The organism is Halorubrum amylolyticum (assembly GCF_004114995.1).
In the GTDB taxonomy this organism is placed as follows: Archaea; Halobacteriota; Halobacteria; order Halobacteriales; family Haloferacaceae; genus Halorubrum; species Halorubrum amylolyticum.
On record NZ_SDJP01000020.1, the window covers coordinates 1 to 54,597 of the forward strand.

The window sequence follows — 54,597 nt, forward strand, 5'->3', positions numbered from 1 at the left end:
CTCATCGGGGCAGTCGGGGTGAGCCGCAACTGTCTCTGTTCCACAGGAATCGCACTGGTAGTAGTGGCGGTTGTACCGGGTGATTTCTGGGGGCTGCGGATCAGGAATCTCCTCGACGAGTCGGGGGCTGACGCCCACCGACTCGTCGAAGTGGTCGCCACACTCAGGACAACAGTCACAGGTGACTTCGATTTCTTCGTCGGGATCAGCTGTAGAACGCCACTCCGGATCGTGACCGTCCTTTCGACCAGGAGTACCGCCATCAGTTCGGACATCGTCGTCTTCGTCGTCCTGCGAGGTCGGGGACTCATCGGTCCCCGACCGTCGCTTGCTGGGTGGAGTGTGCGGATTCTCGTATTTGCGAAGACGTGTTTCGAGTTCTTCGACCCGCTCGTCTTTCTCTTGCAACTTCTCTCGGAGCTGTGTGTTCTCTTGTTCAAGCTCTTCGACTCGTTGTTCAAGTTGCAAAAACCGGGAGAGCAACTCGTCCTTGGTGAGATCATCTCCGTTCACAGATCCCACCTTCCAGTACAGACAGCGGAGGCAACGGGATGGGCTCCGCGACGGAGCCCATCCCTGTGGATCATCACGAACCTCCGCTGCCAGCTCATACAGCCCGATTTGTGCGCCTCCTATGAGATGGTGGCGAAATCAGCTCGGGCTAAACACATACGGATTTACGAACAGGGTGTCGACTCGGGTACTGAGGCAGATGCCACCGCTGCCGCTGAAGATGTGATAAACGATGCCTACGCGACCGTCGAACGGTCTATCTACAATTCGTTTAACATCCGTCTTCAGCGCGCTGAGGCTGTTCAGCAAATGCTCGGTGGGCAGCCGTGGGGCGGTGGTCTTCAGGGCGCTGAACTCTGGAATGCTAAGACTGATGCCCAAACTGATACGTCTCTGACTGCGATGGTAGTCGGGACGGATGATTACGCAGATAAAACGGTGACTCTGCTTGATGGTGAGTCTCTGAGCTACCGAGCTGCTGGATACGATGCTCAAAATGACTATAATTGCCGAATAGACCCTGAGCCTGCTGTTTACGAGGAGTCTGAGTCTACGGCTCCGTCTGATAGTGGGTTCGGTGATATGCTGGTCATGACGAAGCCTGACCCGGCTAACTACGACTCGGTAGACAGTGGTCTTGATGTCTCAAACGCTCGGGTAACGGCCATGAACGCTCGACGATGGTATCAGCTGCTTGTTGATCTCCATGATGCTCACTCTGCGATGATGAGTGAGGTCTCGACGATGGTCTCGTCCTACTACCAGCCGGCGAAGGACGGCGAGATCGACCTGTACGAAGCTGTCGGCCCGAAACACCTGACCGAGACGGCCTCGACCGCGACGGACTACCAAGAGGCGGCGATGGCGCTGCGCGCGATGGGCTACCCGATGAGCGAGCAGGTCGTCACGATTTCCGTCCCGAAAAAGGACGAGAGTGGCGACCTCGAACTCACGGGAAGACTCTCGTGGACGGCCCATCAGGGCAACACGCTCACGGTCGGACAGACCCACAACGCGAGCACCATCCCCGGCTCGATCTTCGCAGTGGTCAACACCCCGGAAGGGGTCGACTCGGTCACGGGCAACACGACCGACACGAACTCCACCAACACGACCGACGACGGCTCGACCGCCGACGGCCCCGGCGGGGAGATCGTCGAACTCACCGACGAGTTCGACATCGTCTCCGCGGAGGGCGCCGACGGCGTCTCGTTCAACGACCGGACGCTTGCCTCGTCTGACACCTCCAACGAGGAGGTTAACCAGATCTTCAAGGAGAACTACACCGCCAACAAGGAGGCGACCGAGAACGTCCACGACACCGCCACCGGCGGCGGCGGTGGCTGGTCCGGTCTCTCCGCCCAGGAGAAAGGTATCGCGCTGGTCGTCGGCGCACTAGTCGCGCTCGGCGTCATCAATAACTGACCATGCGGGTTCTTTCCATCTTTGCCATGCTGCTCGTAGCGACAGCCGTCGCGACCGGCGGCGTCGCCGCGCAGGAGGCGACGAACGCCACGTCGACGAACCAAACCGCGGAGTGTACCGAACGCATCAACGAGTACACGGCCATCTGCGGCGCCGAACTCGACGGCTCGGACGTGGTGATCGACATCCACACCGACGGCCCGCAAACCGTCGTCGTCACCGAAGCCTTTCGCAAGGGCTCGGGCGTCCTCGCCCAGCGGCGCGTCTCGCTCGACGAAGGCCGCAACACGATTCGGATGACGGTCACCGTCGACGGCGGCTCCGAGGGCGTCACGATCGCCGCGGGTGACGTGCTGTACCAGAAGGAGGTCCGCACCTCTTCGACGATCGTCGCCGGCCCGTTCACCGCGGCCGACGCGCAAGCCGCCGGACTCGGCGGCGGCGCTGGTGTCGCCGTCGTCACCATCTTCCTCGTCGCAAAGGTCGTCTACGGACGCGCTGAGGACCCCGAGAGGTTAGCATGAGGGACGCACCAAAACCGCGACCCGAGCCGCCCCGTCACGTCAAGATACTCGACTGGCTGCACGGCCGCGTCCCCGAACTCGTCGCCGGCTCGCTCGCGCTCGTCGGCGTCTCGATGATCGTCGGGTTCGACCTCGAAGTGCCGCGCTTCTGGTACGTGTTCACCGTCGCCGCCGTCGCGCTGTCGCCGCTCGGCTTCTTGGTCGGCAACAAGGTCATCTCGTGGCTCTACGATCCGGCGTGGGTCTACCTGATCGACCTCGACGCCCGCGTGCTCGACGGCGGGATCTACCGGCTTCCCCTCGAAGACTTCCGCGAGCTCGAAATCCTCGACGATGATGAGTTCGTCAACTCGACCTACGACCTCACCCAGCTGTCTCCGAACCTCTACGTCGGGAAACAGGTCGACCTCGAAGACATGACCGTCGTGGGGACGTGGCGCGGCACGCTCGACGATCGGGAGCTCACCCGCGCGCTCCGTGCCGTCCACGAGTGTCGCGGCCAGCTGCAAGCCGACGCCCAGCGCGGATTCATCCTCGAAAGCTCCGCGTTCGTCGTGGTCCGCCGGGCGACCCGCAACACGGTCGAGCGTATCGTCGAGCTGTTTGAGGACGGCTCGCTGCCCGACTCGGGTGAGGGTATCGAGCGCGCGATCGACCAAGAGCTAGAAGAATTCGGCCTCGACGACGCGGCCGACTCGGACCTCTCGGACCTCGTCGACGACGCCGACCTCGACGACCTCGACCACAAGTCCGGATTCGACTTCGGAACTCCCGAGGACCCGCCTGCTGACCGGAACGGCCACTCGGAGAAAACGGAGGTGACCCCGGATGCCTGAGCCGCAGCCACGCATCTGTCCGAAGTGCGGGCACTACGGTTGCGTGTTCGACAACATCAACCGACTCGCAGAGGGTGAGACCGATGCCTGACGTGGACGAGGGGATGCTGACCGCGGCGAAACTCGGCGAACAGCTCGCCGGTCGCATCGACACCCACCGCGACCTCGACTCGCGGGCGGGTGCGATCGACCCCGACGACGTGTCCGCCTCGGTGTTCCTGAACGACCTCGACCCGGACCTCGTCGAGAGCTCGCAACTGCTCGACCTCGTCGACCGGACCCAACAGTCCCGGCAGGCGTCCGAGGCGATTCGGTCCGGAAACGCCATGCTCCTCTCGCACTTGGTCGGCGTCACCGAACAGGACCTCGACGGCTCGGCGCTGCGGCTCCCGCTACGGCTCGACGACGTGATGACGAACAACGACGCGACCGCGTTCATCGGCGGCGCCGGCAACCCGAACACGGGGAAGACGAACCTGATGGCGCTGCTCGCCGAGCTGCGCTCCGCGACCGTCGACGATCTCCTCGTCATCTCGAACTCGCGGACGTGGCCGCTCACGGACAAGGTCGTCACCAGCGCCCACGACCTCGCCGTTACCTGTATCGAGCATCGCGACCGTCCGAAGTTCGTCTTCGTCGACGAAGGCTCGACCCACTTCGACGCCCGAACGAACTCCTACGAAGTCGCGGCGCAGTTCTCCCCGCTCGCCAAGCGGATGGCGAAGGTTGATGTCGACGTCTTCGGAACCGTGTTCCACACGGGGAAGGACTGCCACCCAGAGCTGAAACGCCTGTTCACGACCGCGTTCTTCAAACACTCGAAGAAAGACGTCGACTTCTTCGCCGACTGGCCGGCCGATGCTGACAAGCCGACCGACCAGCTGTTCGGCGGCACCGTCGAAAACCTCGAACCCGCGACCGTCGAACCGGACCCGGACGACGCCGCACCCTGGAAGTGGGACCTCGAACCCGACCTATTCAGCAAAGACCTCGACTGGCCCGATCTCCTCACCGAGCTGCGCGAACGCGGACCAGCTCCCTAACTCCACGGTGATCCACCCACCGACCCACCCACCCATGCAGTGGGCGGCCGCCCGCGCGACCCCTCCCTGCGGGGGGGAGCGCGGGTATCCTATTCTTTTGCGAATTCCAAGTTAGAGTGCTTGTACGTATACATTCGAATATCCTGGTCGTCGCAATATGAGGCTAATTTACCTGCGTCGATCGTTTTCCAGTCACCAGGTCCTTCATCAAGGTGGGGTGGAAAAGCGACGTTTACTGCTTCCTCTGTCATTGTGTTTCCGTAAATACTCGCCTCTGTCTCTGGAGGCAGCACTTCAATTACGACTGCAGGATCGCCTTGATGATCCTCAATCTTCTCAACCCGATCGCCCGGTGTGAACGGATTCTCAGGAATCTGATTCAGGTGTGCTGTGTTTGGACCGAGGTCGATCAGTTCATTCATCTGATTCATCGAAATTGGTTCCAGTTTGGCAGGAGTGTCCCCTGTATATTCCTCGTCCATCTCGACTTTCGTGGTGAGACTCTTGACCCACTCCCACCCTACGAGTATCAGCTCGTCCTCGTTGTCGCGGTGCCAAACCATCACAATAATGTCGTCATCTGAATCCGCCTCGACGAGCGCACCGGGCTTGAATGCGGAAATGTCTCGAGAAGTCTTCACGTCGACTTCGTATCCGAACACCTCGAAGTCATAGCTGCTGAAGCTCTCGGGATTGCATCTTCGAATTGCCTCCTCGTTCATCCATGTCCACATCTCCACAGGAAGGTACTCCCGACAGAACCTCTCGAAGGCGATTTCTCCGAGGTTCCCGATTCGTTTCTGCTTCCGCTCCCCTCCCTCGCATCCCTGCAGTAATGCTTGATGGGCAGCTCGTTGCGTATCTATCTCGTCTGGTTCGAAAGTGTACATTACTAATCCTCGCGTTCGTTCTCGGCGAGCCACCATGCTTTTGTCCCGCCCAGTTTCTTCGACTCGACCTTTCCGCCTTCCTCAAGCTTGGTCAATCGCTTGAACATCCCCGGTTGGCTGTAGGAGAGTGTAGCGGCTACTTCACCTGTGGAGAACACGAGGTCCTCTGATTCTCTGAAAAAATTGAGGATCTCCTCATCTGTCGTGTCCTCTGGTCGTCCAGCCATGCCTTCTCGTACTAAGACCACCCCTATAATTATCAGGAGTCCGAGATTAAGGACCAAGTGGTAACTAATTATTGAGCAATAACTAAATACTAGCCACCATACGATAGACTCAACGGAAGCTACGCATCGAGATCGACGACCCGACCAAAAGCGAACCCCGAGATAGGCCCTCGGGTTCGCGTGGGCTTCCGTGACTGAGGCACGAAAGCCATGTCAGCAAACACGGTCAGGGGTATTCAATCCCCCCACGACGGACGTGATCGCGCGGCAACCAGCCGACTTAACGCCCCGGAGGGCTACCTGTGAGCCGGGACCGCGCACACGACCCCGGCGACCTCCACCCGCGCGAAGCGGTCACCCGGTACCTCCGTCGACGACGTTCTGACTCGACTGACGCTAGCGTCAAGTCGTGGAAGTACCGGCTGAAGCTGTTCGTCGAGTGGTGCCAAGGCGTCGGGATCGACCGGATCGGCGACCTCCGCGGCTACGACATCGATGAGTACTACGAGCTGCGCAGCGGGGCGATCGCTCCGGCGACCCTCGAAGGCGAGATGTGGACGCTTCAGACGTTCGTCGAGTACCTCGAACAACTCGGCGCCGTCGAGGAGGACCTCTCCGATTCGGTTCGAGTTCCCGACCTCGACCCGTCCGACCGGGCGAACTCGGAGAGCCTGTCGACCGAAGCGGCCTTCGCGCTGCTGAACTACTACCGCGATTCGGAGGTTCATCGTGCGACCAGGAAGCACGCCTTTCTGGAGTTGGCGTGGCACACCGGCGCCCGGCAGGGCGGGCTCCGCGCGCTCGACGTTCGAGACGTGTACCCCGAAGAGGGATACGTCGAATTCCATCACCGCCCGAAGACGGGAACCCCCTTGAAGAACAAGCAACACGGGGAGCGTCCAGTCAGTCTCCGCGATGAGGTCGCCGCGGTGCTTCGCGAGTTCATGGGGAACCGCTACGACGTTCGCGATGGCCACGATCGGCAGCCGTACCTCGCGAGCCGATACGGGCGGCCAACCGAGAACACGATCCGCAATTGGTCGTACGTCGCCACCCAGCCGTGTCTTCACTCACCCTGCCCCCACGGAAAGGAGCGGCCCAGCTGCGAGTACACCGAGTACACCCACGCCAGCAAGTGTCCATCGTCTCGCTCACCGCACCGGATTCGCACCGGCGCGGTGACGTGGATGCTGAACGCAGGTATCCCCCCCGAGATCGTTGCCCAGCGCGTGAACGCCTCGGTCCAGACGATCCGCGATCACTACGATTGGGCCACCGACAGCCAGCGGTGGTCTCGCTATCACGACCAGATGAACAGCCGCCGAGAACACCTCCAGAAACTCGATTTCGCAAATGACACCGAATTCACCGCCGAGTAAGATGAATCGCCAGAGAAACACCACTGAGGCGCCTGCTCACAGGCCTAATTCGCCGTCGTGCCGGCCCACTTCTTCCCGCATCCGTTCAGGAGTCACGAGACGGCTGTCTACTCTTTATAAATCTAGTTATCTTTGCATCAATCAGAGCATATCGTCGGTCGTCTCTGCTGATCGAAGAGCTCCAAGCGTGGTATAGCGAAGCCCTTGCGGATACTTGGTCTCGTAGGGGACCGGATCTTCCAATTCGTATAGGCTCCTCGGTTCAAAACGAATCACCATCTTGTCGTCGGCGATCTTCGCACCGTCGGCATACTCATTGATAGGGCGAGATAATTCGGCTTCTTCCGGGGGTACTACGTCCTTAACCGTAGCCAGGTATTTGACCTCACGGACATCGCCGGTCACGTACATCGCGACATACTCGAACTCACTCCCGACACGAACGAAACCCCAGGCGTTGTTCTCTTTGAGGAACGGTAAACCGGACTCTTTCGTCGGAAACACTGCGACCTTCGCGTCGACATTGCCATCCACTTCAGAGCGTCTAATTCGTCCCACCAGATGGTTTTCTACTGGTTCGATACCACCACCTATCGAATCGTCTGTGTCACCACCATCGGTGTCTATTTCGGATTCAATATCCGCGATAAGCCGATCAATCATCTCCTTCGCCTGTGTTTCTGCGAGAGATAAGATAGAGTCAGAGACCCCGTCAGCCAGTGTGTTCGAAAGGTCGACTGCCAAGCCGTCTTTATTTGTTTTGAGGGTGCGGCGAGCCTCTCGTAGCTCATTGATTCGACCAAGGATTTTACCGGATTCTCCCGATTCGATAGCGTCCCTCTCGTAAGCCTTCAAAACAGCAAGGCGGTTGGGTAGGTCGTCGAGGGCTACATCGCCCACCTTCTGTACGTCCACGTTTGAGGCATCCACACGGCGCTGAAAGAATCGGTACTGCTTCCCGTTCGTGAGAATGCCGTATGTAACGTTTTTGTTCATCATGTACGACGACAACTGGTCTTCGTGGTCGTCGGTCAGGGCTGTGTCTGCACCCTTGGCTTCGAGGAATGCGACTGGCGTTCCATCGAGAATCAGAGCGTAATCAACCTTGTAGGTCTGCCCGAACGCCTCGACAGAATATTCGAGCTGAGTGTTCTGTGGAATCTGCCAGTCGAGAAGGCTCAAGAAGTCACGCAGAACGGCGGCTTTCGTGTTGGCCTCGTCCATTTGTGGAGAAGAGTCGAAAACGGCGTCAGATCCTTCGACATACTCCTCAACAGCGTCCCTCTTCATCTTATTCTGTCACGTCGCAGCGACGGCTTATCAAACCCTGCGAATGATTTGCTGTGTGGCGATATCTTGATACCCTGTCAGAATTTATCATCGACCGTATGGCGCAGTCATCCGTCCGGATCGCGACCGACTTTCACGCGGAGCCGCACATCGAGGGGCGGCGCGTGACGGTACGTCGCATCCAGGGGCTCGTCGGGGAGGCCGGACATTCTGCCGAGGGGGTGGCCGAACGGCTCGATCTCGATGTCGCCGAGGTCTACGGCGCCCTCCAGTACTACCACAGCCATCCCGACGAGATGCGCGACGCCGAGCGGGAACGAGCCGGCCGCGAAAAAGAGGCGTGAGACGACGGCGCGAAGACGCTCGCCGAGCTCAAGCGAGAGCAGACGTAGCGTCCGATAGAGTACCGGATACTCCTCGACGAGAACACAAGCCTGTGGGTCGCCGAATCGTTCCGGGGAAAAGGACACACGGCCGAACACGTTCACGAGATCCTCGAAGAAGGAGTCCATGACGAAGCGCTCACGGCGATATCTCACGACCGGAGATACGTGGTGCTGACGCACGATTCCGACTTTCTCGATCCCGAGAAGCGAGGGCCGGTTCCAGTCGTGTACTACGGCGACGACACGATGGACACCTACGAGATCGCGGACCGCGTCGACGAACTGATCTCGTGGGTTCCCGACCCTGGAGATCTGCCGCTGGTGACGAATCTGACTGAGTGGACGTAGGGGACCCAACAACTACGACTTTGACAAGCTTCAAGTCCACCGCTAGCCGGGAGTAACACGAATGAGACTCTTCGCCTCGGCGTCAGATAGACGGCGGGGGATCCTCGCGCTCGTCGCGGTCGCGATCGGGTTCGTCGGCCTCTCCCTCTTCGTCCGCGAGTACGCGGGGCTCATCACGGACGCCGAAGCGCTGCGGACGTGGCTCCGGCAGTTCGGCGTGCTCGCCCCGCTCGTGTTCATCGCCATTCAGGCCCTCCAGGTCATCGTCGCGCCGATCCCCGGACAGGTCGTCGCTCTGGTCGCGGGCTACCTGTTCGGCTCCTTTTGGGGCACGGTCTACAGCCTCACGGGCGTGCTGATCGGCAGCGCGATCGCGTTCTCGCTCGCGAAGCGGTACGGCCGGTCGTTCGTCGAGGACGTGCTCCACGAGGACGTGATCGCCCGTTTCGACGAGTTCGTCGACACGGTGGGCGTCCCGGGGCTGTTCGCGTTCGTGATCATCCCCGGGCTTCCCGACGACGCGATCTGCTTTCTGAGCGGGCTCACGAAGTGGAAGCTTCCCACCTTCATCGCCGTGATCAGCGTCGGCCGGCTGCCGGCGTACGTGTTCACGGTGTACGCGGGCGGCGAACTGGCGAGCGGTCGACTCCTCTCGGGGCTCGCGCTCATCGCCTTGGTCGTCGTCGCGTCGGTCGTCGGCTACTACAAACAGGAGACGGTCAGGGACCTCGTCGCTCGCATCGAGCCGCGGCTCCCGTTCTGACTCACTCGGCGGGCAGCCCGCCGTTCACCGCTATCCCCACGTCCACTGGGAGTCGAGAACGAACCGGTAGAGCCCGCTGAGGAAGATGGCGACCGCGTTGGCGACGAGGTACAGGAGGCTCGCCCACTCGACGAGCGCGTAGAGGACCGCGAGCTGGATCGGGATGGCGGTGCCGCGGACCAGGTTCGTCTTGAGCAGGCCGGAGAGGTACTCCGCGGTGCCCGTGTTCTGGCTCGCCTGAAACGTCCACGCGTTGTTGAGCACGTACGAGAGGACGATCGTGATCTCGATGGCGATCGTCGCGCCGATCAGGTAGTTCAGCCCCGCCGTGTCGACGAACAGCCAGAGCAGCCCCATCTGGATCGCCGCGGTGGTCGCGCCGACGACGACGAACCGCCGGAGCTGGACCGCGACCGGTCCCGTCGCGAGGTCCCTGAGAACGGCGCGGATCATCACTTGTAGCCGAGCGCTTCGAGGCGGGCCTCGAGGTCCTCGTCGACCTCGTCATCTTCGCCCTCCCCGGCCTCCGCCGCCTCCGCGTCGGCCTGTCTGTCGCGGAGCTCCGCCACGTGGTCCGCGGCGATCGGCGCGAACCGCTCGACGACCCCGAGCGCCTCGTCGGACGGGTCAACGGAGAGGTCCTCCTGCTGGGTCGGGTCCGACAACCGGTGGTACAGCTCCGTCTCTCCCGTGTCCGCGTTCTCGATGTACGTCCACTCGTCGTCGCGGACGCTCACGAGGAGGTCGCCGTCGGACAGCGACCGCGGGATCGGCTGTTCGGTCACCTCCTCTCCGCGGACGGTGACGGAGACGACCGGGTCCTGATCCGGCGACGCGCCGTCGCTGACCGTCGGCGCGAGCGACTCGCCGCGCCACTCGGGGGGCGAGTCGACGCCGAGCAGGTCGGCGACGGTCGGCGGGATCGCGTCGAGCCCGACGTGTTCGGAGACGCGGCGGCCCCCGTCCTCGCCGGGGACGTTCACGATGAGTGGCACCCGGATCAGCTCGTCGTACAGCTTCGGGTAGTGCGCGAGGTGGCCGTGCTCTTGGAACTCCTCGCCGTGGTCGCCGGCGACGACGATCGCCGTCTCGTCGGCGATCCCGGCCGCTTCGAGCGCGTCGAGCAGGCGTCCGACGCTGGCGTCGACCTGTCGCACCGTCGCCTGATACAGGGTTCGGAGCTCGCGGAGGGTCCGCTCACCGACCTCCCAGCCGAGGCTCGTGCGGGTGTGGGCGTGGAGCATCCGATGGGTGCCGACCAGCCCGTCGGAGACCTCGCGGATGTACCGCGGCGCGGGGACGTACGGGGTGTGCGTGTCCATGTAGTGGACCCACAGGAAGAACGGGTCGTCGGTGTCGTCGACGAAGTCGGTCGCGGCGTCCTCGACGTCGAACATCCGCGAGGCGTCGAGGAAGGGGCGCTCGTCGCTCTCCCCCCGGAGCTTGGAGCCGAGCCGGCGGAACGGCGACGTGACGAGCTGAATCCACGCCTCGACCGTCGGGTGCGCCGCGAGGTACCGGCTGTACCGGCTGTACCGGCTCGATCCCACGCTCGTGACGAACGGCTCGAACTCGTCGAACCCCTCGGGATACCCCCAGTGGGAGGTGAGAAAGCCGTTCGCGGCGTTGAAGCCGCCGGTCGCGATCCCGGCCTCGGAGAGCACGGAGGCGAGCGTCCGGGAGCCCTTCACGCCGATGTCGCCGTTTCGAGCGAAGACCGGATCGGAGGCGAGGAGCGAGGGGAACGAGAAGGGCGTCCAGTTACCGGTCGCGAACGAGCGGTCGAAGACGGTCCCGTCGGCCGCCAGCTCGGTGAGCACCGGGGAATGCCGGTCGCCGTCGTAGGGAGCGATCGCGTCCGCCCGGAGCGAGTCGATCGTGACGAGAAGAACGTTAGATATCGCACCGTCCGATGTCGAATCCGGGTCCGTCGAATCCGGTCCGGTCGAATTCGAACTACCAGATTCTGAACCGGCCGAATCCGACGACTTAGGGGCCGATGCCGCTGTGTCCGAGGCCGACGTGTCCGATACCATGTTATGCGAGAGTGGGGTCTGACGCCGCCGAACCGCGGGTCGGCCTGACCGGTCGCGCAGGGCCGACCGTCAGAATCACTAGTATACCTGACGGCGGTCTGCCAGCGGCTTGAGGATTTCGGTTCCCGAGACGACGGCGCGCGGCGCGAGTCCCTGACGGAACGTAGCTATTTGCCGCTTGCGACCCGAGAGGGACGCATGAGCGACGCGTCGACCGAGGCGAGCCGCGAGGGGGAGTCGACCGGCGACCGACGCCTCGGAGTCGGGGCGCTTGACGAGGCCGTGCCGCCGGACGAGATCCCCGAGGGAGTACCCGGCGAGTCGCGGGCGATCGACACCGGAGAGGTCCGCCTCCACGTCGTCGAGGCCGGCCCAGAAGACGGGAAGCTGCTGGTCCTGCTCCACGGCTTTCCGGAGTTCTGGTACGGCTGGCACGAGACGATCGCGCCGCTGGCCAACGCGGGCTACCGCGTCGTCGTGCCCGACCAGCGCGGCTACAACCTCTCGGAGAAGCCGCCCGCCGTGCGCGACTACCGGATCGACGCGCTGGCGCGGGACGCGGTCGGGGTGATAGACGCCTACGACCGCGAGACCGCCGCCGTCGCGGGTCACGACTGGGGCGCCGCGGTGGGGTGGTGGCTCGCGCTCCACCACGCCGACCGCGTCTCGGAGTTCGTCGCGGTCAACGTGCCGCACCCGACCGTCTTCGAGCGCGCGCTCCGGAGCTCGTGGGACCAGCGGCTCAAGAGCTGGTACGTGCTCGCGTTCCAGCTCCCGAAGCTCCCCGAGGCGGTCGCCAGCGCCGGGAATTGGCGCCTCGCCGTGCGGGGCCTCCGGGAGTCGAGCGATCCGGGGACGTTCGGCGACGAGGACTTCGGGCGCTACCGCCGGGCGTGGAACCGCGACGGCGCGTTCGAGGCGATGGTGAACTGGTACCGGGCGATCGTCCGCGATCGCCCGACCCCGGAGACGGAGACCGTCGAGGTCCCGACGCTCGTGATCTGGGGCGCGAAGGACCGCTTCCTCTCGACGCGGCTGGCCGGCGAGAGCGTCGAGCGCTGCGCCGACGGCCGGCTCCTCACCCTCGACGCGGCGACCCACTGGGTCGTCCACGAGGAGCCGCACCGCGTCGCCGAGGCGATCGCCGACCACGCCGACCCCCTCCCGCCGGGTGCGCGGGAGTAGCCCGCCGAGGGCGACCGTCCCCGCCTCGTCGGCACGTCTCGCCCGCCAAACGCCTTTTATATCGACGGCGGCGACGACACGGTATGACGCTCGATCGATACGCGGACGCCGTCGACGACCTCGCGCCCGACGCCGGAGAGGTCGAGACCGCGGAACTGGCCGTCACAGACGACGTGCTCGTCAAGGCGTTCGCGCTCGGACCCGGCGCGACCGTCGACCCGCACGAACACGGGGACGCCACCAACGTCTTCCACGTGCTCGAAGGCGAACCGACCCTCGTTCGCGGGGATGACGAGGAGTCGCTCGCGGCGCCCGCCGTCGTCCTGAACGAGCGCAGGACCGTCCACGGCGCCCGGAACGACGCCGACGTGCGCGCCGTCATTACCGCCAGCCTCTGCCCGCTCCCCTGATGGACGGCGAGATCGATCCGGACGAGCTGGCGGCGCTGCTCGCCGACGGAGATGACGACCAAAATGGCGGGACACGGGTGGACGACGGCCTCCGAATCGTCGACATCCGCGACCGGCGCGCCTTCGACCGCGGGCACGTCCCCGGCAGCGAGTGCATCCCCTTCCCGGAGCTGACGACCCGCGTCGCGGATCTGGAGGGCGCCGCGCGGATCGTCACCGTCTGTCCCCACGGGGTCGCCAGCCGGCAGGCGGCCCAGCTCATCGGGAGCTACGCGGGGATCGAGGACGCTCGCGTCGAGAGCCTCCGCGGCGGCATCGAGGCGTGGGAGCGCGACGCCGGCGAGTTGGTCCCGACGGCGGCCGACGGAACCCCCGGAACCGACGGCGAGGGGAACCTGACCGCGGACGCCGACGAGGGACCGGACGCGCCGTTTTAGGGGTTCGTCAGCTATTCTCCCGCCGACCGCGACCCGTGAACGCCGCGCCGGCGACGATCACCGAGACGAGGGCGACCGCCGGACCGAACCCGGGCGCCCCGTCGGTCGAGATCGGACCATCGCTCTCGACCGCCACCGTCGTCGACGCCTCGTCGACCGGGCCGACGACGCTCACGGTCGCGTCCGCGGAGCCGACGCCCAGCGGCCCCCCGTCGCCGTCGACGGTTATCTCGCGTTCGATCGTCGCCTCCTCGCCGGCGTCCAGCCGCACCGGCGCGGTCGCGGCCGTCTCGCCGTCGATCCGAAACGCGATCTCCCCGCCCGCGGGCACGCTCGCGTCGTTGCCGACGGTCGCGGTCGCGACGATCGTTTCGCCCGCGGTGACGCGGTCGCGGTCGGTCGAGACGCTGCGGACGCGCGGCCGCGCGGGCTCGGAAACGGCGACGGTCAGACGTTCGCTCCCGATCCGGACCTCGTACTCCCCGGCGGAGTCGAAGTGGTGCTCGAAGCGCTCGACCGTCTCGGCGCCGGCGCCGAGCGTCCCCGACCGGTTCGCGACCGGCTCACCGTCGATCGAGAGCGACAGATCGTAGCCCCCGGTCGCGCCGCCGGTGTTGGACGCGACGATCTCCGCTTCGAGCGACTCCCCGACGACGAGTTCGACGCGGTCGCGGGCGACGGTCCGGTTCCGGTACTCCCCGGTCGCCCTGATCCCGTCGTGCGCGAGCTCGTACCCCACCTGCGCGGGGGTTTCGCCGAACGCCGCCGCGTGGGCGTCTCGGTCCCAGGTCTCGGCGGTCGCCCGCGTCGTCGTCAGACGTTCGGCGTCGGCGCGGATCTCGGCCGCGGTCGCGTCGTCCGCGCCCTCGGCGGCCGCCGCCTCGACCGCGTCGAGGACGTCCTCGTTGGTGACCGGCCCGTCGGCCTCGTTGAGGTCGCGGAGGACCGTCGCCAGCGACGCGGCGCCGTCGGTCGCGGCCCGGAGCCGGCGGTCGATCTCGCCGGCGACGAGCGCGCCCTTCGTGTAGTCGGCGTACCCCTCCCACGTGGTCGGGTCGGAGAGCACCGCCGAGGCGTCGGGCTCGCGCTCGCCGCGCGCCAGCGTGCGCTCGAACTCCTCGAAGCCGGCGGCGCCGCGGTCGAGCGCGAACAGCGCGGCGTAGTGGGTCGCGCTCGCCTCCGCGATCCATCGGGCGCTCGCCTCGGCGCGGTACGCCTGCCGGGTGTGGACGTACTCGTGAGTCCAGACGTCCGCGGCCGTGCCGACGGGCTCCCCGTCCCGGACCCACAGGTCCGCGTCGCCGATCTGGAGCCCGCGGACGCCCCACGACACCTCGCCCGTGGGGGCGGCGAACGCGACCACCTCCGCGTCGCGGGCGCCGAGCCGCAGCGCGGTCGACGCGCCCGCGAAGGCGTCGAACACCTCGTCCGGGGGCGCGACCGGGTCCGCGGCGTCGGGGACGATCAGCCGGTAGCGCTGGCCGGCGGCCTCGCGGACGTACTCTTCGTGCGGTCCGAGGAACGCCATCGACCGCGAGGCGACGCCCTCGCCGGCGACGACCGTTTCGCGGTCGAGCCGGACCTGTCCCTCGTACTGCCCGGTGTACGACCACGCGGCGGCGACGCGGGGGGTCCGGACGAGCGCCCACTCGCCCGCGTCGACGAAGCGGTAGGCGCCGGCGGTCGCGAGCGGCCCCTCCTCCTCGGCGGTGTCGTTCGCGTCGATCGCGTAGGAGAGCGAGGGATCGGCGGTCTCGCCGTCCCACTCCCAGACCGACCCGTCCGGTCCGGCGTCGTCGGCCCGGACGAACCCGTCGGCCTCGACGTCGGCGTCGGCAGCGCTGAGCAGCGTCACTTCGAGCTCCGTGACCCGGTCGGGGATCGCCGCTCGCGTCGTGACGCCGACCGTCCCGCGCTCGCCGGTCCGGGCCAGTTCGTTGCGCAACCGGATCGCGTCGGCGTCGTCTCCGGCGGTCTGTGCCGTCGGACCCGCGGCGGCGCTCCCCGAGCGCGACTCGACGGCGGGGTTCGTCTCGCCGGCGACGACTGCGCCCCCTCCGTGGTCCGCGCCGCCCGCGGCCGGAGCGACTCCGGCGACCGTCAGGGCGACGGTCAGGAGCGCGGCGACCGAGAGCGCGACGACGGCGGTCCGAACGCCAGTAGACGGCTCGCGCCGGCTCATGGATGTCGTACCGCCCGGGCGGGATATAGGACTGTCCGTGGGCGCGTTGACACGAATCCTGGGCGCGCTGACACGACCCGGGCGGCGTCGGGTCGAGTTCGTGACGCGGGTGGTCGAGGAAGGGGGAGGGAGCGTGTGACGGGTCCCTCCGTGCGACGGGTATCGGAGGGGAGCCTTAGTTATACGCTCCTTGAAGGTGCATCGGTCCCGACGCGGCGCCCCGTTCGCGACCCCGGTCCTCAGATCGCGCGGAGCCGCGTCGTCCAGAAGCCGCGGAACGCGTCGTCGAGCGCGTCCCGCGGCTTCCCGGTCGCGTCGGAGACGTCGGTGACGTCGGCGTGCTCCCTGACCTCACCGAGCACGCTACGCTCGCCGACGACGATCGTCCGGTCGACCGGGGGAGCGTCGGCGGGGTCGTCGTCGGTAGCGTCGGCGGTGGCATCGGCGGGGTCGTCGGCGGTGGCATCGGCGGTGGCGTCGCCCCCGTCTCGGTCGTCGAGGGCCGTCAGGGCCGCGGTCGCCTTCTTCAGGTGGTCGTCGATCTGTCTCTCGCGCCGGCGTTCGAACCGCCCCTGCGAGAAGCCGCCCTTCGAGTGGGCCTCCTTCACGTCGGAGGTGAACCCCTCGAACGCGACACGTTCGTCCCCCTCGTAGACGCCGAGCGCGAAGGTGTCGGACCGGACGAGCGCGAAGGCGAACCGCCCGGTCGGGCGGAACCACGATTCGTCGAGCCGGAACCGGTCGCCCCACCGGTCGAACGGCGCCGGCTCGATCGGGGACGTCAGCGCCGCGCTCACGGCGCCGGTGTCGTCGGCGAGGACGACCGCGGGGGCGGCCCGTCGGACGAGCCGGGTCCGGTCGCCGAACCACTCCGCGACGCTCGACGGCACCGCGTCCTCGTCCGGGACGAAGGCGGTGAGAAGCCCCTCGGGGTCGTCGCTCTCGACCGCCCGGAAGCGCCCGAGCGCGTCGGCCAGCCGCGGGCCGCGGAGGTCTCCGACGCGGCGGAACTCGACCGATTCCTCCTCGCCTTCGGTGCGATCGAGACGCTCCTCCAGCGACTCGATCCGGTGTTCGAGCTCGTTGACGCGCTCCTCGGCGCGTTGGCGGTCGGCGACCGCGTCCGAGCGGCGCTCCTCCTCGGCCTCGGCGCGGCGTTCGAGGTGGCGCTTCTCCTCTTCCAGCTCCTCGATCCGCTCCTTCAGCTCGGCGCGCCCGAGCAGCCTGTCGATCATACCCGAACGGCGACCCCCCGAGACCTAAAAGGTGCGTCTGCGGCGGTCCGCGCTACTCCCCGGTCTCGATCGGCGCGCCGACGAGGTTCCCCCATTCGGTCCACGAGCCGTCGTAGTTGCGGACGTCGTCGTAGCCGAGCAGCTCGTGCAGGAGGAACCACTCGATCGACGAGCGCTCGCCGACGCGGCAGTAGGCGATCGTCGACTCGTCGCCGTCGACGCCGGCGTCCGCGTACAGCTCGCGTAGCTCGTCGGCGCTCTTGAACGTCCCGTCCTCGTTCAGCGTGGTACCGATCGGGACGTTGCTCGCGCCGGGGATGTGGCCGCCGCGCTGGGCGGTCTCGTTGAGCCCCTCGGGGGCGATGACTTCACCGGAGAACTCCTCGGGGGAGCGGACGTCGACCATCGGGAGCCCCTCCTCGATGGCGTTGTCGATGTCGTCCTTGTAGGCGCGGACGCTCTCGAAGGGACCGCGGGCCTCGTACTCGCGCGGCGTGAAGTCGGGATCCTCGGTCGTGAGCGGGTAGTCGTTCTCGACCCAGTACCCCTTCCCGCCGTCGATCACGCGCACGTCGTTGTGGCCGTAGTACTTGTCGATCCAGTAGCCGAACAGCGCGAACCAGTTGGGGACGCGGCCGCCGCCGTACACCACGACCGTCGTGTCGGCCTCGATGCCGCCCTCGCCGTTTCGCTCGGCGAAGTTCTCCTTCGAGACGATGTCGCGCTCCGTCTCGTCGGTGAACACTTCGTCCCACTCGAAGTTCAGCGCGCCGGGGATGTGACCCTCCCCGTAGGGCGTGTACTCCGACTCGTCGGTGACGGTCGGATTGTTGATCTCGACGAGCCGGTACGCCGGGTCGTCGCTCTCGAACTTCTCGAGGTTCGATTCCACCCAGTCCGCCGTGACGAGTGCGTCTTCGGACATCGAATCGTGTTACGTGCCCGACCGTTTTTGAACCCCCGGTATTGGTGGTCCTTGCCGTGGTCTCGGACGCGCCGACAATACGCCGGAGCCGGCGGACCGGGATCGGCCGCGCTACCGGATCACCGTCACGGGAACGTCGGCCTTGTCCACGACGCTCTTCGCGACGCTGCCGACGACCTGTTCGCGCTCCTCCGAGAGGCCGCGGTGGCCGACGTAGATGGCGTCGACGGCCTGCTCGGCCGCGTAGTCCGTGATCGCGTCGGCGGGACGGCCGGTGAGCAGTTGGGTCTCCACGTCGATCGGCTCGTCGCCGACCGCCTCCTCGGCGATCGTGCGGGCGTTCTCCAAGACCCCCTGGCCCGCCTCCACGGCGGCCTCCTCGCCCGGGAGGATGATCGTCCCGTCGACCAACTCCGAGTCCGGCGTCAGCACGTGGGCGATCTCGAGCGTCTCGTAGAACGCGACCGCCTGTCGCGCGGCGTACCTGACGGCTTCGTCGCTCTCCGTCGACCCGTCGGTTGCAACGAGATAGCTCATACCCGGAGATGAGTCCGAGAGCCACATAACTCCTGTCCGGCGTTCCCGGGTCCTGAGTCTCCGGCCGTCGGTTCGCCCCGAACCGGAGGGGGTCGATCACCTCGAACCGGAGGGAGTCGATCGCCTCGAACCGGAGGCCGCCGGTCTGACCGCCGGGCACCGGTCGAGAGCCTTATCCGACGCGGCTGCTGTGGCGGCGGGCGTACCCCGATCCGGAGTAGGGAGGACCCGCCGCGTCCGAGAGTCAGCCGTCGAGCGAGCGCGCAACCAGCTCGCCCCACGGCTCGAAGCCGTGGCGGTCGTAGAAGGCCTTGGCGCGCTCGTTCGCGGGATCGACGTCGAGGACGATCCGGTCGAGCGGGAGGTCCTGATCGCCGGCGAGGGCGACGGCGGCGTCCATCAGGTCGTCGGCGACGCCGGTCCCGCGGTGCGCGGGAGCGACGTAGAGCTCGTTGATCACGGCGGCGTCCCAGACCATCGCGAGTCGCTCTGGGAGGACGAAGACGTAGCCGACGAGGTCCGCGTCGCTTTCGTCGCGCCCGTCGCTTTCGTCGCGCCCGTCGCTTTCGTCGCGCCCGTCGCTTTCGTCGCCTCCCTCGTCGTCGCTTTCGTCGCTTCCCCCGTCGACCGCGACCGTCACGCACCGCTCGTCGTCGGCGACGCAGCGGTCGACCCACGCGAGCCACCGCTCGCGGTAGTCGTCGGTGAGCTTCCCCTCGTAGGCGGCGGCCTTCTCCTCGCCGCCGGTCGACTCGCCGAGCCCGCGCTCGAAGGCGGTCTTCAGCCCGGACAGCGCGTCGGCGTCGGTCTCGGGGTCGTACGGGCGGAGGTCGGCGGTCATTCCTCGCCGTCGTGAGGGTGCCCGCCGTCCGCGCCGTCCGCGCCGTCCGCGCCGACCGCGACTGCTCCGTCCTCCCCTTCCAGCACGAACTCCATGAGCGTGGGGACGAACGTCCCGATGTCGGTGACCATCCCGACCGCCTGCGCCGAGCCGCGGTCGAGCAGTTGGGTGACGGTGGCGGGGTTGATGTCGACGCAGACGGTCTTCGTCGTCGAGGGGAGGCAGTTCCCGACCGCGACCGAGTGGAGCAGGGTCGCGAGCATCAACACGATGTCGGCCTCGTGGGCCTGCTCGCGGATGGCGTCCTGCGCCGCCACCGCGTCGGTGATCGTGTCCGGCAGGGGGCCGTCGTCGCGGATCGAGCCCGCGAGCACGGTGTCCACGTCGTTTTCGACGCACTGGTACATCACGCCTTCCGTGACGATCCCGTCCTCGACGGCGGCCTCGATCCCGCCCGCGCGGATGATCTCCGAGATGGTCCAGATGTGGTGTTTGTGGCCCTTCCGCGGGTGTTCGAGCGTCTCCACGTCCATCCCGAGCGAGGTGCCGTACAGCGAGCGCTCTAGGTCGTGGGTGGCGAAGCCGTTGCCGGCCGAGAGCGCGTCGACGTAGCCCGCCTCGACCAGCTCGGCGAGCGCGTCGCCCGCCCCCGAGTGGATCACGGCGGGGCCGGCGACGACCATCACGTTCCCGCCGGCCTCGGTCACCTCGCGGAGCTCCTCGGCGACCTCGCGGATCGTCGACTCCGAGGGGCGCTCGGAGGAGACGCCGCCCTGCATGAAGCCGAACGCGCCGCCGCCGCTGCGCGGGCGTTCGGGGGGTTTCACGCGGATGCCCGACTGGTCGGTCGCCACGAGATCCCCCTCTTCGACCGCGTTGAGCACCTTCGTGTACGCCCGGGGGGCGCCGTCGGGGCCGCCGTGGGGATCGACGATCAGCGCGCAGTCCATCTCGATCCGCTCGACCTCGATCCACTCGCCGTCGTACAGCACCTCGGTCGGGTGGTTCGTGGTGGAGTAGAAGTCCGGCGGGACGACCTTGTCGGCGGGCGTCGCCACGAGGTCCACGTCGGTCGGGTCCTCGAGCACCGCGCCGTTCTGGTGCAGCTCGTGGAGGATCGCCTGCAGCGTCTCCGGGTCGTCGGCCGAGACCGCCATCCGGCAATACGACTCCGCCTCCTCGTGGGTCCCCACGTCGAACTGCTCGACGTCGAAGGAGCCGCCGAGATCCATCACCGCGCCGAAACAGCGCTGCATCGTCCCGCTGTCGATGATGTGGCCCTCTATCTCGACGGTGCGTGAGTGGCTCATGGGTTACGCTTTCGCCCCGCGGAGAAACCGGTTTCCCATTCGGCGAACGTCGCGGGGTCCTCCTGTGCCGCGAATCAGGGGACCTCCTGCGCCGCGATTCGGGACTACAACAGTCCGAGCGCCATGAGGATCTGGTTGCCGAAGATCATCATGACCAGCCCGGCGAGCATGACGAGCCCGGAGGAGACCGTGATCGTCCGGACCGCGGCGTGGCGGTCGGAGACGGGGGTCCGGCTCACCACCGCCTCGGCGATCATCCGGAGGATGCGGCCGCCGTCGAGCGGGAACGCCGGCAGGCAGTTGAACAGCGCGAGCTGGATGTTGATCCACCCGGTCCAGAAGAGGAGGTTCGCGAGCAGGAACGTCCCGCCGCCGAGCGCGGCGAACGCGCCCTCGACCGCGTAGAAGTTGGTCACCTCGCCGGTGAACCCCGCGAAGTTGAACGGGAGCCCGAACAGGCTGCCGAGCGGGAGAATGAGCGAGGCGAACACCAGCCCGAGCGGGGAGTCCGTGAGCCCGCCGAGCACGAGCCCGTCGGTCGCGCCCTCGTCGCCGTCGCCGCCGAGCAGTTCGAGGTACGCGCCCGCCGGGTACTCCGAGACGCCGAAGTCGTCGAGCGCGAGCCCGCTGGAGCCGGGGAAGACGCTCACGCCGATGAACCCGCCGCCGCGGTTCGGGTGCGGGTCGAGTTCGGCGTCGTAGCTGACGCGCTCGTCGTCGGCGTCGTACGCGACGACCTCGGCGGTCGTGCCGGGCTCGCGCTCGCCGAGCACCGCCGAGAGCTCGTCGTTGTTCCGGACGCGTTCGCCGTCGACCGCGACGATCGTCATCGGCTCGCCGAGGGGAGCGCCCTCCGCGTGGAGGGGGCCGTCCTCCTGCACGCCGAGGGCGTACGCGCCGACGGGGATCTCGGCCGTCTCGGAGTCGACCGTGGCGTTGGCCGCGCCGTCTGCGTCGACGGTCACCGTCGCGCGCTCGGCGTCGCCGACGGCGTCGAGGAACCCCCGCTCGGTCGCCACGGGCTCGCCGTTGACCGAGGCGATCGCCACCGGCTCCGACTCGATCGTCACGCCGAGCGGGTTCCCGCCGGCGGAGCCGATCACCTGGAGTTCGCGGTCGACCTCGACGGTCCGCTCCCCATCGCCGGCGTCGGCGGTGACGCTCACCGTCTCCCCGGCGTCGGCGAGCGCGGCCTCGAACTCCTCGGCGGTGTCGACTGGCGCGCCGTCGACCGCGACCAGCCGGTCGCCGGACGCGATGCCGGCGGCCGCGGCCGGCGACTCGGGCGTCACCTCGCCGACGGCGTAGCCGGGGGCCGGCGCGATCGCGCCGACGACGGGGCCGAACAACAGCGCGAAGACGAGGACCGTGAGGACCGTGTTCGCGGTGACACCGGCGGCGAACATCCGGGCGCGGGCGCCGCGGGAGGCCTCCTGCGTCGCCTCCTCGTTCGGCTCGACGAAGGCGCCGACCGGGAGGAACGTGAAGAAGACGAGCCCCATCGACTCGATGTCGATCCCCTCGACCCGACACAGCAGGCCGTGTGCCCCCTCGTGGACGACCATCGCGATCGCGAGCCCGGCGACGATCTCGGGCGCGACCGAGAGCGGGAGGAAGTCGTTCACGCCGGGGATGATAAGGAAGTTCTGCGGCTGCTGGATCGCGGAGGGCTGGACGGTGCGGATCGCGGAGAGCGCCGACGAGAGGATGAGGACGAACGAGCCCACCATCGCGACCAAGGCGCCGCCGAGCCCGAGGTTCGCGACGGCCCGCCAGAGCCGCTTCGGCGCGGCGAGTCGGTCGAGGAAGACGCGGCCGCGGAGGGTTCTGAGGGTCAGTACCGGTCCGGAGACGCGGACGGACTCGGGGAGGACCCCGCGGTTCCGGAGCCACATCGCGGCCGCGGAGTACGCGAGGACCCCCGTGAGGACCCACAACAGCGCGTTCGCGGCGAACAGGTCCGTCAGGGCGTTCATGACCGACACGTCCGTGTCGGTCGGGTGTAAGCCGTTCGGTTATCGGAGCCGGTCGCCGTCGGTCGCCGCCGCTGTACCAGTCCCGAGAGAGGGCCGCGAACTCAACACCCAAGTACCCCCCGGTCCAACTGCCGGCCATGATGGCGCTCATCGACGTGGTCTCCCGGCTCGTCGGGGACGTGGGACGGTTCGTGGACCTGTTCGTGAACGGTCTGATCCTCGGGGCCGGCGACCCGGTGTCGGCGTTCCTCGTCGTCGTCGGTCAGGTCCTGCTCGTCGCCTCGGTGCTCGCGTTCGGCTACGCGACGGTCGGCGCCCTCTTCCAGGAGATCGGCGTGACGCTCCCCTCGCTCGGCGGTCGCGGTCCGGCCGAGTAGCGCGTCACGGTCCCGGCCCCTCTCAGTCGTCGTCCGCGCTCCCCGCCGGCGCTCCGGAGCGTTCCGCCTCGGAGCGCCCGGTCTCTGACGCGGTCGTGCGGTCGATGTCGCTCCCGCCGTCGTCGGGAACCTCGAACTCGTCGAGCGTCGCGAGCAGCTCGTCGGACTGGTCCGAGAGCGCGTGGACCCGGCGGGTGACCTCCGAGACCGTCGCGGTCTGTTCCTCGGCCGCGGCGGCAACGGTCTCCGCCTCGGTCGCGGTCTGTCGGCTGACCGAGGCGATGTCGTCGACCATGTCGACGACCTCCTGGGTCGTCCGGGCCTGATCGTCGGTCGCGTCGCTTATCTCCTGGACCGTCTCGTCGACGGTCGTCACGTCCTCGACGACCTCCTCGAACTCCCGCAGCGTCGACTCGATCGTGTCGACGCCGTCCGACACCTGCGACTCCATCTCGTCCACGTCCGCGGCGGTCTCCGCCGACGCCGCCTGCACCTCGTCGATGCGCCCGGAGATCGCCGCCGCCTCCTCGCGGGTCTCCTCGGCGAGCGCCTTCACCTCGTCGGCGACGACCGCGAACCCGTCGCCGGAGCCGTCGGCCCGCGCGGCCTCGATGGAGGCGTTCAGCGCGAGCAGGTTCGTCTCCTCGGCGATCCCGTCGATCACGGAGGCGATCTCGTCGATCTCGCCGATCCGATCGACGAGGTCCTCGACCGCAGTCGCCGTCTCGGCGATGCGGGCTTCGAGCGCCTCAAGCTCCTCGATCGCCTCGGCCGCCTCCTCGCGGCCGGTGCGCCCTCGCTCCGCCGCGTTCCGCGCGGTTGCGGCCGCGTCGTCGGCCGACGCCGCGATCTCCTCGACGGTCGCCGAGAGCGTGCTCATCTCGCCGGAGACCGACTCCAGCTCCTCCGTCTGCTCGACGGCGCCGTCGGAGATCTCCTGGACCGATCGCGCGACCTCCTCGCTGGCCTCGTCGACCTCGTCCATGCTCGCGCGCACGTCGTCGCTCGCGTCCGCGACCCCGCCCGTGAACGACGCGACCTCGCCGACCGTCCCGCCGAGCGTGGTCACGAGCCGGTTGTAGTTCTCGATGAGCTCGACGTACCGGTCCTCGTCGGTCGCCAGCGTCCCGTCGTCGATCGTCGCGGTCAGGTCGCCGTCCCGGGCGCGCCCCGCCGCGTCGCCGAAGGCGTCGACGAGCGACTCGAGCTCCGTCGTGTACGCTTCGAGGTTCGCGGCCATCTCGTCGAGCGAGTCGCCGAACCCGCCCGGCACGTCCTCGTCGAGTGCGGGATCGTCGAACTCCTGTGCCGCGAGCGCCTCCGCCTGCGCGGAGACGGCCCCGAGGTAGCGCTGGACCTCGGTGAACGAGTTCACGAGGCTCCCGATCTCGTCGGGCTGATCGCTGCCGGCCAGCCCGGTTCCGGAGCCGCCGTTCGCTCCGACCGCGTCGATGTCGCCAGCCGCGATCGCGTTGGCGCCGGTCTCTAGCTGTCTGATCGGGGCCACGAAGTCGCGGCGCACGATGAGAAGCGTGTTGTAGATCGCGACGACGGCGCCAAGAAACAGGACCCCGGAGACGACGTACAAGAGCCTCCCGGAGACCAGAAACTGCGCCAGAAAGATCCCGACGGTGGTGAGAAACTGGAGGCAGACGGCCGTGACGACCTTGCGCTCTATCGACTCGGTGATCCCCAAGCGATCCATCATTCCCCACAGGAGGGCCTCGTACCGCCCCCGAATCCCCGGGCGCGACTGTCGTGTCGTCGACATACGGGACACTCGACGCAAGCGACTTATGAAGCTCCCCCCTGAGTTATCAGGCGCGATTCTCGATTCTCGGGCGGCGAGAACGCGGCGGACGGTTTAAAAAATCCCGTCGACGGCCTCGGCCGCGAGGTCGACCGCGCCCTCCAGATCCGGGCCGAGCGGCGAGCCGATCACGAGTCCGTCGGCGTGCTCGGCGACGGCGGCGGCGCGCTCGCGAACGGTCTCGGGGGTGCCCGCCATGCAGAACGCGTCGATCATCTCCGGGGTCACGCGCTCGAAGGCCGCGGAGAACTCGCCGGCCGAGACGCGGTCGCCGATATCGCCGGCGGCGTCGGGATCGATGCCGTGGCGTTTCAGGACGGGCGGGGCCGCACCGCCGGCGATGAACGCGACCGGCGGGCGGGCGGCCTCGCGGGCGGCCGCCTCGTCCTCGGCGATCGAGACCGCAGCGTACGCGATCAGATCGAAGTCGCCGCGGTGATCGGGGCGATCCGCGAGCCCGTCGTCGACCTGTTCGCGGGCCCACGCGAGGTCCTTCGGGTGCGACCCGTTGTACAGCAGGCCGTCGGCGTGTTTCGCGGCCATCCGGCACATGTGCGGCCCCTCGCCGCCGACGTGGACCGGAATCGACCCGCCCTGCGGCGGCTCGTAGTTGAGCCCGGCCTCGGTGGCGTCGAAGGTCCCCTCGCGGTCGACGCGCTCGCCGGCCCACAGCTTCTGGGCGGTCTTGAACGCTTCCAGCACGGGCCGGAGCCCGCGCTCGTCTTCGAGCCCGAGGTTCCGGAGCGTCGAGGGGTCACCCGGACCGAGCCCGAAGACGGCGCGGCCCCCCGACAGCTCGTCGAGTGTGGCGACCTTCGAGGCGAGCGTCACGGGGTGGGTCTCGGAGGGGTTAGCGACGCCCGGCCCGAGCCGGACCGACTCCGTGGCGGTCGCGAGCTGCGAGAGGAACGCCCACGGGTCGCGGTTGTTGTAGTGACACGTCGAGTAGACGGCGTCGTAGCCGGCGTCCTCGGCGCGGACGCCGAGGTCGACGAGGCGAGACGGGTCGTGTTCGGGGGTGAGTTCGATGCCGAGCATGGTTATTCGTCGAATGTCCACTGTCGGAGGGCTTGCCGCACGAAGTCGCCCTCGACCGCGCGGAAGTGGTTGTCCGAGCCGTCGTGGTCGCCGAACGCCCAGTCGCGGACGACGACGACCGGGGTGCCGCCGGCGCCCTCGCCGGCGACGAGGTTCGCCGCCGACGCGAGTTCGTCGATCACGTTCTGGACGGTGACGCCCATCTCGCGGCCGTCGCGGTCGCGTTCGCCGCGCCAGTCGCGGCTGGCCGGCAGCCCGGCCCACCCGATCGCGACCCCGCGCTGGCCGTGTCTGAAGGGGCGCCCGCAGGTGTCGCTGACGACCACGCGGTCGGCCGCGAGCCCCTCGCGGATCTGCTCCGCGCTCTCGGAGGGGTGCTCCGGGAGCAACAACAGGTCGCCGTCGGGGACGTTCGACCGGTCGATCCCGGCGTTGACGCCGATGTGGCCGAAGCGGGTCGCGGTGAGGAGGAACGGGGCCTCCATGATCAGCTCCGTCGACTCCTCGATGACGGCCTGCGCGAAGCGCGGGTCCTTCTCCTCGCCGGAGATCCCCGCGAGCCGATCGGCCACCTCTTCCGCTCGCGGGCTCGCCGGGAAGTCCGAGAGGTCGGCGGTGCGCCCCTCGGCCTTGGAGACGACGGTGCTGGCGACGACGACCACGTCGTCCGCGCGGAGGTCGACGCGCTCGCCGATCATGGCCGCCAGATCGTCTCCTTCCCGGATCTCCGGCAGGTCCGGGACGGCGAACAGCTCCATACACGCACCTGCGTGGCGATGAGGAAAAACCCCGCCGGTACCGGGCCGGTTTGACGGTATCGGGCTGTAGGAATGGGGTAGTGGGTTCGGCACAGTTGGCATCGACGATCGCTTATAAAGACCGGTGCGGTGGCGCGTGCCGGTGAGCGCCGCACCGCGGCGCGAGCCGCACGCGCGAGGGATGTCGCGAACGCCCGCAGGGCGTGAGCGACGAGGCTGGGGAGGCGTGAGGTGCTGTGCGGAGCGGTGCGGGGTGGGACTCAAAGGGGCAGCCGCGAGGCCGGGGCAGGCGATGCAAGCACTACAGGGAGCGAGCAACGCGAGCGACCGAAGCGCGCAGCGAGCGTGCCCCGGCCTCGCGGCTGGGGCTTTGGAGGCGTTCGTCGTCGATCCGTCCTCAATCGTTTATAACCGAGCGGCTGGGACAGTAGAGGGATCCACCGCCGCTCCGCACGGCTTATCACCGACACCGCCAATCTCGTACCGTGGACCTGCACGTCCGGTACGAGGGCGACGACGACCCCGACAAGTGCACGGCGCGGAAGCTCGCGCGGTTCGACCTCGCGGAGCTCCACCGCTCCGACCGCGCCACGCCCTACGGCGTCGTGCTCAATCCCCACGCCGAGCGCGCGCTTTCGCCCGCGGACGCCGACGACGCGACGGAGAACGCCCTGGTCGCGCTCGACTGCTCGTGGGAGTCGGCCGGTGAGAAGATGTTCAGCCTCCCGGGCGAGCACCGCGCGCTCCCGTATCTGGTCGCCGCCAACCCCGTGAACTTCGGGCGCCCGATGCAACTCACCACCGTCGAGGCGTTCGCGGCCGCGCTCGCGATCCTCGGCGAGCCCGACCACGCCGGGCGGATCATGGCGAAGTTCACGTGGGGCGAGACGTTTCTCGAACTCAACGAGGAGCCGCTTCGGCGGTACGCCGACTGCGAGGACTCCGCCGAGGTCGTCGCGATCCAACAGGAGTACCTCGACCGGGAGTGAGCGCGATACAGCGACGACGACCCGGCTCGCCGAACGCGAGCGCGACAAGCCTTTTGGGCGAATCGGCCCTACTCGACAACGATGGTATCCACAGGCGACGCCGCACCCACGTTCACCGCGACGGTCGGCACGAGCGACCACGAACCGTTCGACCTCGACGACCACGTCGGCGACGGGCCGGTCGTGCTCGCCTTCTTCCCGGGCGCGTTCACGCCCCCGTGCACGAACGAGATGGTGGCGTTCCAGGAGCGCGCCGCCGAGTTCGATGACGCAGGCGCAACGCTGTTCGGCGTCAGCGCCGACTCCCCGTTTTCGCAGGGCGCGTTCCGCGAGGCACACGGGATCGAGTTCGACCTCGTGAGCGACATGGCCGGCGACGCGATCCGGGCGTACGGGCTGGAGATAGATATCGCCGATCTGGGCCTCCACGGGATCGCGAACCGCGCCGTGTTCGTGATCGACGACGACGGCGAGATCGTCTACGACTGGGTCGCCGACGACCCGACGAACGAGCCGGACTACGACGCCGTCCTCGACGCGGTCGAAAGCGCGTAGGACGCGATTGGCTGGGGAATAGTGGCTTCGGGCGATTCTTCATTCGATCGGGTAGAAACGGTTGGCAGTAGATCGACGGTGAGAACTTCTAAAGCCCCAGCCGAGCGCGGCTGCCCCTTTGAGTCCCACCCCGACCGCACCGCAACCGCAGCCTCACGCCTCCCCAGCCTCGCGGCTCACGGCTCGCGGCTTCGCCGCTCGCGTTCGCCGCGTCCCTCGCACGCGCTCCTCGCGCCCGGCGGGCGCTCGGAGGCGCGCGCCGACAGCAGGTCACACTCGGTCACACTCACTAATCGGTCTGCCCCGGATCGAAAAAGCGACCTCAGTCCCCGAGCACGCCGCCGATAGCGCCCGCGAGCGCCGAGTCGATCGCGAACAGGAACGTCACGAACAGCCCGACGACCAGCACGCCGGCACCGCCGAGCAGACTGCCGACGGGGCCGCCGATGAGCCCCACGAGCCCGCCGAACGCAACCAGCAGGAGGGTGACGACGATCCCGCTCACCGATCCCGCGAGCAGGCCGTGCCACGTCCCCGAAAGCAGTCCGCCGCCGGCGACGTATCCCGCGACGAATCCCCCGAGCAGGCCCGCACCGATGTGCCCGACGACCGGGACGAACGTCGCGAGCAGTCCCGCGATCAGCATCACGACGAATCCGTAGCCGACGGCGCGCCAGTCGGTCATACCTCCCGTATCCGGCCGAGAAGTAAATACTCGCCGCCGCATCCGTTCACATCGCTGTTACCCGGACGCCGGGGGCAGAGCCGCCGGGGGCAGAGCCGCCGCCGGCCATTTCCCGGTCGGCGCGGCGGCCGGAATTTAAGCCGCCACCGGTCCAACGCGCCCCCATGTCCTCCGAGTCCGGCGCGTCGATCGACGGGAGACAGTCGCCGAGGGACCGAGAGCGCGACGCGGGCTCCGAGGTCGGTCCCGACATGGTCCCCAACTCCGGTCCCGACATGGCCCCCATCGAGTGGGGACCGGTCCGCTTCGAGCGCCTGCGGTCGCTGGCGCTCGGCGCGAGCGTGACCGTGGGCGGGCCCGTGCTCGCGGCGCTGCTGTTCGTCGCCGTCGGCGTCGCCGCCTCGCTGCTCGGGGGCAGCGCCTCGCTGTTCGGCGGCGGCGGACCGCCGACGTCGACGTGGGCGCTGCTCGTCCTCCTCTTCGTCGGCGGCCCGATGTCGCTGTTCTACTGGCTCGTGGCGTACGACCGGACCTCCCCGGAGCGCCGCCGCGAACTCCTGTCGCAGTTCGGCGACTACACCTTCGACCCCTCGCAGTTCCGGCTCGGCTGGACCGTCGCCGGGGCGGGCGCCGTGCTCGCCGTCGTGGCGGCGGCGATCGGCCCCGGCCCCTTCCCGACTGCGCCGTCGCTGTTCTCCGGGTTCGCCCCGCTGCTCGTCTCGCTCATCGCATTTCTCCCGATGCTCGCGGGGTCACGGGGGACCGACGTGCGGCTCGATCCTGCCGCCGAGATGATCGAGCGGACCGACCGGAGCCACGACCGGACGCGCGCGGACGACCTCGGGTCCGTGGTTCGAACGCGCCGGATCGACCTCCCGTGGACGACCGTGTTCCTGCTCGCGTACCGGGGGAACGCGTGGTACCGCTCGACCCCGTGGCTGTTCGTCCCGACCGACCTCGCCGACGAGGTCGAGCGGGGGCTGGACGCGGCGCTCGCGCGGAGCGACGGGCCGGACCGGGCCAGCGTCCCGGAACGGGTCATCCTCGCGATCGTGGGCTCCGCTTCGCTCGTCGTCGGGCTCGCGATGGCGCTCGCGGCCGGCGAGCCGGCGGCCGGCGCGCTGTTGACGCTCCTGACGGCGCCGTTCAGCGTCCTCTTTCTCGCGCTCGCGGCCCGGCTGTGACGCGGCGGGCGGGCTCGTGACCGCCGACCACCGGCTCCCCGACACCGGACGTGCCACCCCCTACCACGCGACTCATATAGTCGGGACTCGTAGGTCCGCCCATGGACCGACAGCGTCTGGAGAAGGCCCTCGAGGCGGAGTTCGGCGGGACCGAGGCCGAGCGGCGGGCGGTCGCCCGGGCGGCCCGCGACCTCGCCGACTCGGGGCGACCCTCCCGAGACCGCGGGCACGCCCTCACCGTGCCCGGCGTGATCGACCACCTCGAAGACGCGCCCGACGGCTCCTCGATCGTCGAGCGCTGGAACTGGTGGCTGGGTGCGCTCGACGCCGCCTACGGCGGCTACGACTACTTCACCGTGCGGTTCGTCGAGGGCGACGAGGAGGCGGGGCTCCGGCGGTAGCCCGGATCGGCAGCGAAAGATCGCTCCCGCTTCGGGACATTCCCGGAGTCACGCCCCAACGCTTCCACTTTCACTTTCACTCCGCGGATGGCTCGCTTATAGGGGCGTTCCGGCCCTCGGTGGCGGTATGAGCGCGACGAGCCGCGATCGACCCCGATACGCGACGCCGACCCGCGTCGACGTTACCGACTGCCGGACGGATCGGATCGCCGACCGCGCACGGATGAACCGCGTGCAGGACAGCGAGGTCCACCTCGAACGTCGCGGGGGGCGGACGTTCCTCGTGACGACGCCCGCAGAGTGAGGGACGACCCGAGGATCGAGTCGGGCGACCTCCCCGATCAGTCGTCCGCGGCGACCTGATCGCGGGCGGTTCCGCCGTCGGACAGCAGGCTGTCGAGCCCGATGTCCAGCACCTCGTTCGTCCGCGCCACCGACTCCTCCCGGGGAACGTCGGTCGCCAGCGTGCGGACCGCGTCGACGTTCTCGGGCACCACGTCGGCCTCCTGGTGGACGTTCTGGAACAGGTACAGGTCCCGCCCCTCGACGCTTATCGACTCCTCCCAGACGCAGTTCTCCCAGAGGTCGCCGCGGGGGCGTCCGAGGTCGGACGCGTAGTCCTTCAGGGTCCCGGCGCCGTCGATGCCGGCGCGTTCGGGGATCAGGAACAGCCGCGTCTCGCCGCGGAGCAGTTCCCGGACCGCCGACGTGGTCGGCTTCCCTTCGAGCGTGACGTTGACGCTGTGGGTGTGCATGCCCGTGACCGGCGCCTTCAGCGCGGCCGTGTCGACGTTGATCTCGGGCAGGATCGCGTTCACGTCGGGACCGTGGTGGGAGGGGACCGTCGCCGGGTCCGGCACCACGTCGTTTATCGGCCCGCGGTCGGTCTCGCTCGGGTCGCCGCCCCGGCGGACGAGGGTCACCCGGGCCTTCTCGATGCCGTACGCCTCGTCGAGCGGGGCGAGCAGCCGCGAGAGCCCGGTCGTGTTACAGGAGACGACGCGGAGCGAGTCGGCGTCGCGGATCTCCCCGCTCGCGCGGGCGTTGAAGGAGCCGTCCGCGATCGCGGCGTCCTCGCCGCCCTGGTAGACCGCGGGCGTGTCGTGAGCCTCGTAGGTCGGGCGGTTGCGCTCGCCGATCCCGGCGGGCGCGCAGTCGACGATCACGTCGACCGCGTCGAGCAGGTCGCCGAGGGTCCCGACGATCACGATGCCCGCGTCCTCGAACGCGGCGGCCCGGTCGTCGATCGCTGCGTAGAGGTCGTATCCGCGGCGGAGCGCGGCCTCGGCGCCGTAGTCCGGGCTCGCCTTCGTCACGCCGACGAGCTCCATGTCGGGCTGGGCCGCGACCGCGTCCGCGACGCGTTTCCCGATCGTCCCGTACCCGTTGATACCCACGCGTATCATGGATCACGGTCGCTCGGGGAACAGCATAATGTTTTCGAGTGATGCAATAAGAAATTAACTACGCCGAGAGTAATCGGTCGGTAAATTCGCGCGCCGCGAAGGTGAAACTGAATTTCGAAACGGAGTAAATCAGTCGTCGATGGGAAGGACTAACGCCCGCCGTCGCCGATCGGCGGACATGTCGAGCGAACTCGCGGAAGCCGCCGAGACCGCCGTCGAGCAGTGCCTGCGCGTCGCGCCGGACGAGTCCGTGGTCGTCGTCACCGACGACAGACGCGAACGCATCGGCGAGGCGCTCTACGAGGCCGCGAGCGCGGTCACCGACGACGCGACGCTCCTCCGGTACCCGCCGGCCGACCAGCACGGGACCGAGCCGCCCGCGCCGGTCGCGGCCGCGATGGCCGAGAGCGACGCCTTCCTCGCGCCGACGACGAAGAGCCTGAGCCACACCCGCGCCCGCGGGAGCGCCTGCGAGGCCGGGGCGCGCGGCGCGACCCTCCCCGGGATCACGGAGGACGTGTTCACCACCGGGCTCGACGCCGACTACGCCGCGATCGACGCCGCGTGCGACGACGTGCTCGCGCAGGTCGCCGACGCCGACGAGATTCGGGTGACCTCGCCCGCGGGCACCGACATCGCGTTCGGGATCGGCGACCGCGAGTGGCTCGCCGACACCGGATTGGTCCGCGAGCCCGGCGGCTTCTCGAACCTGCCGGCCGGCGAGGTGTTCATCGCACCCGAGACCGCGACCGGCACCTACGTCGTCGACGGGACGATGATGCCCCACGGGCTGCTCGGCGAGGACCAACGCCTCACCTTCGAGGTCGAGGACGGACTCGTCACGTCCGTCGGCGACGACGCGGTCCGCGAAGAGCTCGAAGCCGCCGCGGAGTCGGTCGGCGACGCCGCGTACAACCTCGCGGAGCTGGGGATCGGGACCAACGTCGGCGTCGACGAGCTGGTCGGCTCCGTCCTCTTAGACGAGAAGGCGGGCGGCACGGTCCACATCGCGATCGGCGACGACGCCGGGATCGGCGGGGAAACCGACGCCCCGATCCACCTCGACGGAATCCTCCGGAACCCGACGGTCTACGTCGACGGCGACGAGATCGAACTGCCGGGCGCGTAGAGGGTGGGAGTCGGACCGAAGACAGGTTTTGCATTTATAAGTGATCGAGGCGGTGGCGCGCCCCGGTGAGCGGCCGATAGGCCGCGAACCGCCGGCGTGAGGGAGTCGCGAGCGGAGCGAGCGACGAGGCTGGGGAGGCGTGAGGTGCGGTTGCGGTGCTGTACGGGTGGGACTCATAGGGGCAGTCGCCGGCGGCGGAGCCGCCGGCTGGGGCTTGGCGGTGTTCACCGCCGATCCGCTGTCAACTATTTATGGTCATCACACCACGACCGCGAGCGCGACGCCCGCGATCCCCCGCACGCCGACGACCTGGTGGCGCCAGCCGTCGCCGGCGTCGACGCAGAGGGTGCCGGCATCGGTGACCGCGACCGACACGCCGGGGCCGTAACCGAGCGCGACCGGCTCCTCGTCGACCGGGAGCTCCGCCGCGGTCCACGCCTCGTCGTCCCACCCGTCACCGTCGCTCGCGTGGACGAACAGGTCGCCGTCGACGACCGCCATCGCGTGACCGTCGCCGTCGGCGGCGACCGCGCTCGCGTCGCCCTCCAGCGCCGTCATCCAGCCGTTTCCCAGCCAGTAGACCCCCGCTCCGGTCGCCGCGAGGGGCATCCCGGCCCCCGCCGCGTCGCGGGCGTCGTCGAGGCCGACCGCTGCGAGAGCCGGCGCCACACCCGCGCTGCCGCCCTCGGTGACCCGGTGGACGCCGTCGCCGGCGGCGACGAGGGGGCCGTCGATCGCGCGCGGCTCCGACACGGCTCCGATCGAGATCGCCGTCGGATCGGAGCCCTCGTCACCGACCTCGATACGGTGGATCTCGCCGTCCCCGCCCGCGACGAGGAACGCGCCGTCGTGGACGCCGATGGCGGCGAGCGCCTCGGAGTCGACCGGATCGGCGTCGACGGGCTCGAACGCGAGGTCGTCGCCGACGGGGGCGACCCGAAATCCGTCGGGGGTCGCGACACCGAGCAGGTCCGGAGCGCCTCGCCGCGGGAGGACCGCCGCGTCGCGGGCGGGATCGCGCGCGACCATGTCGAACGCGCCGATCTTGTCGGCCGAGAGCGCCACGCGAACGACGCCGCTCTCGGTGGGGACGTACGCGTCGGTGCGGCCCGCCGTCCCGGCGTACACGCGCTTCTCCTCGATCGAGATGTCGTCTTCGGCGGGTGCCATTGCCGGGCGTTCGGCCGGAGGTCTCATAAGCCCCGCGCGGCGCGGCGGGGGCGGGTGGACGCCGGCCGCCGGTCGCCAGTTCCGATGCCCATTAGGTCGCCGACCGCGAAGGGCCGATCGTGCAATCGGTCGTCGCCGAGCTCGTCGCCCTGCTCGCCGAGGTGGCCCCGCGGCTCGCGCGCATCGCGGCGTTCATCGCGGTCGGCGTCTTCGCCGCCAACGTCGCGGTCGCGTTCGGGCTGATCCGGTACGTCGCCGGGCTCGCCGGGTGGCTCACCCGGCCCGCGAACCTCCCCGACGAGGTCGGCACCGCGATCCTCACGACCGCGGCGTCGACCACGGCGGGGTACGCCACGCTCGCCGAGTACCGCGAGTCGGGACTGCTCGACGACCGGGCGACGCTGGTCGCCGTGACCATCAACACGTTCTTCGGGTTCGTCCAGCACGTGTTCACCTACTACGTCCCCGTGATGATCCCGATCTTGGGGGTCGAAACGGGGACCGTCTACGTCTCCGCACGCGCCGGGATCGCGCTGGCGATCACCGTCACGGGCGTGCTCGCGGGCGGGGTCCTGCTGTCCGAGCGCAACGTCGACCGGAGCGCGCTCGCCGAGGTCGACGCGAGCGGTCCCGACGCCGACGATCGAACGAGCCGGGAGCGCGTCCGCGAGGCCGGCGCGAAGTCGTGGTCCACCCTGCGCCGGATCGTCCCGCGGCTCGCGGTCGTGTACACCCTCGTGATCGGGCTCGTCACCAACGTCGACGTGGCGGCGCTAACGAGCGTCGCCGAACCGATCACGGGTGTCCTCGGGCTCCCCGGCGCCGCGGTCCCCGTGATCGCCGTCTACACCCTCGACACGACCGCCGGCGCCGTGACGCTCGCCGGCACTGCCGAGGGCATCTTCACGGTCCGGACCGCGGTCGCGAGCCTGCTCATCGGCGGTATCCTCTCCTTCGCCGTCTCCACGTTCCGGCGCTCGATCCCCTTCCAGTACGGGATCTGGGGCGCCGAGTTCGGGACGAAGGTGATCGCCGTCAACACCGCGCTGAAGCTCGTCTTCATCTCACTCACGGTCGGGCTGTTGCTCGCGCCGGTGTGGTGACACATGCGGTCGGCGCGCGCCTCCGAGCGCCCTGATAAGGGCGCGAGGAGCGCGTGCGAGGTCGTCGGGCTTCGCCCGACTGCCAGAGGGACCGTCGGTCCCTCGCTGGCTGGGGCTTTGGCGGTGTTCACCGTCGATCTGTCGAGAACCGTTTATAAGTGACCGTCGTGGCATCGCTGATAGTCGCGATCGAACCGCCGACGACCAGCTAGAACCAGAACCGACGTACGAAAATCGGGAGCTAATAGACCGTATCCTCGACGACCGGTAGATAACGATTCAAAAACTACATCGCAAAAACCGAAAACTCGTCGACCGCTAGAGGTCGAAGCGGTCGAGCGTCATGACCTTGCTCCACGCGTCGGCGAAGTCCTGCACGAACTTCTCCTCGCCGTCGGCGGCGCCGTAGATCTCGGAGACGGCGCGGAGACGGGAGTTCGAACCGAAGATGAGATCGAACCGCGTCGCCGTCCAGTCGACCTCGCCGCTCTCGCGGTCGCGGAGCTCGAAGACCTCCTCGTCCTCGTCGACGGGCTCCCAGTCGCGGTCGGAGTCGAGCAGGTTGACGAAGAAGTCGTTCGTCAGCGTCTCCGGCTCGTCGGTGAACACGCCGCGGTCGGAGCCGTCGTAGTTCGCGTCGAGGACGCGGAGACCGCCGACCAGCACCGTCAGCTCGGGGACGGTCAGCTTCAGCAGCTCGGCTTTGTCGACCAGCTCCTCCTCCGGCTCGTGGGGCAGGTCGTCACCGAGATAGTTGCGGAAGCCGTCGGCGTCCGGTTTGAGCGCCTCGAAGGACTCCTCGTCCGTCTGCTCCTGCGTGGCGTCGACGCGACCCGGTTCGAACGAGATGTCGACGTCGTGGCCGGCGGCCGCGGCGGCCTGCTCGACCGCGAGGTTACCGCCGAGGACGATGAGGTCCGCGAGCGACACGCGGGTGTCGTCGTCGCGCAGCTCGTTGAATTCGGCCTGAATCCCCTCGTAGGTCTCCAGCACGGACGCCAGCTCTTCGGAGTCGTTGACCTCCCAGCTCCGCTGGGGTTCGAGGCGGAGCCGCGCGCCGTTCGCGCCGCCGCGCTTGTCGCTGTAGCGGAACGTGGAGGCGGACGCCCATGCGGTCTTGACTCGCTCGGAGATCGAGAGGTCGAACTCGGTGATCAGCTCTTCGAGCTCGGCGACCTCCGCGTCGCCGACGATGTCGTAGTCGGCGTCGGGAAGCGGGTCCTGCCAGAGCATCGTCTCCTCCGGGACCTCGGGACCGAGGAACCGTTCCGGCGGACCCATGTCGCGGTGGATGAGCTTGTACCACGCTCGTGCGAACGACTCCTGAAACCCGTCTGGGTCGTCGCGGAACTCCTCTAAGACCGCCCGGAAGTCGTCGTCGTGTTTCAGCGCCACGTCCGTCGTGAGCATCATCACGTCCTCCTTGTCGGAGGGGTCCTGCACGCCGGGGGCGGCGTCGTCGAGCTCGTCGTTCTTCGTGGTCCACTGCCACGCGCCGCCCGGACCCTTCTCCGGCTCCCACTCGTAGCTGAGCAGGTTGTTGACGTAGCTCAGGTCCCACGCGGTCGGCGTGGCGTTCCACGGCCCTTCGATCCCGCTGGTGATCGTGTCGGGGCCTTTCCCCTCGCCGAACTCGTTGTCCCAACCGAGTCCCTGCAGGTCGATCGGAGCGTCCTCGGGCTCCGGGCCGAGGTTGTCGCCGGAGTCGGCGCCGTGGACCTTCCCGAAGGTGTGCCCGCCGGCGATAAGCGCGACCGTCTCCTTGTCGTCCATCGCCATGTGGCTGAACGTGTCGCGGATGTTCTCCGCGGACCCGTCTAGATCGGGCTCGCCGTTCGGCCCCTCGGGGTTCACATAGATGAGGCCCATGACGGTGTTACCGAGCACGTCGTCGAGGCGTCCGTCCTCCTCGAAGCGCTCCGCCGAGGTCGACTCCCACTCGTCTTCGGGGCCCCAGTCGACGGCGTCGTCGGGCTTGAAGTCGTCCTCGCGCCCGCCGGCGAAGCCGAACGTCTCGAAGCCCATGGATTCGAGGGCGACGTTCCCGGTCAGAACGATCAGGTCCGCCCACGAGAGCTTGCGGCCGTACTTCTGTTTAACCGGCCAGAGCAGTCGCCGCGCCTTGTCGAGGTTGACGTTGTCCGGCCAGCTGTTGAGCGGCGGGAGTCGCTGCCGCCCGCCGGAGGCGCCGCCGCGGCCGTCGTGGGTCCGGTACGTCCCGGCGCTGTGCCACGCCATCCGGATGAAAAGCGGCCCGTAGTGGCCGTAGTCGGCCGGCCACCAGTCCTGCGAGGTCGTCATTACCTCCTCGATGTCCTCTTTCACCGCCTCGAGGTCGAGCTCCTCGAACGCCTCCGCGTAATCGAACTCCTCGTCGATCGGCCCGGAGGTGCCCGCGTGCTCGTCGAGGATCTCTAGGTCCAGCTGGTTCGGCCACCAATCGGTGTTGTCTCTTGGCATTATGATTGAAGTTCCGTGGGTAGTTCGTTCGCAACCGCACCGAAAGCGTCTGCACGGGGACTTCGCCCGCCGAAAACGGATGTCCCGAAATCCGGTGCCGGCGGCGCGAGTGCGACCGGCGCGCGGAGGTCGGCGACGCCCGTTCCGGAAGCGGAGTCGTCACGCATTCGGCGTTATCAATTCTTTATCGACCTCAAATAAAAGGCTGGCTACTGACCGGCGTGCCATTTATTAAACAGAAGTTAACTTCCGACTTTATAAATAAGACTTTGAAGAAACAAAATCACATCGGGACGCTCCGCAGCCCCGATCCGTCGATGCCGCTACTCCCGGTCGGCCCGCGGATCGAACTCTCCGCGTCGGATTCCCTCTCTGACGGGGTCGTGTTCCGCGTCGGTCGGGGGCGGCGCGGTGACGAGCGTCGCCTCCAAGCGCTCTCCGTCGCTCGCCCTCACGCCGCGTGCGGTTCCGGCCGCCACGACGACGACGTCGCCGGGGCCGACCGGGCGGTCCGTCTCGCCCTCTCGGACGACGCCGGAGCCCGAGCGGACGGTGATCGCCACGTCGCTGTCGGGCGCGTGGACGGGGATGAACTGTCCCGGCTCGAAGTAGCCGAAGACGACCTTCATCCGGTCGCTCCGGAACACCTCGCTGGTCGAGAACCGCTCGTCGTCGTAGCTCCGCTCGGCGTCGAAGTCGGTCGCCGGCACGTCACTCACCCCTCCAAGCGGGCGACGCGCGGTGGTCCCTCTCGATACCGGTCGACGGCTCGGACGTGGTGTCGATCACGGGCGAGGGTTCGGGGCGCGCCGGCGAGTGCGTGTCCCCGAACGTATTCGGCTCAACACGGAATCGGGCAGGGGCCCACCCTCCGATCGCATGCCCAGACTCGACGTCCGAGAGATCCCGCCGGTGAACCGCCACGACAAGATACACGAGGAGTTCGACGGGATGGACCCGGGCGAGACGCTCACCATCGTCAACGACCACGAACCGAAGCCGCTGTACTACGAGATGGCGGCCGAGGTCCCCGCGTTCGACGAGGAGGCGTACGAGGTGCGACAGAACGCGCCCGACGAGTTCGTCGCGGAGTTCCCGAAGGCCGAGGAGTGAGGCGCCCGGCGGGACGACGGAGGCGTTTTTCTGGAATCGAAGCTACGTCACATCGACCGGAAGCTACGCCTCGTCGAGGTCGAAGAGCCGACGTATCGCTCGGGTTCGCTCTCGCCCTCCTAGGCCCTCAGCCCGAGCCGCCCGCACCAGCGTCCGCTCCGGGGCCGCGGTCAGCTCCTCGACGAGCGCGGACCCGAGCTCCCGGACGGTCTCGCGCTGTTCCTCGGTGAGATCGCCGCGCGCGTCGAGCGCCGAGACGGCCTCCTCGACCTCGCGGCGTTCGATCTCGTCGGTCCGGCGGCGGAGGCGTTTCCGGAGTCGCTCCGGATCGGGAGACGATTCGGACCGGTCTGAATCCGCCTCGGTCCGATCTGTCGCCGACCCGGTCGGGCCGGGCGTCCCCTCGGACCGGTTGGTGCTCATGCCCGAAAATCGGTCAGCGTCGGGGTGTGTGTTATCCCGAACGTATTCGGGGACCGGTCGGGTGACACGGCGTCCCCCGAACATGTTCTTTCGGAGGCGTCTTCCGTCGGAACGAAGTTGTCGGACGTGATGCCCGATTCCCAGTCGATCTACGATTCCGTCGGCGGTCGCGAGGCCGTCGAGGCCGTCGTTTCGGACTTCTACGACCGCGTCTTCGACGACCCCGTCCTCGAACCGTACTTCGAGGGCATCGACCGCGAGGCGCTGTACGCCCATCAGGTCCAGTTCATCAGCGCGGTCGCCGGCGGCCCGGTCTCCTACGAGGGCGCGGACATGCGGGCGGCCCACGAGGGGATGGGAATCACCGAGGAGGCGTTCGGTCGCGTCGCGACCTACCTCGGGGAGGCGCTCAGGGAGAACGGCGTCGCCGAGGGGAACGTCGAGGCGGTCCTCGAAGCGGTCGGCGCGCTCGAACCCGACGTGGTCGGGCAGTAGTCCGACCGGAGTCGGTCGGTCCTCGGTCTCCGACGAGCCCCTCGTCGTCGAGCGTCTCCGTGATCAGCTCGACGACCCGCTCGTCGTCGGCCTTCAGGTAGTTCGCGCCGTAGTCGTACGTCAACTCCCCGTGGCGGCGGGTCGCCGCGCGACCACAGAGCCCACCGGACTTCTCGAAGACCGTCACCTCCGCGTCCGGGACCGCGCCGTCGACGGTGAACGCGGCGGCCGCCGCCCCCGCGCCGACGATACCGATGTGTGTCACGGGAACGACGAGAGGACGCAGTCACTTAACCGGTCGCTCGGGGCCGCCTCGGCCGTCGGTGTCCGGCCGACCCCGGATGTCGCCGGCGTCGACCCGCCTCAGTCGCTGTCGGGGCCGACGACCATGACGGGGGCCGAGGCGCCGCGCTGGACCCGGACCGGGAGCGGCTCGGGGTGGACGAGCCGGTCCAGTCCGGTCCGGCGTGCGGAGCCGACGACGATCAGGTCGGCGTCGTGGGCGGCGGCGAAGCCGAGCACCTCCTCGTGGGGGGTACCGTAGCGGAACCACTTCTCCACGTCGACCCCGACGTCCGCCCCGCGCTCCGCGGCGTTCTCGACGAGCGCCTCGCCCCTGCGCTCGCGCCGCTCGACGACCATGTCCCATCCGACGGCGGTGTCGACGACGTACAGCGCGTCGACGGTCGCGCCGTGGGCCGCCGCGATGTCGACGCCCGTTTCGACCGCGGCCCGCCCCGCGTCGTCGTCGCGGGCGACCACGAGGACGCGCTCGAAGCGGGCGGCGGAGGAGGCTTCGGCGGGCGACGCGTCGACGGTCGCGTCGGTGGGTGCGGCGCCGGGCGACTCGACCGCGTGCGACTCGACGGCGGTCGTTTCGGTCGTCGTTTCGGCGGTGTCTGGGTCGGCGGACATGGGTTCGTGCTCCAGGCGTCCCGGTCTCGGGACGGTGCGGTTCTCGGTTTCAGGTTGTACGAGGCGCCTCTTAACGATTTTTGACAGTATAGACGATTATCATTATCCATCCGCAAACACGATCGATCCGTCATGATTCGGAGTTAATCCCTCGGCAAACGGCTTCTCGAAGGACGAGATGGTGAACTACCGTCATCGCACAGATCGCCGATCGGCGACCGGTTCGGCGCCTCGCCGACGAGGGGGCAAGAACCTCCCCGACGGCGCGTTTTATTCCCGCGTGTCGACAGCGTCGGAACACGAACCACCGGTCCGGCGGACGGGACGGGCCGGTCCCAGACATTCCCATGACCCACGACACGACCGGACGCGCGACGGACGGTGACGATGGCTGACGAGGGCGACGCCTCGGAACCGGACGACGCCGACGTCAACGTCAACGCCGACGTCAACGTCAACGACGACGGCACCGACGGCGACATCAACGTCAACGACGACGACGGCGTCGACTACGCCGGACGGGCCGCCGACGCCCTCGGCTTCTCGCGCTGGTGGCAGATCGTCGCCGCGGCGGGGATGATGGCGGCGGTGAGCCCCTACCAGTACGTCTGGTCGTCGATCGAACAGCCGCTGGCCGAGAGCCTCGACCTCGCCCTGCCGGCGCTCGGCGCGGTGTTCTCCTTCTACGTCGTCTTCCAGTCACTCTCGCAGTTTCCCGCCGGGAAGTGGCGCGACAGTCGCGGCCCGGGCGCGCTCACGTTCCTCGCGGCCCTGCTCGCCGGGGGCGGGTACGTCGGGCTCGCGTACGCGACGACGCTCTGGCAGCTGTACCTGCTGTACTCGCTCGGGGCGATCGGCGTGGGGATCGTGTACACGGTCGCGGTCAACACCGCGGTCAAGTGGTTCCCCGACCGGACGGGGCTCACCACCGGGGTCGGGACGATGGCGTTCGCGGGCGGGAGCGCGCTCGTGGTCCCGTACGTCCGCGCGAACGCCACCGTGGCCGCCTACGGCGACGTGCTACGGAACGTCGGGCTCGGCATCCTCGTCGTGACGCTCGTCGGCGCGTACCTCCTTCGAGACCCGCCGGACGACTGGCTCGGGCTGGACGGCGACGGTGCGGAAGGCGACGGCGCGGAAAGCGGCGGAGCAGGAGGCGGCGACGGAAACGAGGGGGGGAGCGACACCCTCGCGGCCTCGCTCCGCGGCCGCGCGTACACGACCCGCGAGATGCTCTCGACGTGGCAGTTCTGGCTGCTGTACGCGATGTTCGTCGCGACCGCCGGCGCCGACCTCGTCGTCATCGCGAACGTGGTCCGGTTCGCGGAGCAGTTCGGGCTGGCGGCGGTCGTCGCGACCGCGTCGGCGACCCTGCTTCCCGTCGCCGCCGGCGTCTCGCGCATGATCCTCGGCGAGGCCTCGGACCGGTTCGACCGCAAGCGCGTGATGGCGGCCTCGTTCGTCCTCGCGGGGCTGTTCCGCCTCGCGCTCATCGGGGCGGGGTCGGCGGGGTCCGGCGTCGCGTTCGTCGCGCTCGTGATGGGCGCGATGTTCTTCTCCTCGCCGCTGTACGTCTACTTCCCCGCGCTGCTGGCCGATTACTACGGGGCGCGGAACTCCTCCGGCAACTACGCGGTCCTCTACACCGCCAAGGTCGGCGGCGGGGTCTTCGCCGGCACCGTCACCGGCTACCTCGTCGCGACGGCCGGGTGGGTCCCGACGTTCGCGCTCGGGGGCGGGCTCGCGATCGCCGCGGGGCTGGCTGCGCTCCTGCTGCGACCGCCGAGCGGGTCCGGGCTGGAGGCGGAGGGGACGACCGCAACCGAGTAGCCTCCCCGATCGCTCGCGTGCGATCGGCTGGTCCTACGCCCCGGCCATCGCCCGCTCGATCCGGCGCTTCAGGTCGTCGAGTCGGTCGCCGACGGCGCCGACCGTCGCCAGCACGGGGTACGTCGCGGAGAGGTCCTGATACAGGTACGTGGGGGCGTCGAGATCGCCGTCGATCGCGAGGGCGCGCTCGTGGGACGCGAGTTCCCGCTGGCGTCGCGCCGCGATCCGGTCGCAGTCGTCGATCAGGGCCTCGGTCCGTGCGCGGTAGGCGTCGAGCGTCCCGAACCCGTCCTCGGAGAAGTCCGTCCGTGCGGTCGACGCGACCTCGCTTCGGATCGGGGTGAGCCGCGAGGCGGCCCGCTCGACCGACTCGGATTCCGACTCGACGGTCTCGATGAACCGCTCGCGCTCCTCGATCGCGGTCTCGGCCGCGGCGAGCAGGGAACGCTTGCACTCGGCGTGGAACCGCGCCCCCCGAGTGAGCGCGTACGCGATCTCGGGGCCGAACTCCTCGGCGACGCTCCGCTCGTAGGTGTCGTCGTACTCGGTCTCGTAGTGCGGAACCGACATCACCGTCTCTCGGTACGCGTCCCGCACCGCGACCAGCCCCGATCCGGCCGGCGCCCCCGAACCGGCGGACCCCAGCGTTCCGTCGGTTCCGACCGCTCCAAACCCTCCGGTGACCCCGATCGATCCGCCGCCGCCCGCCGCCGTTCCCGCGCCGCCGTCGGTTCGGATCGGCTCAGACGGGACGGACGCGACGCGTCCGCGGAAGGCGCGGAACGCCTCACGCTCGTCGGCGACCCGACGACGCTCGACCCGGAGCGCCTCCCGCGCGTCGTCCAGCAGTTCCGGGCTCCCGTCCGCCGGCTCGGTCGTCGTTGCCATACCGCATCGGTCGCCCACCGCTCCCGTAAACGCTTATAATAGGGGTACGAGACGCGCGGGACCGGTGTGGAGCGCTCAATAGGGCTCCGGAGGCGAGTCGGCGCGTCGCGTCCGACGGGAAACGCACATCTGTGCGCCGCCCGTACCGTCGAGCGATGGAGGTCGCGCTGATCACGGTCGGCGACGAACTGCTCGCGGGCGACACGGTGAACACGAACGCCAACTGGCTCGCCGCGGCGCTGAGCGACCGCGGCGTCGCCGTGAAACGGGTCCTCTCGGTGCCGGACGACCGCGCCGTCATCGCGGAGCGCGTCCGGGCGTACGCCGACGCGTTCGACGCGGTGATCGTCACGGGCGGGCTCGGCGGCACCCCGGACGACGTGACGATGGAGGCGGTCGCCGACGCGTTCGACCGCGAGCTGGCCCCGACCGACCTGACGCGCGAGGCGGTCGAGCGGCGGCTGGCCGAGATCCGTGATCGACTCCCCGACAGCGACGTCGACGTGGACGTCGAGGCCGAGGCCGCGGTGCCGACCGGGAGCCGCCCGCTCTTGAACGATCCCGGGCTCGCGCCGGGGTGCGTCGTCGAGGGGGTCTACGTCTTGCCGGGCATCCCCGAGGAGCTGAAGGCGATGTTCGAATCGGTCGCCGACGAGTTCGCGGGCGACCGGCGGTCGCGGTTCCTCTACACCGTCGAGCCCGAGTCGGACATCGTCCCCGCGCTGGAGGCGGCGGGCGAGCGCTTCGACGTCGCCGTCGGCTGTTACCCCGACCGGGAGAGAGAGCACAACCGCCTGAAGGTGACCGGGACCGACGAGCGCGCGCTGGAGGAGGCGACCGCGTGGCTGCTGGCGAACGTCGACGCCAGCGAGACGCCGGTGCGGCGCGACTGGGGCGGGGAGTGACCGTCGGCTTCGGTGTGAGGTTTATACGCTGAACAGGCGCAATACCACGGCGTTCACGCCGTGGATACGCGCTGTCAGTTGGGAGAGAATCCACGTTCGACGATTCCCCTGAGTTTCGGAATACTGGCGCTTAAATGACAGGCAACCTTATTCGCAGGTAGGAATCGGTCGGAATAGAGTGGATTCCAAACCGTCCTTCGGAGGCGGCCTGTCCGCCCACGTAACGAGGCAGTATCCGAAAGAACAGTCGGTGAACGCCACATTCTCGAAGGGTGTGCCGATGTGCCGACTGCTCAAAGCACGCGACACGATACCCCCGACTCTACTGACGCCTGCTGGCGTCCCCGTGGCAAAAACAACACCGGGACGCCAAATAGAGCCGAAGATAGGGGGAACGGCGGCTTGGCACCGCCAGCAGTCCACCAGCCCGAACCCGTGGGACTACCCGTGCCCGAAAGGACTGGTAGTCCGGTGATTGGACTACAAACCTGAAACTCCCACCGCTCGGGATTCCTCCCCGTTCACGCGGAGGAGGATGTCAACACCGCTGACGACGCTACGTTACCGCGGATCATCCACGGGTCCACGATGTCGACGACGCACACCTCGAAACCGATCGGCTCGACCGACCCACGCGTCCCGATACGCTCCCGCCGATGACTGACTCCCTGCGCGGCTTCTTCGACGAGATCGGCGCTCCGAGCCGGTCGTGGTCGCCAACCGGACCGAACCGGAGCCGGTCGTGGTTCGTCGTCTTCACGCCGCCACCGGTGGCAGACGCCGGCCGCCACGCCGCGCTCGTCGCCCTCGAAGACGAGCCCGAACGTGTGGGACGGGTTCTGGACGTTCCGCCCGACGCTCATCGACCGGGATCGATCGCCACATCGCGACGGCGCTTTGAGGGGCGTCAGCGGAACCGGTGAGTGGGTGCCGCCTCGTCGCCTCACTCGTCCGGCAGTTCCGCCCGCGCCGACCGCCACCCCTCGAAGAAGGCGCCGGCCGGATGGTAGTCAGGCTCGACGCCCGGCGGGTCCTGCGCGACGCGGTCCCCGTCGGCGTCTGCGGGCAGCCGCTTTTCGTACCAGACGCCCGCCGGACCGCGGAACAGGTCGGTCCGGACGAGGAACCGCCGGTGCCAGTCCCGGAACCTGTCGGCCTCATCGGCATCGCCGTGCGCCGCCGCGCGCTCGGCGAGGGCCGCGGACGCGCCGATCGCCTCCGCGAGCGCCCAGCCGTACCGGTCTGAGACGATCGGCGACCCGTCGGCCGCGTGGGTGTACACGAACCCGTTCTCCGCCCAGCCGCGGTCGACGGCGGCGTCGAACAGCTCGCGGGCGCGGACGTACCAGTCGGTGGTCGCGGCCGGGTCGTCTCCGGATGTTGTTCCGTTGTCCTCCTCCCCCTCGTACCGATCGAGCAGCGCGAGCAGCTTCGCCCACTCCGCGTGGTGACCCGGCTGGTACCCCGGGGGTCGGAACCGGTGGCGCGGTTCGTCCGCGTTGTACGCGAAGTCGTGCTCCCAGTCGGCGGTGTAGTGCTCCCACAGCAGGCCGTCGGTCTCGGCGGCGAGCTCGACCGTGATCGCCCCGGCGACGTGGCGCGCGCGGTCGAGGTACGCCGCGTCGCCCGTCGCCTCGTAGGCCGCGAGGAACGCCTCGCAGGCGTGCATGTTCGCGTTCTGGCCGCGGTACGGCTCCCGCTCGGTCCAGTCGGCGTCGCAGTCGCTCCGGAGGAGCCCCCGGTCGTCGCGGAACCGGTCGTCGATCAGCGCGCGGGTCGCGTCGAGGCCGCGCTCGGCGCCGTCGATCCCGGCGTCGACCGCCCGGGCGTACGCCAGCAGGACGAACGCGTGGCCGTACGCCGACCGCGTCCGGTCGACCGGCTCGCCGTCCGCGTCGACGACGAGGCGGTACCCCCCGCCGTCGGCGCGGTGTGCCTCGCGGAGGAACCGCAGGCCGTGCTCGGCGGCGGCGAGACACCAGTCGGGGCCGTCCGCCAGCGCGCCGACCGCGAAGTTGGCGACCGACCGGCAGGTCGCGACGAGGTGGCGGCGGTCCCCGGCGTACGGGTCTCCCGTCGTCGGGTGGAGCAGGCGGTAGCCGCGGTCGGCCAGCGCGTCGGGGTACTGCACCCGCAGGACCGAGAGCAGCCGCGCACGGTGCGATTGCGCCCGCGTTTGGATCGCCTCTGGCGTCGTCTCGTTCATCGGGAGGCGGTTGGGCCGCCACCGGGTAAATCTGGTGCGTTCCAGTCGCCGTTTATTATCGGACCGGCGAACTGGTTCGGCTACCTTCCCAAGGGGTTGGAACGCGAATCACGATTCACGGGGCTGGTCCCGTACGACCTCTACGGGGTCGACACCGGTCCCTCGGCTGGGAGCCGCGCTCGCAGCCGGACGCTGACACAAACACAAGCTCATGAGCACAGACGAGTCACCACCACCCGGAGACGACGAGGAACGGTACAGGCGCCTCCTCGACGAGACGGAGTACGACACGGAACTCGGCTTGGAGATGGGCCGCGACGCGCAGCGCGTGTCGGCCGGCGAGCTCTCCGAGCTCGAGTTCTACCGGCGGTACCACGACCGTATCGTCGAGGAGTTCGACATCGACGACCGCGAGATCGACCTCCCGGACCCGGACGAGGCCGACCCGGACGACGTGGGGTTCCTCGACCGGATCGGTTCCGCGCTGGAGGGGGTCGACCCCGAGAGCGACGAGTCCCGCCGGTCCGTGATGAAGAAGGGCACGGCGGCGGCCGGCGCGCTGGCCGTCGGCGGCTGGGGAACCGCGCAAAACGCCGCGGGCCAGGACGACGGAAGCGGCGGCGCCGCCGGAGGCGGCGGCGAAGGCGAGGGCACCCGTTGGGGGATGACGATCAACCTCAACAACTGCGACGGGTGTCTCGCCTGCATGGTCGCGTGCAACCAGGAGCACAACCTCTCGCGCGGGGCAAACTGGATGTACGTCTTCGCCTTCGAGGACGAGGGCCAAGGCGACGAGACCAACTTCCTGCCGCGCACCTGTCAGCACTGTACGGACTCGCCGTGCACGAAGGTGTGTCCCGTCGGCGCCCGGCACACCCGCGAGGAGGACGGGCTCGTGCTCACCGACTACGACATCTGTATCGGCTGCCGGTACTGCGAGGTGTCGTGCCCGTACGGCGTCAACTACTTCCAGTGGGGCGAGCCCGACGTGCCCGAATCCGAGGTCGACGACGACCACCAGATCGACGACCGCGGCCGGTGGGTCGGCTCTCGTCCGCCCGAGGGCGTCATGGGCAAGTGCACGTTCTGCGTCGACCGACAGGACGGCCAGATGGGCGAAGAGAAGATCGGCACCACCGCCTGCGAGGAGGCGTGCACCATGGACGCCGTCCACTTCGGCGACCTCAACGACCCGGAGAGCGCGCCGAACCAGCACCTCAGCCAGTACCGCGACGGACAGGAGAACGACCGCTCGGAGTTCCCCAACCGCAAGGAGCACACGGTGTCGACGTTCAAGCTGATGGAGGAGCGCGGCACCGAGCCGAACGTCACCTTCGTCGGCAACGAGCCCTCGCCGCACGCCGAACAGGTCGAAGGCCCCGTCGCCTACGAGGACATGGGGCTCACGGACAACCGGAAGGAAGTGCTCGACGAGGGGGCGGCCGCGACCCAAGGAGGTGAGAGCGCGTGAGCGTCGACGTGACTGGCGTCGACCGCGACACGCTCGTCCGACCGATCCGGTCGGTCTCGAAGCGGTACCTCGCCGCGCTGGCGGTGGGGCTCGGGATGGTCGGCGTGTGGCTGGCGTTCTACCTCCAGCAGCTCCAACACGGGCTGATCGTCACCAACCTCGCCGACTGGGGCTCCGGCGGCGGCGTGCCGTGGGGGCTGTACATCGGCGCGTTCATCTGGTGGGTGGGAATCGCTCACGGCGGGATCATCCTGTCGGCGGCGGTCCGCCTGCTGGGGATGGACACCTACCAGCCGGTCGCGCGGCTGGCGGAGCTGTTGACCATCGCGGCGCTGACCTGCGCCGGCCTGTTCATCCTCATCCACGTCGGTCGTCCCGACCGGCTGGTGACGAGCGTGATCCCGGCGTGGCCCACTCGGGTCCAGTGGTCGCCGCTGATGTGGGACGTGACCGTCATCACGGCGTACTTCGTGTTGACGGCGACGTACCTCGCGTTGACGATCCGCTACGACATCCACCGGCTCCGCGACCGCCTGCCGAGCCTGCTCGATCCGCTGTACGACGTGCTGACCCTCGGCTACTCCGAGACGGAGGACGAGGTCGTCGAGCGGATGGTCTGGTGGATCGCGTTCGCGATCATCATCATGGCGCCGCTGTTGCTCCACGGGGGGGTGATCCCGTGGCTGTTCTCGCTGCTGCCGTCGATGGCCGGCTGGCACGGCGGCGTGCAGGGGCCGTCGTTCCTCTCCATCGCGCTGACTTCCGCGGTCAGCGGGATCATCATCATCTCGGCGGCGTTCCGGTACGCGTACGGCTGGGAGGAGCTCATCCCCGACGCGGTGTTCCGGGGGCTGAGCCAGTGGCTCGGCTTCTTCAGCCTCATCTTCCTGTGGCTGCAGCTCCAGCAGGTGATCAGCGGGATCTTCGCCGCGCCGACGACGCTCCAGCACGCGACCGAGGTGAAGATCGCGACGCCGCTGTACTGGGTCGCGATCGGGCTCGTCGCGCTCGCCATGCTGTACGCGTTCGCGGCGTCGCTGCGCCCCGAGCTGTTCAGCATCCGGACGATGGTCGCCCTCTCCGTCGGCGTGCTCGCCGGCACCCTCGCCGAGAAGGTGCTGTTCGTCGTCGAGGGGCTCCAGCACGCGCACTTCGCCCTGTACGACGGGGTTCCCGGCGCGTACGTCCCCTCACCCGTCGAGCTGTCCGCGGTGATCGGGACGATCGGCATCGTCGTGCTGTTCTTCCTCGTCGTCTCGAAGGTGATCCCCGTCGTCGAACTGCACGCGATCCAAGACGACCACGAGGAGGTGAACCGATGACCCTGCCAGCGACCGCGCTCGCGGCGGCGTCGCTCGCGCTCGCCGCGGCCCCGGTCCCGCTCGCCAGTTCGCCGGAGTACACGCTCTCGTTCGTCGGCCCCGGCACGTACCTCATCTTCGGCATCGTCCTCGCGCCGGTGTACGCGATGGTCGCCGCGTGGTTCATCGGCGACCCGAGCGATCGCGCGAAGGGGCTGCTCGGGGTCGGGTACCTCGCCGGCCTGACGACGGTGCTGTGGGGCGGGCTGTTCGTCGCGACGCTGGTCATCGGGGCGGTGTTCTTCTGAACGCCGCCCCCGCCCCTCTCCGGGATCGCTCGCCAATCAACCGCCGGCCGCAGATGCGCCGCCCGACCGCCTGTCGACCGCGGCCGCGCCGCCCGATCACCACCCATCGCCCACCGACACCACCATGACCGACACAGACACCGACACCGCGACCGAATCCGACCTGCGCGACCGACTCGTGACCGTCGAGGACCCGCAGAACGACGACGACATCGTCTCGATGGGGCTCGTGAACGACGTGACCGTCAGCGGTGACACCGCGGAGGTGTCGCTGGCGTTCAACGCCCCGTACGCGCCCGCCGAGATCGAGATCGGCAACGCGGTCCGCGACGTCGTCGAGGACGCCGGGCTCGACCCCGAGCTTCGCGCGCAGTTCGGCGCCGAACACGGCTTCGACGCCGACGTGCTGCCCGGCGTCCGCAACGTGATCGCCGTCGCCTCCGGGAAGGGCGGCGTCGGCAAGACCACCGTCGCGGCCAACCTCGCGGCCGGGCTGAAAGAGCGGGGCGCCCGCGTCGGAATCCTCGACGCCGACGTGCACGGGCCGAACGCTCCCCGGCTGCTCCCGACCGAGAACGAGCCCGGCATGCTGCCCGAAGGCGACATCGTTCCACCGCGCTCTGACGGGGTCATGGTGATGAGCACGGAGCACCTGCTGCCCGACGGCGACGACCCGGCCGTGCTCCGGGGGCCGATGGTGAACAACGTGATGATGAAGTTCATCAACGACGTGGAGTGGGGCCAGCTCGACTACCTGATCGTCGACCTCCCGCCGGGGACCGGCGACGCCTCGCTGAACCTGCTCCAGACGCTCCCGATCGCCGGGGTCGTCGTCGTGACGACGCCACAGGAGATGGCGGTGGCGGACGCCCGCAAGGGGCTCCGGCTGTTTGCGGACCACGACGCGCCCGTCCTCGGCGTCGTCGAGAACATGAGCGCGTTCCACTGTCCCGAGTGCGGCGACACCCACCGGGTGTTCGGCGAGGGCGGCGCCGACGAGATCCGCGACGACTACGACGTGCCCGTGGTCGGAACGCTCCCGGTCCATCCGGACTTCGACACGGAGACCGCAGACGGCCCGACGGTCCGCGACGACGACAGCCCGGTCCAAGCGGACCTCGAAGCGATGGTCGAGACGATCGCCGACCGCGTCGGCGAGGTGAAGCGTCGACAGGTCGCGAGGCGCGTCGGCGAGTGGGAGAGCGACGGAGACGACGAGGGCAGCGATGACGGGGAGGCCGCCGACCGCGTCCCGGCCGAGGCCGACCCGGAGTGACCGACGCCGACCGAGTCGCCCCCGTTCATCGACCGACCCGGAGTGACCGACGCCGACCGACCCGCGTCCGCCGACCGACCCGCGCCTACCACTCGACGTAGGCGAGGTACTCCGACCCCTCGTACTCCAGCAGCCACGTCCCGTAGAAGTCGTCCTCCCTGATTCCCTCGTGTTCTCGGATCGTCTCGACCACCGATCGGAAGGCCTCGTCGTCCTCGAAGTACGCGCCGTCGATCGACTCCTCGACGACCTCGCGCTCGGCGTCCGAGAGCCCGGAGAGTACGAACAGGTACCGGTCTCGAACCCGGTCGGCGAACGTTTCCACGTCGGGCGCCACCTCGGTCGCCTCGTACCGGTACTCGACCTCCGACGCGGTGCGCGACTCGACCGCGACCCGGTACCGCTCCCCCTCGTGGACGAGCACGTCGTACTGCCGCTCCGGCACGAACACCGAGTCGTTTCCGACTTCCGCGGCGCTTCCGTACTTGACGCCGACGTCGTAGCCGTCCTGCTGTGGCGGGTCCGCCTCGGAGACGATCGGTTCGAGTCGCTTGCGGTCCGTTTCCGGGAGATCGGCGAACGATATTTCACCCTGCTCGGGCGTCGTCTCCTCCGGATTGAAGTCGACGAGCACCTCGTACACCGTCACCTCGCTGCTCGCGACCCGCGTCTCGGTGACCTCGTAGAAGGCCCCGTCGACCCGGACGGTGTCGGTGCGGTCGAACAGCTCGTGTCGTCCGCGGCGCGTGGCGGAGCCGTTTTCGAGCGCCGACGTGACGAGGTCGTGCTTCTCCGAGTCGGGGTCGGCCGTCATCGACACCTCGTCGGCGACGTCGTCGGCCGTCGCCGCCTTCAGATCGAGAACGACGGAGGGGTGGCCGCAGCCTGCGAGGGCCGCCCCCGCGCCGGCCGCGAGCGTCGCCAGAAGGGACCGTCGGTCCATGGGGACACACGAGGGGACTGGCGCATAAACCTCCCCGTAGGGCAAGCGCCGATTGTACCCTCGGCCGAGCGACCCCGACGCGGCTCCGCCGCAGTCGATCCGCGATCTGGCGGCCACGGCGGTCGTCCGTGACCGCCGTCCGCTTGGCGGTCCGTGGTCGTCACCCCCTGAGCGCGTCGACGGGCCGGTCGTTGGCGGCCTTCCACGCGGGGTACAGGCCGCTCAGCGCGCTCGCGACGACGGCGAACCCGAACCCGAAGACGAGGTACCGCACGCTGCTCCACCCCAGCGCGCCCAGCGCGTCGCCCGTGATCAGCTGGAAGATCGCGGCCCCCGCGACGAGCGAGAGCGTCACGCCGACGAGGCCACCGAGAATGCCCATGAGCGTCGCCTCGATCAGGATCATCCGCAGGACCTCCGATCTGCGTATGCCCACCGCGCGCAACACCCCGATTTCGCCGCGACGCTCGACCGTGCTCATCAGCATCACGTTGAGGATGGCCACGCTCGCGACGACGAGCGAGATCCCCCCGATGCCGAGCAGCGCGAGCGACAGCGTGTCCATGAACCCGCCGATCTGCTCTTGGTTGCCGAAGGTGCTGATGCTCAGTGCTTCGTCGTCCTCGGCGTTGAACCGGGCGTCGAGGGTGTTCCCGATGACCGTGGCGGCGTCGCCGTCGCTCGCGATGATCGTCACCGTGTCGTAGTGCTTCTGGTCTGAGAGCCCCGATACCGGGACGACGAGCTCACCGCCGACGTACCCGAACGAGGGACCTTCCGACTCGATGAACCCCCGAATCCGATACAGCTGCCCGTCGTACTCGACGGGGTCACCGATCTCGAGGCCGAGCGCGTCGGCGGTCTCGCCGCCGATCAGGGCGCCGGACTGCAGCCGGTCGGGGGCCGGCCCCGTCGTGAGGTTGTACAGCGCGCTCGCCTCGGTCACCCCAGTGACGCTCACCCTCGCCTCTTCCCCGTTTCTCGCCTCGAGCGTCGTCGCGTTGGTTTTCTGCGGGACCACCTCCGCTCCGGTCACGATGCTCCGGATCTCGTCGACCTGGTCGCGGGTCACCCCGTCGGTGTCGCTGTCCTGTCCCGAGGAGATCGTCACCTCGTTCGTGATGTCGCCGAGCTGCGACGTCGCCTGTTGTTCGAGCGCGACGGTCGTCATGCCGAGCGAGCAGATGGCGACCACACCGATGATGATCCCGAGCGCCGCCAGGGCGGTGCGGAGGCGGTTGCGTCCGAGGTTCCGCCACGCCATGAGCAGGCTCGGAAACCGCCACAGGAGGTCCGCCAAGCTCATCCGCGCGTCACCTCCCGGACGACACCGTTCATCCGCGCGTCACCTCTTGGATGACGCCGTCGATGATCCGGACGGTGGTGTCCGTGTAGTCGAGCATCTGGTCATCGTGCGTCACCGCGACGATGGCGACGTTCTCGTCCTCTTTCAGCCGGATCAGCTCTTCGAGGATCGTCTCTCCGGTGTCCTGATCGAGGTTCCCGGTGGGCTCGTCGGCGAGCAGGATGTCGGGCTCGTTGATCAGCGACCGTGCGATGGCGACCCGCTGCTTCTGGCCGCCCGACAGCTCGCCCGGGGTGTGATCCAGCCGGTCGCCGAGACCGACGCGACCGAGGAGGTCGACCGCACGGTCGCGGCGGTCGACCGAGGTGTCCCACATCGACGGGAGCTCGACGTTTTCGGTCGCCGTCAGCATCGGTAAGAGGTGGTAGTCCTGAAACACGAAGCCGATACCGGTGCGGCGCTCCTCGGTGAGTTCGTCCACGGAGAAGTCGGTGACATCGCGGTCGTCGAGGCGCACGGACCCCTCGGTCGGGGTGTCGAGCAGACCGATCAGGTTGAGCATGGTACTCTTTCCGGAGCCGGACGGTCCGATCACGGTGACCATCTCGCCGCGCTCGGCGCGGAAATCGATCCCCTTCAGCGCCTCGATCAGTCCCTCTCCGCTCTGATACCGCTTCACGATGTCGGAGAGCTCGATGACGCTCATTGGTTTCGCCAGCGATAGACCGCGAAGCTCCCCCCTCCGACGAGCGCCATGCCCAGCACGGCGCCCACCTCGGTCAGCGGAAGCCCCGGCGAGCCGCCACGGTCCGGCGCCTGTCCGCCGTCGCCCGCGGCCGCCGGAGCCCCGGTACCGACCTCGGACGCATTCTGTGCCGGAATGGACACGCGTTGGGTCGTCGTCACTCGCTCGTCGTCGACGATGTAGGACAGTTCGATCGGTACCGAGTCGGCGTCCTCCCCGATGTCGGCGGTCAGTTCGAAGGTCGCGAACTCGCTGGCCTCGACGGCGCCGATGAAGTACTCGCCGGACGGCGCGACCGGGTCCGCGTCGTCCGTGTCCCGGACGCTGAGAAGGACGGATTCGGTGTCGGTACTCCCGACGTTCGCGGCCTCACCGCTGATCGTCACGCCCGTTCCGGAGCGCGTCGGTTCGAGACCGGTCAGCCGGATCTCGCCCTGCACCTGTTCGTCGCCGAGGTCGACGGTCTCGGAGAGCGTTCGGGACCGCCCGGCCGCCCGATAGGTGGCGTTGACGGTCACCGACTCCTCGGAGACGTCCGCGGTGTCGAAGGAGGTCGATCCGGTCGCGTCCGGCGCGACATCGAACAGGTAGTTCCGGTCGAACGTCTCCCCGTTTGCGCTCGCCGTGATCGCCACGTCCTCGAAGTCCGTGTTGCCGTAGTTCGTCAGCTCAACGGTGGTCCTGTCGGACGTGTTGGTCGTCTCCACCG

The 54,597-nt window shown here is 68.6% G+C and carries 54 protein-coding genes and 4 pseudogenes (1 of these 58 only partly in view); 28 read left to right on the forward strand and 30 right to left on the reverse strand.

Going from position 1 to position 54,597, the window contains the following annotated elements; all coding sequences use genetic code 11:
• Nucleotides 1-513 (reverse strand): annotated as a pseudogene (locus tag ESO89_RS12925) (IS66 family transposase); the annotation flags it as partial.
• 726 nt (nt 514-1,239) lie between these two features.
• Between ESO89_RS12925 and ESO89_RS12930 the strand changes: the two are divergent.
• From ESO89_RS12930 to ESO89_RS12945, 4 genes are all read left to right on the forward strand, one after another.
• Complete coding sequence (locus ESO89_RS12930; RefSeq protein WP_128905893.1) at nt 1,240-1,938, forward strand: hypothetical protein; 699 nt, start codon at nt 1,240-1,242, stop codon at nt 1,936-1,938.
• Between the two features lie 26 nt (nt 1,939-1,964).
• A complete protein-coding gene (locus ESO89_RS12935; protein WP_128905894.1) occupies nt 1,965-2,462 on the forward strand; it encodes a hypothetical protein in 498 nt (165 codons plus the stop codon).
• Nucleotides 2,459-3,298 (forward strand): hypothetical protein, encoded by an 840-nt coding sequence (locus ESO89_RS12940; protein WP_128905895.1) that lies wholly within the window; start codon nt 2,459-2,461, stop codon nt 3,296-3,298. Before ESO89_RS12935 ends, ESO89_RS12940 begins: the two co-directional genes overlap by 4 nt.
• An 83-nt stretch (nt 3,299-3,381) precedes the next feature.
• Nucleotides 3,382-4,341 (forward strand): hypothetical protein, encoded by a 960-nt coding sequence (locus tag ESO89_RS12945; protein WP_128905896.1) that lies wholly within the window; start codon nt 3,382-3,384, stop codon nt 4,339-4,341.
• 95 nt (nt 4,342-4,436) lie between these two features.
• On the opposite strand, the pseudogene ESO89_RS12950 reads toward ESO89_RS12945, so the two are convergent.
• Nucleotides 4,437-5,231, reverse strand: a pseudogene (locus tag ESO89_RS12950) (hypothetical protein); the annotation flags it as partial.
• A 2-nt stretch (nt 5,232-5,233) separates the two neighbouring features.
• The gene (locus ESO89_RS12955; RefSeq protein ID WP_128905898.1) at nt 5,234-5,458 is read right to left on the reverse strand and encodes a helix-turn-helix domain-containing protein; all 225 of its coding nucleotides are present in this window, start codon (nt 5,456-5,458) and stop codon (nt 5,234-5,236) included.
• A 302-nt stretch (nt 5,459-5,760) separates the two neighbouring features.
• Here ESO89_RS12955 and ESO89_RS12960 point away from each other — a divergent pair, with 302 nt between their 5' ends.
• Entirely contained in the window at nt 5,761-6,837 is a 1,077-nt protein-coding gene (locus ESO89_RS12960) for a tyrosine-type recombinase/integrase (protein ID WP_128905899.1), read from the forward strand.
• A 141-nt stretch (nt 6,838-6,978) separates the two neighbouring features.
• On the opposite strand, the gene ESO89_RS12965 is transcribed toward ESO89_RS12960, so the two are convergent.
• Entirely contained in the window at nt 6,979-8,127 is a 1,149-nt protein-coding gene (locus ESO89_RS12965) for a type I restriction enzyme HsdR N-terminal domain-containing protein (protein WP_128905900.1), read from the reverse strand.
• Nucleotides 8,128-8,225: 98 nt separating this feature from the next.
• Between ESO89_RS12965 and ESO89_RS12970 the strand changes: the two genes are divergently transcribed.
• The 3 genes from ESO89_RS12970 (at nt 8,226) to ESO89_RS12980 (ending at nt 9,624) form a co-directional block, all read left to right on the forward strand.
• The gene (locus ESO89_RS12970) at nt 8,226-8,471 is read left to right on the forward strand and encodes a DUF433 domain-containing protein (protein WP_128905901.1); all 246 of its coding nucleotides are present in this window, start codon (nt 8,226-8,228) and stop codon (nt 8,469-8,471) included.
• Nucleotides 8,472-8,561: 90 nt separating this feature from the next.
• Nucleotides 8,562-8,861: a DUF5615 family PIN-like protein gene (locus ESO89_RS19320; RefSeq protein ID WP_343133582.1), complete on the forward strand. Its 300-nt coding sequence runs from the start codon at nt 8,562-8,564 to the stop codon at nt 8,859-8,861.
• Nucleotides 8,862-8,922: 61 nt separating this feature from the next.
• The gene (locus tag ESO89_RS12980; RefSeq protein WP_128905903.1) at nt 8,923-9,624 is read left to right on the forward strand and encodes a TVP38/TMEM64 family protein; all 702 of its coding nucleotides are present in this window, start codon (nt 8,923-8,925) and stop codon (nt 9,622-9,624) included.
• A 30-nt stretch (nt 9,625-9,654) separates the two neighbouring features.
• Here ESO89_RS12980 and ESO89_RS12985 read toward each other — a convergent pair whose 3' ends face one another.
• Together ESO89_RS12985 and ESO89_RS12990 are read right to left on the reverse strand one after the other, a co-directional pair.
• Nucleotides 9,655-10,077: a GtrA family protein gene (locus ESO89_RS12985; protein WP_128905904.1), complete on the reverse strand. Its 423-nt coding sequence runs from the start codon at nt 10,075-10,077 to the stop codon at nt 9,655-9,657.
• Nucleotides 10,077-11,660: a sulfatase gene (locus ESO89_RS12990; RefSeq protein WP_241686229.1), complete on the reverse strand. Its 1,584-nt coding sequence runs from the start codon at nt 11,658-11,660 to the stop codon at nt 10,077-10,079. The genes ESO89_RS12985 and ESO89_RS12990 overlap by 1 nt, the downstream gene beginning before the upstream one ends.
• 198 nt (nt 11,661-11,858) lie before the next feature.
• Here ESO89_RS12990 and ESO89_RS12995 point away from each other — a divergent pair, with 198 nt between their 5' ends.
• The 3 genes from ESO89_RS12995 to ESO89_RS13005 all read left to right on the forward strand — a co-directional run bounded on the left by ESO89_RS12995 (nt 11,859) and on the right by ESO89_RS13005 (nt 13,692).
• The gene (locus ESO89_RS12995; RefSeq protein WP_128905905.1) at nt 11,859-12,845 is read left to right on the forward strand and encodes an alpha/beta fold hydrolase; all 987 of its coding nucleotides are present in this window, start codon (nt 11,859-11,861) and stop codon (nt 12,843-12,845) included.
• An 83-nt stretch (nt 12,846-12,928) separates the two neighbouring features.
• The gene (locus ESO89_RS13000; RefSeq protein WP_128905906.1) at nt 12,929-13,255 is read left to right on the forward strand and encodes a cupin domain-containing protein; all 327 of its coding nucleotides are present in this window, start codon (nt 12,929-12,931) and stop codon (nt 13,253-13,255) included.
• Nucleotides 13,255-13,692 (forward strand): rhodanese-like domain-containing protein, encoded by a 438-nt coding sequence (locus tag ESO89_RS13005; protein ID WP_128905907.1) that lies wholly within the window; start codon nt 13,255-13,257, stop codon nt 13,690-13,692. The genes ESO89_RS13000 and ESO89_RS13005 overlap by 1 nt, the downstream gene beginning before the upstream one ends.
• Nucleotides 13,693-13,699: 7 nt before the next feature.
• Here the strand turns inward: ESO89_RS13005 and ESO89_RS13010 are convergent, their stop codons facing one another.
• The 7 genes from ESO89_RS13010 to ESO89_RS13040 form a co-directional block, all read right to left on the reverse strand.
• A complete protein-coding gene (locus ESO89_RS13010; RefSeq protein WP_128905908.1) occupies nt 13,700-15,874 on the reverse strand; it encodes a hypothetical protein in 2,175 nt (724 codons plus the stop codon).
• Between the two features lie 239 nt (nt 15,875-16,113).
• Nucleotides 16,114-17,109, reverse strand: a complete 996-nt coding sequence (locus tag ESO89_RS13015; RefSeq protein WP_128905909.1) for a Vms1/Ankzf1 family peptidyl-tRNA hydrolase — start codon at nt 17,107-17,109, stop codon at nt 16,114-16,116.
• A gap of 52 nt (nt 17,110-17,161) precedes the next feature.
• Nucleotides 17,162-18,034: a sulfurtransferase gene (locus ESO89_RS13020; RefSeq protein ID WP_128905910.1), complete on the reverse strand. Its 873-nt coding sequence runs from the start codon at nt 18,032-18,034 to the stop codon at nt 17,162-17,164.
• A gap of 111 nt (nt 18,035-18,145) precedes the next feature.
• The gene (locus ESO89_RS13025) at nt 18,146-18,571 is read right to left on the reverse strand and encodes a universal stress protein (RefSeq protein ID WP_128905911.1); all 426 of its coding nucleotides are present in this window, start codon (nt 18,569-18,571) and stop codon (nt 18,146-18,148) included.
• A gap of 244 nt (nt 18,572-18,815) precedes the next feature.
• Nucleotides 18,816-19,412, reverse strand: coding sequence for a GNAT family N-acetyltransferase (locus ESO89_RS13030; RefSeq protein ID WP_128905912.1), 597 nt, complete (start codon nt 19,410-19,412; stop codon nt 18,816-18,818).
• Nucleotides 19,409-20,722 carry an ornithine cyclodeaminase gene (locus ESO89_RS13035; RefSeq protein WP_128905913.1) on the reverse strand — a complete coding sequence of 438 codons (1,314 nt, stop codon included), beginning with the start codon at nt 20,720-20,722 and terminating at the stop codon, nt 19,409-19,411. The genes ESO89_RS13030 and ESO89_RS13035 overlap by 4 nt, the downstream gene beginning before the upstream one ends.
• Before the next feature lie 104 nt (nt 20,723-20,826).
• Nucleotides 20,827-22,698: a site-2 protease family protein gene (locus ESO89_RS13040; protein WP_128905914.1), complete on the reverse strand. Its 1,872-nt coding sequence runs from the start codon at nt 22,696-22,698 to the stop codon at nt 20,827-20,829.
• Nucleotides 22,699-22,835: 137 nt separating this feature from the next.
• Here ESO89_RS13040 and ESO89_RS13045 point away from each other — a divergent pair, with 137 nt between their 5' ends.
• Complete coding sequence (locus ESO89_RS13045; RefSeq protein WP_128905915.1) at nt 22,836-23,075, forward strand: hypothetical protein; 240 nt, start codon at nt 22,836-22,838, stop codon at nt 23,073-23,075.
• A 22-nt stretch (nt 23,076-23,097) separates the two neighbouring features.
• Here ESO89_RS13045 and ESO89_RS13050 read toward each other — a convergent pair whose 3' ends face one another.
• The 3 genes from ESO89_RS13050 to ESO89_RS13060 all read right to left on the reverse strand — a co-directional run bounded on the left by ESO89_RS13050 (nt 23,098) and on the right by ESO89_RS13060 (nt 26,681).
• Nucleotides 23,098-24,780 (reverse strand): HAMP domain-containing methyl-accepting chemotaxis protein, encoded by a 1,683-nt coding sequence (locus ESO89_RS13050; RefSeq protein WP_128905953.1) that lies wholly within the window; start codon nt 24,778-24,780, stop codon nt 23,098-23,100.
• 159 nt (nt 24,781-24,939) lie between these two features.
• On the reverse strand, nt 24,940-25,923 hold the full coding sequence (locus ESO89_RS13055; protein WP_128905916.1) for a 5,10-methylenetetrahydromethanopterin reductase: 984 nt from the start codon (nt 25,921-25,923) through the stop codon (nt 24,940-24,942).
• Between the two features lie 2 nt (nt 25,924-25,925).
• Entirely contained in the window at nt 25,926-26,681 is a 756-nt protein-coding gene (locus tag ESO89_RS13060; protein ID WP_128905917.1) for a coenzyme F420-0:L-glutamate ligase, read from the reverse strand.
• A 485-nt stretch (nt 26,682-27,166) separates the two neighbouring features.
• Here ESO89_RS13060 and ESO89_RS13065 point away from each other — a divergent pair, with 485 nt between their 5' ends.
• Both ESO89_RS13065 and ESO89_RS13070 read left to right on the forward strand, forming a co-directional pair.
• The gene (locus tag ESO89_RS13065; protein WP_128905918.1) at nt 27,167-27,670 is read left to right on the forward strand and encodes a DUF367 family protein; all 504 of its coding nucleotides are present in this window, start codon (nt 27,167-27,169) and stop codon (nt 27,668-27,670) included.
• 81 nt (nt 27,671-27,751) lie between these two features.
• Entirely contained in the window at nt 27,752-28,225 is a 474-nt protein-coding gene (locus ESO89_RS13070) for a redoxin domain-containing protein (RefSeq protein ID WP_128905919.1), read from the forward strand.
• A gap of 322 nt (nt 28,226-28,547) precedes the next feature.
• Here ESO89_RS13070 and ESO89_RS13075 read toward each other — a convergent pair whose 3' ends face one another.
• Nucleotides 28,548-28,910, reverse strand: coding sequence for a DUF5518 domain-containing protein (locus tag ESO89_RS13075; protein ID WP_128905920.1), 363 nt, complete (start codon nt 28,908-28,910; stop codon nt 28,548-28,550).
• Nucleotides 28,911-29,074: 164 nt separating this feature from the next.
• On the opposite strand from ESO89_RS13075, the gene ESO89_RS13080 reads away from it, so the two are divergent.
• From ESO89_RS13080 to ESO89_RS18590, 3 genes are all read left to right on the forward strand, one after another.
• Complete coding sequence (locus tag ESO89_RS13080) at nt 29,075-30,094, forward strand: hypothetical protein (protein ID WP_128905921.1); 1,020 nt, start codon at nt 29,075-29,077, stop codon at nt 30,092-30,094.
• Nucleotides 30,095-30,195: 101 nt separating this feature from the next.
• Entirely contained in the window at nt 30,196-30,495 is a 300-nt protein-coding gene (locus tag ESO89_RS13085) for a hypothetical protein (protein WP_128905922.1), read from the forward strand.
• Nucleotides 30,496-30,622: 127 nt separating this feature from the next.
• Entirely contained in the window at nt 30,623-30,799 is a 177-nt protein-coding gene (locus tag ESO89_RS18590) for a hypothetical protein (RefSeq protein WP_164932798.1), read from the forward strand.
• A 37-nt stretch (nt 30,800-30,836) separates the two neighbouring features.
• On the opposite strand, the gene ESO89_RS13090 is transcribed toward ESO89_RS18590, so the two are convergent.
• The gene (locus ESO89_RS13090) at nt 30,837-31,901 is read right to left on the reverse strand and encodes a type II glyceraldehyde-3-phosphate dehydrogenase (RefSeq protein ID WP_128905923.1); all 1,065 of its coding nucleotides are present in this window, start codon (nt 31,899-31,901) and stop codon (nt 30,837-30,839) included.
• 178 nt (nt 31,902-32,079) lie between these two features.
• Between ESO89_RS13090 and ESO89_RS13095 the strand changes: the two genes are divergently transcribed.
• On the forward strand, nt 32,080-33,030 hold the full coding sequence (locus tag ESO89_RS13095) for an aminopeptidase (RefSeq protein WP_128905924.1): 951 nt from the start codon (nt 32,080-32,082) through the stop codon (nt 33,028-33,030).
• 258 nt (nt 33,031-33,288) lie between these two features.
• On the opposite strand, the gene ESO89_RS13100 is transcribed toward ESO89_RS13095, so the two are convergent.
• The gene (locus ESO89_RS13100) at nt 33,289-34,200 is read right to left on the reverse strand and encodes an HVO_0234 family beta-propeller protein (RefSeq protein WP_128905925.1); all 912 of its coding nucleotides are present in this window, start codon (nt 34,198-34,200) and stop codon (nt 33,289-33,291) included.
• A gap of 119 nt (nt 34,201-34,319) precedes the next feature.
• On the opposite strand from ESO89_RS13100, the gene ESO89_RS13105 reads away from it, so the two are divergent.
• A complete protein-coding gene (locus ESO89_RS13105; RefSeq protein ID WP_128905926.1) occupies nt 34,320-35,303 on the forward strand; it encodes a nucleoside recognition protein in 984 nt (327 codons plus the stop codon).
• A gap of 318 nt (nt 35,304-35,621) precedes the next feature.
• On the opposite strand, the gene katG is transcribed toward ESO89_RS13105, so the two are convergent.
• The gene (gene katG / locus ESO89_RS13110; protein ID WP_128905927.1) at nt 35,622-37,763 is read right to left on the reverse strand and encodes a catalase/peroxidase HPI; all 2,142 of its coding nucleotides are present in this window, start codon (nt 37,761-37,763) and stop codon (nt 35,622-35,624) included.
• 323 nt (nt 37,764-38,086) lie between these two features.
• Nucleotides 38,087-38,473 carry a cupin domain-containing protein gene (locus tag ESO89_RS13115; protein WP_128905928.1) on the reverse strand — a complete coding sequence of 129 codons (387 nt, stop codon included), beginning with the start codon at nt 38,471-38,473 and terminating at the stop codon, nt 38,087-38,089.
• Between the two features lie 169 nt (nt 38,474-38,642).
• Between ESO89_RS13115 and ESO89_RS13120 the strand changes: the two genes are divergently transcribed.
• A complete protein-coding gene (locus tag ESO89_RS13120; protein ID WP_128905929.1) occupies nt 38,643-38,876 on the forward strand; it encodes a DUF2249 domain-containing protein in 234 nt (77 codons plus the stop codon).
• Nucleotides 38,877-38,939: 63 nt separating this feature from the next.
• Here ESO89_RS13120 and ESO89_RS13125 read toward each other — a convergent pair whose 3' ends face one another.
• Nucleotides 38,940-39,299, reverse strand: coding sequence for a glutamyl-tRNA reductase (locus tag ESO89_RS13125; protein ID WP_128905930.1), 360 nt, complete (start codon nt 39,297-39,299; stop codon nt 38,940-38,942).
• Nucleotides 39,300-39,428: 129 nt separating this feature from the next.
• Here ESO89_RS13125 and ESO89_RS13130 point away from each other — a divergent pair, with 129 nt between their 5' ends.
• A complete protein-coding gene (locus tag ESO89_RS13130) occupies nt 39,429-39,794 on the forward strand; it encodes a group I truncated hemoglobin (RefSeq protein ID WP_128905931.1) in 366 nt (121 codons plus the stop codon).
• A gap of 16 nt (nt 39,795-39,810) precedes the next feature.
• Here ESO89_RS13130 and ESO89_RS13135 read toward each other — a convergent pair.
• Nucleotides 39,811-40,059 (reverse strand): annotated as a pseudogene (locus tag ESO89_RS13135) (NAD(P)-binding protein); the annotation flags it as partial.
• Between the two features lie 98 nt (nt 40,060-40,157).
• The gene (locus tag ESO89_RS13140; RefSeq protein WP_128905932.1) at nt 40,158-40,709 is read right to left on the reverse strand and encodes a universal stress protein; all 552 of its coding nucleotides are present in this window, start codon (nt 40,707-40,709) and stop codon (nt 40,158-40,160) included.
• A 387-nt stretch (nt 40,710-41,096) separates the two neighbouring features.
• Between ESO89_RS13140 and ESO89_RS13145 the strand changes: the two genes are divergently transcribed.
• Nucleotides 41,097-42,539 (forward strand): MFS transporter, encoded by a 1,443-nt coding sequence (locus ESO89_RS13145; RefSeq protein WP_128905933.1) that lies wholly within the window; start codon nt 41,097-41,099, stop codon nt 42,537-42,539.
• Between the two features lie 33 nt (nt 42,540-42,572).
• Here ESO89_RS13145 and ESO89_RS13150 read toward each other — a convergent pair whose 3' ends face one another.
• Complete coding sequence (locus ESO89_RS13150; RefSeq protein ID WP_128905934.1) at nt 42,573-43,427, reverse strand: DUF7260 family protein; 855 nt, start codon at nt 43,425-43,427, stop codon at nt 42,573-42,575.
• Between the two features lie 155 nt (nt 43,428-43,582).
• Between ESO89_RS13150 and ESO89_RS13155 the strand changes: the two genes are divergently transcribed.
• A complete protein-coding gene (locus ESO89_RS13155) occupies nt 43,583-44,332 on the forward strand; it encodes a competence/damage-inducible protein A (protein ID WP_128905935.1) in 750 nt (249 codons plus the stop codon).
• A gap of 734 nt (nt 44,333-45,066) precedes the next feature.
• Nucleotides 45,067-45,233, forward strand: a pseudogene (locus ESO89_RS19040) (DICT sensory domain-containing protein); the annotation flags it as partial.
• A 42-nt stretch (nt 45,234-45,275) separates the two neighbouring features.
• Here the strand turns inward: ESO89_RS19040 and ESO89_RS13165 are convergent.
• Nucleotides 45,276-46,538: an AGE family epimerase/isomerase gene (locus tag ESO89_RS13165; protein WP_128905936.1), complete on the reverse strand. Its 1,263-nt coding sequence runs from the start codon at nt 46,536-46,538 to the stop codon at nt 45,276-45,278.
• 211 nt (nt 46,539-46,749) lie between these two features.
• On the opposite strand from ESO89_RS13165, the gene ESO89_RS13170 reads away from it, so the two are divergent.
• From ESO89_RS13170 to ESO89_RS13185, 4 genes are all read left to right on the forward strand, one after another.
• The gene (locus tag ESO89_RS13170; RefSeq protein WP_128905937.1) at nt 46,750-48,009 is read left to right on the forward strand and encodes a 4Fe-4S ferredoxin N-terminal domain-containing protein; all 1,260 of its coding nucleotides are present in this window, start codon (nt 46,750-46,752) and stop codon (nt 48,007-48,009) included.
• On the forward strand, nt 48,006-49,331 hold the full coding sequence (gene nrfD, locus ESO89_RS13175; RefSeq protein ID WP_128905938.1) for an NrfD/PsrC family molybdoenzyme membrane anchor subunit: 1,326 nt from the start codon (nt 48,006-48,008) through the stop codon (nt 49,329-49,331). The genes ESO89_RS13170 and nrfD overlap by 4 nt, the downstream gene beginning before the upstream one ends.
• Entirely contained in the window at nt 49,328-49,618 is a 291-nt protein-coding gene (locus ESO89_RS13180; protein ID WP_128905939.1) for a hypothetical protein, read from the forward strand. The genes nrfD and ESO89_RS13180 overlap by 4 nt, the downstream gene beginning before the upstream one ends.
• A 124-nt stretch (nt 49,619-49,742) precedes the next feature.
• Nucleotides 49,743-50,894, forward strand: coding sequence for an Mrp/NBP35 family ATP-binding protein (locus tag ESO89_RS13185; protein ID WP_128905940.1), 1,152 nt, complete (start codon nt 49,743-49,745; stop codon nt 50,892-50,894).
• A gap of 85 nt (nt 50,895-50,979) precedes the next feature.
• Here the strand turns inward: ESO89_RS13185 and ESO89_RS13190 are convergent, their stop codons facing one another.
• The 4 genes from ESO89_RS13190 to ESO89_RS13205 form a co-directional block, all read right to left on the reverse strand.
• Nucleotides 50,980-51,837, reverse strand: coding sequence for a hypothetical protein (locus tag ESO89_RS13190; protein WP_128905941.1), 858 nt, complete (start codon nt 51,835-51,837; stop codon nt 50,980-50,982).
• A gap of 160 nt (nt 51,838-51,997) precedes the next feature.
• Entirely contained in the window at nt 51,998-53,143 is a 1,146-nt protein-coding gene (locus tag ESO89_RS13195; RefSeq protein WP_128905942.1) for an ABC transporter permease, read from the reverse strand.
• Nucleotides 53,144-53,171: 28 nt separating this feature from the next.
• Nucleotides 53,172-53,849, reverse strand: coding sequence for an ABC transporter ATP-binding protein (locus tag ESO89_RS13200; protein ID WP_128905943.1), 678 nt, complete (start codon nt 53,847-53,849; stop codon nt 53,172-53,174).
• A protein-coding gene (locus ESO89_RS13205; RefSeq protein ID WP_128905944.1) for a COG1361 family protein crosses the window boundary here: on the reverse strand, nt 53,846-54,597 show its 3' portion. The gene runs 445 nt beyond the window's last position; the window shows 752 of its 1,197 coding nt (coding positions 446-1,197); its start codon lies off the right edge, out of view; the stop codon is at nt 53,846-53,848. The genes ESO89_RS13200 and ESO89_RS13205 overlap by 4 nt, the downstream gene beginning before the upstream one ends.

Excerpts from the sequence above, each read along its gene's own strand:
- ESO89_RS13030 (WP_128905912.1), bottom strand. The coding sequence starts at position 19,412 with ATGACCGCCGACCTCCGCCCGTACGACCCCGAGACCGACGCCGACGCG.
- ESO89_RS12935 (WP_128905894.1), top strand. The coding sequence starts at position 1,965 with ATGCTGCTCGTAGCGACAGCCGTCGCGACCGGCGGCGTCGCCGCGCAG.
- ESO89_RS13195 (WP_128905942.1), bottom strand. The coding sequence starts at position 53,143 with ATGAGCTTGGCGGACCTCCTGTGGCGGTTTCCGAGCCTGCTCATGGCG.
- ESO89_RS13180 (WP_128905939.1), top strand. The coding sequence starts at position 49,328 with ATGACCCTGCCAGCGACCGCGCTCGCGGCGGCGTCGCTCGCGCTCGCC.
- ESO89_RS13150 (WP_128905934.1), bottom strand. The coding sequence starts at position 43,427 with ATGGCAACGACGACCGAGCCGGCGGACGGGAGCCCGGAACTGCTGGAC.
- ESO89_RS13100 (WP_128905925.1), bottom strand. The coding sequence starts at position 34,200 with ATGGCACCCGCCGAAGACGACATCTCGATCGAGGAGAAGCGCGTGTAC.
- ESO89_RS13000 (WP_128905906.1), top strand. The coding sequence starts at position 12,929 with ATGACGCTCGATCGATACGCGGACGCCGTCGACGACCTCGCGCCCGAC.
- ESO89_RS12955 (WP_128905898.1), bottom strand. The coding sequence starts at position 5,458 with ATGGCTGGACGACCAGAGGACACGACAGATGAGGAGATCCTCAATTTT.
- ESO89_RS13035 (WP_128905913.1), bottom strand. The coding sequence starts at position 20,722 with ATGAGCCACTCACGCACCGTCGAGATAGAGGGCCACATCATCGACAGC.
- ESO89_RS13095 (WP_128905924.1), top strand. The coding sequence starts at position 32,080 with ATGTCGAGCGAACTCGCGGAAGCCGCCGAGACCGCCGTCGAGCAGTGC.
- ESO89_RS13045 (WP_128905915.1), top strand. The coding sequence starts at position 22,836 with ATGATGGCGCTCATCGACGTGGTCTCCCGGCTCGTCGGGGACGTGGGA.
- katG (WP_128905927.1), bottom strand. The coding sequence starts at position 37,763 with ATGCCAAGAGACAACACCGATTGGTGGCCGAACCAGCTGGACCTAGAG.
- ESO89_RS12945 (WP_128905896.1), top strand. The coding sequence starts at position 3,382 with ATGCCTGACGTGGACGAGGGGATGCTGACCGCGGCGAAACTCGGCGAA.
- ESO89_RS13005 (WP_128905907.1), top strand. The coding sequence starts at position 13,255 with ATGGACGGCGAGATCGATCCGGACGAGCTGGCGGCGCTGCTCGCCGAC.
- ESO89_RS12990 (WP_241686229.1), bottom strand. The coding sequence starts at position 11,660 with ATGGTATCGGACACGTCGGCCTCGGACACAGCGGCATCGGCCCCTAAG.
- ESO89_RS13155 (WP_128905935.1), top strand. The coding sequence starts at position 43,583 with ATGGAGGTCGCGCTGATCACGGTCGGCGACGAACTGCTCGCGGGCGAC.
- ESO89_RS13015 (WP_128905909.1), bottom strand. The coding sequence starts at position 17,109 with ATGATCGACAGGCTGCTCGGGCGCGCCGAGCTGAAGGAGCGGATCGAG.
- ESO89_RS13010 (WP_128905908.1), bottom strand. The coding sequence starts at position 15,874 with ATGAGCCGGCGCGAGCCGTCTACTGGCGTTCGGACCGCCGTCGTCGCG.
- ESO89_RS13145 (WP_128905933.1), top strand. The coding sequence starts at position 41,097 with ATGGCTGACGAGGGCGACGCCTCGGAACCGGACGACGCCGACGTCAAC.
- ESO89_RS13060 (WP_128905917.1), bottom strand. The coding sequence starts at position 26,681 with ATGGAGCTGTTCGCCGTCCCGGACCTGCCGGAGATCCGGGAAGGAGAC.
- ESO89_RS12940 (WP_128905895.1), top strand. The coding sequence starts at position 2,459 with ATGAGGGACGCACCAAAACCGCGACCCGAGCCGCCCCGTCACGTCAAG.
- ESO89_RS13130 (WP_128905931.1), top strand. The coding sequence starts at position 39,429 with ATGCCCGATTCCCAGTCGATCTACGATTCCGTCGGCGGTCGCGAGGCC.
- ESO89_RS13165 (WP_128905936.1), bottom strand. The coding sequence starts at position 46,538 with ATGAACGAGACGACGCCAGAGGCGATCCAAACGCGGGCGCAATCGCAC.
- ESO89_RS13170 (WP_128905937.1), top strand. The coding sequence starts at position 46,750 with ATGAGCACAGACGAGTCACCACCACCCGGAGACGACGAGGAACGGTAC.
- ESO89_RS12980 (WP_128905903.1), top strand. The coding sequence starts at position 8,923 with ATGAGACTCTTCGCCTCGGCGTCAGATAGACGGCGGGGGATCCTCGCG.
- ESO89_RS13025 (WP_128905911.1), bottom strand. The coding sequence starts at position 18,571 with ATGAGCTATCTCGTTGCAACCGACGGGTCGACGGAGAGCGACGAAGCC.
- ESO89_RS13185 (WP_128905940.1), top strand. The coding sequence starts at position 49,743 with ATGACCGACACAGACACCGACACCGCGACCGAATCCGACCTGCGCGAC.
- ESO89_RS13090 (WP_128905923.1), bottom strand. The coding sequence starts at position 31,901 with ATGATACGCGTGGGTATCAACGGGTACGGGACGATCGGGAAACGCGTC.
- ESO89_RS13050 (WP_128905953.1), bottom strand. The coding sequence starts at position 24,780 with ATGGATCGCTTGGGGATCACCGAGTCGATAGAGCGCAAGGTCGTCACG.
- ESO89_RS12930 (WP_128905893.1), top strand. The coding sequence starts at position 1,240 with ATGAGTGAGGTCTCGACGATGGTCTCGTCCTACTACCAGCCGGCGAAG.
- ESO89_RS12970 (WP_128905901.1), top strand. The coding sequence starts at position 8,226 with ATGGCGCAGTCATCCGTCCGGATCGCGACCGACTTTCACGCGGAGCCG.
- ESO89_RS12985 (WP_128905904.1), bottom strand. The coding sequence starts at position 10,077 with ATGATCCGCGCCGTTCTCAGGGACCTCGCGACGGGACCGGTCGCGGTC.
- ESO89_RS13040 (WP_128905914.1), bottom strand. The coding sequence starts at position 22,698 with ATGAACGCCCTGACGGACCTGTTCGCCGCGAACGCGCTGTTGTGGGTC.
- ESO89_RS13055 (WP_128905916.1), bottom strand. The coding sequence starts at position 25,923 with ATGCTCGGCATCGAACTCACCCCCGAACACGACCCGTCTCGCCTCGTC.
- ESO89_RS13190 (WP_128905941.1), bottom strand. The coding sequence starts at position 51,837 with ATGGACCGACGGTCCCTTCTGGCGACGCTCGCGGCCGGCGCGGGGGCG.
- ESO89_RS13125 (WP_128905930.1), bottom strand. The coding sequence starts at position 39,299 with ATGAGCACCAACCGGTCCGAGGGGACGCCCGGCCCGACCGGGTCGGCG.
- ESO89_RS13075 (WP_128905920.1), bottom strand. The coding sequence starts at position 28,910 with ATGACCGACTGGCGCGCCGTCGGCTACGGATTCGTCGTGATGCTGATC.
- ESO89_RS13080 (WP_128905921.1), top strand. The coding sequence starts at position 29,075 with ATGTCCTCCGAGTCCGGCGCGTCGATCGACGGGAGACAGTCGCCGAGG.
- ESO89_RS13140 (WP_128905932.1), bottom strand. The coding sequence starts at position 40,709 with ATGTCCGCCGACCCAGACACCGCCGAAACGACGACCGAAACGACCGCC.
- ESO89_RS12965 (WP_128905900.1), bottom strand. The coding sequence starts at position 8,127 with ATGAAGAGGGACGCTGTTGAGGAGTATGTCGAAGGATCTGACGCCGTT.
- ESO89_RS12995 (WP_128905905.1), top strand. The coding sequence starts at position 11,859 with ATGAGCGACGCGTCGACCGAGGCGAGCCGCGAGGGGGAGTCGACCGGC.
- ESO89_RS13120 (WP_128905929.1), top strand. The coding sequence starts at position 38,643 with ATGCCCAGACTCGACGTCCGAGAGATCCCGCCGGTGAACCGCCACGAC.
- ESO89_RS13085 (WP_128905922.1), top strand. The coding sequence starts at position 30,196 with ATGGACCGACAGCGTCTGGAGAAGGCCCTCGAGGCGGAGTTCGGCGGG.
- ESO89_RS13200 (WP_128905943.1), bottom strand. The coding sequence starts at position 53,849 with ATGAGCGTCATCGAGCTCTCCGACATCGTGAAGCGGTATCAGAGCGGA.
- ESO89_RS13020 (WP_128905910.1), bottom strand. The coding sequence starts at position 18,034 with ATGTCCGAAGACGCACTCGTCACGGCGGACTGGGTGGAATCGAACCTC.
- ESO89_RS13070 (WP_128905919.1), top strand. The coding sequence starts at position 27,752 with ATGGTATCCACAGGCGACGCCGCACCCACGTTCACCGCGACGGTCGGC.
- ESO89_RS18590 (WP_164932798.1), top strand. The coding sequence starts at position 30,623 with ATGAGCGCGACGAGCCGCGATCGACCCCGATACGCGACGCCGACCCGC.